We start from the raw sequence: 57,671 nt of genomic DNA, 5'->3' as shown, positions 1-57,671 counted from the left end.
GTTTCGACCATGGGTGATGTACGCCTGTACTTTGCTTCTCTTGATGGCATGATTTTCCCGGCGTCTCCAGACTTGGAGCATGTTTATGGATACGATGTTTCACGGAGCGGCGAATTCGCAGTGGCAGTCATCAGCAACCCAGTGAGCCCAGGCGAGTTGTATTTGCTGACGATTTCGACTGGCGAACGCCAGGCATTAACTTCATTTAATGAAGAATTCCTCAAACAGACGGAATTGGTTGAAGCACAGCCGATCATCACAAAAGGATCGAAAGACTGGGCTGTCCATGGTTGGCTGATGAAGCCTTATGGTTATCAGGAAGGCCAGAAGTATCCTTTGGTCGTCAATATTCACGGCGGTCCCCATGCGATGTATGCCAATACGTTTGTCCACGAAATGCAATTGCTGGCAGCCTGCGGTTTCGGCGTATTATACGTCAATCCGCGCGGCAGCCATGGCTACAGCCAGGAGTTTGTAGACGCGGTACGCGGTGATTACGGTGGGGGTGATTACGAGGACATCATGAATTCGGTCGAACAGATTGTGGAATCCAACGCCTGGATCGATACAGATCGTTTGGGCGTCACCGGAGGCAGTTACGGCGGATTCATGACGAATTGGATCGTCGGCCATTCAGATCGCTTTAAAGCAGCAGTGACGCAGCGCTCCATTTCCAACTGGATCTCATTCTTCGGTGTCTCGGATATCGGCTATTATTTCAGTGACTGGCAAATTGGCGCGGATATGACAGATGTTGACAAGCTATGGAAGCATTCGCCATTGAAGTACGCAAAAAATGTTGAGACCCCATTGCTGATTCTTCATTCTGAAAATGATTACCGCTGCCCGATCGAGCAGTCGGAACAATTGTATGTCACATTAAAAAGTATGGGCAAAACAACAGAGTTTGTCCGTTTCCCAGAAGCCGACCACAACCTGTCGCGAACAGGCAAACCGAATCTTCGCTTTGCACGTCTGGAACAGATTACAGGCTGGATGGAAAAATACCTGTAAACAGGAAAAACGGAGCAGCTATATCAGCTGCTCCGTTTCAGCCTGTAGACAAAAGAATATTTATGTCGTTCAAAGGGTGAATATGCAATTTATTGTCTTTCTATTGGATCCTGCACTCCAGGCGGACGCTTTCCTACGGGCTTGCGCCGAACTAACTCGGACTGGCGCCCGAGTGGATTTCGGCACTTCGCTATCCCGCAGGAAGCGAGTCGGGCTGTGCCTGACTCGTTTGCGACGAAGCTAGCGAAGCGATGCAGGAGCATATCTTTGCCCTTCGCCGCCTTGCGCTACGGATCTTTGTATGAAGGAGTTACCAAGTTTATTGGGACGATGGTTTCGGGATCCTGACTAGCAGGTTATTTCCTTTGGTTGAAGCTACACGCCCCCGATCGGGCCGGCCACGGAGACTCCTGTGGGACAGCGAAAGCTGAAGACCCCGCAGGAACGCAGTGACGAGGAGACTGAAGCTGAGCCCACGGAACGCGAAGTGACCGGACCGGTTGGGGTATGCACTGCTATTCATTTTGGAAAGACTTTGTCTATAGTCTGAACCGGAGCAGCTATATCAGCTGCTCCGTTTTTTTACTTCCCTTTAAATACAGGTTTCCGTTTTTCGCCGAAAGCAGCCAGGGCTTCGACTCGGTCTTCTGTTGGAATCGTGATTTCATAGGCTTTGCGCTCAATCTGCAAACCTGTCTGCAAATCGGTATTCATGCCATTCTTGATGGCGAATTTTGCTTGTTGGAGAGCGATTGGGCCGTTGGCGAGAATTGAATCGGCAAAAGCACCGGCCACATCAGCCAATTGCTCACGCGTTGCAAGGCGTGTCACCAAACCATATTCGAGTGCTTCGGCTGATGTCAGGCGGCGGGCAGTCAAAATCAGTTCCATGGCTTTGGCTTCACCGATCAGGCGCGGCAGCCGTTGCGTGCCGCCTGCTCCAGGGATGATTCCCAGGCTGGTTTCCGTCAATCCGAGCAAGGTGTCGTCTGCAGCAATCCGGAAATCACAAGCAAGCGCCAGTTCCATTCCGCCCCCAAAAGCAAAACCGTTCATCATGGCGATGGTGGGCTGGGGCAGATTTTCGATGGTCGAAAACACTTCACCGATTTTAAAAATATTGCGTTTGACGAGGTCATCGGTCATGGTTTTGCGTTCTTTTAAATCCGCTCCCACACTAAATGCCTTTTCGCCAGCGCCAGTAAAGACCACAACGCGGATATCCGGGTTAATGCGGATTGCTTCGGCCACCTGTCCAAGCTCAAGAAGCATATCATAATTGAAGGCATTCATTGCTTCTGGCCGGTTTAACGTAATAAAGGCTAAATTGTTTCGTTGTTCATAATGAATTGTGTCCATTTTCATCCCCCTTGTGTCATTCCATCCGTAAAAAACATACCACTTTTTGGACTATTTCGCCATCTGTCTCTATAATGAATTCCATGGGAGGGACCGCACTTATGAATCAAATTACATTTATCCGCATCTTCCGGATTGTCTGGCTGGCAGTCAAAATCTTTTTGCAGGTGACGTTCTTCCAAAGAAGAAATCGTGGAAATTGGAGCCCGCTGGTTGAAAAAAGATGGAATGACATGATAACCAAGCAAGCGAAAGAGTATAAGAACCTGGCATTAAAACTGGGTGGCTTGATGATCAAACTTGGCCAATTCTTGTCGACGCGCGCTGACATCATGCCGCCGACATTTCTTGCCGAACTGGAAGGGTTGACTGACCGTGTCCCTTCGGTACCACGGAAAAGCATCGTTTCGGTATTGGAGCAGGAGTGGAATACGCCTCATACAAATTACCTGGATCAATTATCTGATTCAGCAGTAGCATCCGCTTCTATTGGGGAAGTGTATAAAGCGGTGTTGAAAAACGGCATGGAAGTAGCCGTTAAAGTCCAACGGCCGGGTACAGACCGCATTTTGCGTGCGGACTTCAAAGCCATCCGCATCGTTATCTGGATGGCCGAAAAATTTACACCATTCGCGAAGCAAATCGACTTTAAATTACTGTATGTGGAAATGACAGAAACCATCGGCGCTGAATTGAATTTCCTCAAAGAACTTCAAAATGGCCGCGCCTTTGCTGATCGTTTCGATTCGATGGAAGGTGTGCGCATCCCGCTATATTTCGATGAATTCACGACGCGCCGTGTACTGGTCATGGAATGGATCGAAGGCGCACGCATCACAGATTTAGCCTTTATTGAAAAGAATGAACTGGATCGCCATGAAATTTCCGAGCGGCTGTTTATTTTATTCCTGGAGCAGGTATTGTACGGCGGCCAGTTCCATGCGGATCCGCACGGCGGGAATATCCTATTGGAACCGGATGGCGGAATCGTCCTGATCGATTTCGGGATGATCGGCACCATCACACAAAAAGACTCCCAGGCGGTGTTAAGAGCGGCGGAAGGCGTCATTTTTAAGAATTACGATCAAGTGTTGGATTCGCTTGAAGAGCTGCGGTTTCTTTTGCCGCAGGCGGACCGTAAAATTCTAGGAGATGCTATTTCACGGCTCGTCACAGCCTATGAATCCAATGAGCTGTCACAGATGGACAGTTTTGTTGTGGAACGCCTGCTCAACGACATGCAGGAAATCGTTCGGACCCAACCGGTTCAATTGCCCGCGGAATTCGCCTTTTTTGGCAGAGCGGCCTCGATATTCGTCGGCGTTCTTCATGTTTTGGATCCCAATGTGGATCTGTTGGCGCTTGCCCGTCCACGAATCCTGGAATGGGCTTCATCACAAAAAGAAGGCAAAGGCCTCTTTGGCAAAGAAGATGTCCTTCGTTGGGTGTTGAATGCCACTGGTCCGTTGCGGGTATTGCCGCAGAAAGTCATCAACTATTTGGAAGAACCTGAACGGATGCGCCATTACCTTGAAAATCGGGACGGCCGGGAACGGGAGCACCGCAGAAATCTGCAATCCCGGATGTTTGCTGGAATATTCACCATTCTATCGTTTTCCGGGATGTCCATTTCAATCTGGTTCTGGAACGAACCTTACCTCTGGGTTTCGTCGGTATTTTTCGTCGGCTCCTTATGGGTGTACCGCTCGATCAAATAAGGTCAACATAATAGTTAAATTTTTTCTAGAGATGCATGAAACAATAAAGAGTTGCCGCCTGCCTTCACATTTAGTGACTGCAGGCGGCAACTCTTTTCAGTTAATTCGCTGATGATCTGGAGCTAGTGGATGGAGCGGAAATACGTCTTGTGAAAAAGCTGGAGAAAGCGAAGGTCCATATGCATAAGGTGGGATATGGAGGCGTTGCGCAGCAAGGGAGTTTTGTATTTACTGAAAGAGAGTGCAATCTTGGAAAGGTAGTCAATCCCGCGGCTGTTCTTTACGTGGAGCAAACGTCCGTTTTGTCACATAAGCCATCGGATGGTTATGGACTCGTTGAGCTTTTTTGAAATACCGGCGGAGGGATCCGGCAAATGAATGCTGATTTCGCAAAGCGATAGGCGAGACATCCAAATATACGGTTTCACCATTGCTTAAGTAGATAATGCTGCCTTTGCCGCTGCTGTCACTTTCAATGAGGTCAATGGCGTCATAATTGAACCAGACGCATTCCTTATTCTTTGGAGAGTGTGTCGGGAAGAAAATAAGCGGATTGCCATAATACTCACCAATGATGATGGGTGGCTTATGTTTTACGCCGACCGCTTTTTGGGCATAAAGAGTGGCGCTTTCAAGAGAGGCACGGTAGAACCGGCAGGAAGTGGTCACTGTTTTATAAACCGTTTCTTCAACCACAAATTCATTACGGTCTTCGATTACGCGCAGACAGGTGCGATGTCCATCCGTATAGGGTAAAAGGGCATACGTATTTGCGCAGATTGTATAAGAAAGCGGCCTGTGATTCTTTTTGCTCATGAAGAATAACCCCCTAAATTTACTTTACATACCTTATTATAATGAAAAATGGAAATTGCACAATGCACATTAGATTGAAAATAAAATATTTTCTATTTGGTTGGAATTTTCAAATAAATCTTGATTTTTTCTATTTGCTTCATGTATACTAATGAAAAGCATTCGGGGTGAAGAAGAATGGAAAACTATTATTCTTATGCTGATTTCATGAAAGCGATGGCTCAAACAAAAAAAATCACGGAAGCGGAAAAACTGCTGAACGACATCTATTTGGATCTGTTCTTGAAACATGTGCACCGCTCCCAACAAGAAGCACAGCTTATGGCCCTAATCGACGAAGCCCTGGATAACAAAGATCAAAAAGCATTTACTATATATACTGCTCAATTACAGACATTGCAGCATGAAGAAACAGAATAAATGGCTGTAAAAAAGCCATAAAAAAGGAAGCGGGAATCCAACCGGCTTCCTTTTTTGTTTTCAAAAATAGAAAGTGGCGAGAGAAGAGGTTGTTTATGCTTTATGTCTGTGGACTGTCTTTTTTTTGCGGATTTCCTTATAAAAAACATACGTTCGCTTTTTGTTAGTGGTTTTTTAGGGCATATGTTAAAGTAGAAGTAACGAAATAAGGGAAGGACGTCTTATCATGAAACAGGAATTCAATCTTCAAGCTCCCTATGAACCGGCCGGCGATCAACCGCAGGCGATTGCCGAATTGACGCAAGGCATCATCAACGGCAAACGTTGTCAGACTTTATTGGGAGCGACAGGAACAGGTAAGACCTATACGATGTCGAATGTCATTCAGCAGGTCAAAAAGCCGACGCTGGTCATGGCCCACAATAAAACATTGGCAGGTCAGCTCTACAGCGAATTCAAGGAATTTTTTCCTGATAACGCAGTAGAGTATTTTGTCAGTTATTACGATTATTATCAGCCGGAAGCGTATGTTCCTCAGTCGGATACGTTCATTGAAAAAGATGCCAGCATCAATGACGAAATCGACAAGCTGCGCCACTCAGCGACAAGCTCCTTATTTGAGCGGGACGATGTCATCGTCATTGCATCGGTATCCTGTATTTACGGCCTTGGTTCACCGAAGGAATACCGCGAATTGGTCGTTTCTTTGCGTAAAGGAATGGAAATCGAACGCAACCAGTTGTTGCGGAAGCTAGTCGATGTTCAATATGAGCGCAACGACATTAATTTTATTCGCGGAACTTTCCGCGTTCGTGGAGATGTTGTTGAAATCTTCCCGGCCTCACGTGACGAAAGATGTTTGCGCGTCGAATTTTTTGGTGATGAAATTGACCGGATTCGTGAAGTTGATGCATTAACGGGTGAAATTATTGGCGAACGCGACCATGTTGCCATTTTCCCGGCATCCCACTTCGTAACACGTGAAGACAAAATGATTAAAGCGATAGCAAACATAGAAGAGGAATTGGAAGCGCGCCTGAAAGAAATGCGCGCCGAAGACAAATTGCTGGAAGCGCAGCGCTTAGAACAGCGTACGCGCTATGACTTGGAAATGATGCGTGAGATGGGCTTCTGCTCCGGCATTGAAAACTACTCCCGCCATTTGACGCTTCGCCCACCAGGCGCACAGCCTTATACATTGATTGATTATTTCCCAGAGGACTTTCTATTGGTCGTGGATGAGAGCCATGTAACGCTGCCGCAAGTACGCGGAATGTTCAATGGTGACCAGGCACGGAAAAAAGTATTGGTTGATTATGGTTTCCGTCTGCCTTCAGCAATGGATAATCGTCCATTGACGTTCGATGAATTCGAAGAGCATATTAACCAAGCAGTTTTTGTATCGGCAACGCCAGGCCCTTACGAAATGGAACATACTCCGGAAATGGTTGAACAGATTATCCGTCCGACCGGATTGCTTGACCCGACCATCGAAATCCGTCCGATTGAAGGGCAGATAGATGACTTGATGTATGAAATTCGCCAGCGTGCAGAGAATAATGAGCGCGTACTGGTAACGACATTGACCAAGAAAATGTCCGAAGATTTAACAGCCTATTTGAAAGATGCCGGCATCAAAGTCAATTACCTGCATTCTGAGATCAAAACGCTTGAGCGGATCGAAATCATAAGAGAACTGCGGATGGGCGTTTACGATGTGCTCGTCGGGATTAACCTGTTGCGTGAAGGATTGGATATCCCGGAAGTATCTTTAGTGACCATTTTGGATGCTGATAAAGAAGGGTTCCTTCGTTCGGAACGCTCCCTTATCCAAACAATGGGACGGGCGGCACGAAATGCACATGGACACGTCATTATGTACGCGGACAGAGTGACGGATTCCATGCAAAAGGCGATGGATGAAACCACCCGCCGCCGTACGATTCAAGCTGCATATAATGAAAAACATGGCATTACGCCAGTCACCATACAGAAGAAAATCCGTGATGTCATCCGTGCCACTGTTGCAGCGGAAGAGTCAGAGGAATATGTTTCAAAAGCGGTTTCGGGCAAAAAGCTCAACAAAGAAGATCGCATGAAGCTGATTACGCTGCTCGAATCAGAAATGAAAGAAGCGGCAAAAGCGCTTGATTTTGAACGGGCTGCAGAGCTGCGTGATACAGTGCTTGAATTGAAAGCGGAAGGATGATGAAACTTGAAAAATCAGGAAATACGGATACAAGGCGCACGTGCGCACAATTTAAAAAATATAGACGTTGTCATTCCGCGCGATAAACTTGTGGTCATGACCGGGCTTTCGGGCTCAGGCAAATCATCATTAGCATTTGATACGATTTATGCTGAAGGACAACGGCGTTATGTAGAATCTTTGTCTTCTTATGCCCGCCAATTCTTAGGACAGATGGATAAGCCGGATGTCGATTTGATCGAAGGCTTGTCACCGGCCATTTCCATCGATCAGAAGACCACCAGCAAGAATCCGCGTTCCACAGTAGCGACGGTAACGGAAATATATGATTACATGCGTTTAATGTATGCACGGATCGGCAAACCGATCTGCCCCAATCATGGCATCGAAATTTCATCTCAAACAATTGAAGAGATGGTCGATCGTTTGGTTGTCTATCCGGATCGTACAAAAATGCAGATTTTGGCACCGATTGTTTCGGGCCGAAAAGGAACGCATGTCAAGCTGCTGGAAGACGTTAAAAAACAAGGCTATGTCCGGGTTCGTGTCAATGGGGAATTGATTGATCTGGATGATGACATCACGCTTGATAAAAATAAAAAACATTCGATTGAAGTGGTCATCGACCGCATCGTCATGAAAGAGAACATTGCGCCGCGGCTCAGCGATTCATTGGAATCCGCTTTGCGTTTGGGAGAAGGAAGGGTACTGATTGATGTTATGGGAGAGGAAGAATTGCTTTTCAGCGAACATCATGCCTGCCCGATCTGTGGATTCTCAATCGGTGAATTGGAACCGAAAATGTTTTCATTCAACTCGCCTTTCGGAGCCTGTCCTGAATGTGACGGCCTCGGCATGAAGCTGGAAGTTGACCCCGAACTGGTCATCCCTGATTGGAGCGTATCTTTGAATAAAGGTGCGATCGTGCCTTGGCAGCCGACCAGTTCCCAATATTATCCGCAGTTGCTGCAAGCAATTTGCAAGCATTATAAGATTGATATGGATGTTCCTGTCAGTGAACTGCCGGAAGAACACATCAACGTGATTATGCGGGGCTCTGGAAACGATAAAATCCGTTTCCGTTATGAAAACGATTATGGACAGATCCGGGATAACCACATTCATTTTGAAGGCGTGCTATCCAACGTCGATCGCCGTTACCGGGAAACGTCCTCAGATTATATCCGTGATCAAATGGAGAAATACATGGGAGAACAACCATGTACAGTTTGTGAAGGCTACCGGTTGAAGCCGGAAACCTTGGCTGTTAAAGTCAATGACGTACACATCGGTAAAGTAACCGAGTTTTCGATCATTGAAGCCAATGAATTTTTTGATGGATTGGTCCTGTCGGAAAAAGACGCTCAAATCGCCAAATTGATCATTCGGGAAATTCAGGAGCGTATTGGATTCCTGATTAATGTCGGGTTGGATTACCTGACCTTGAACCGGGCATCAGGCACTTTGTCTGGAGGGGAAGCTCAGCGAATCCGTTTAGCGACGCAAATCGGTTCAAGGCTCACAGGCGTTCTATACATTTTGGATGAACCATCGATTGGCCTGCACCAACGCGATAACGACCGGCTGATCGAAACCTTGAAAAGCATGCGGGACATCGGCAATACATTGATTGTCGTTGAACATGATGAAGATACGATGCTGGCCGCTGATTACCTGATTGATGTCGGGCCGGGAGCAGGTGTCCATGGCGGCGAAATCATTGCTGCGGGAACACCTGAAAAGGTCATGAAAAACAAAAAGTCCTTGACGGGCCAATATTTAAGCGGCAAGAAATTTATTCCATTGCCGGCTGAAAGAAGAATGCCGGACGACCGTAAAATTACGATACGCGGGGCCAACCAAAACAACTTGAAAAAGGTGGATGTTGATATTCCGCTTGGTTTGTTCACTGCCGTAACCGGCGTTTCAGGTTCAGGAAAAAGTACACTCATCAATGAAATTCTATACAAAACACTGGCCCATCGCTTGAACCGGGCCAAAGCCAAACCGGGCCATTTTGATTCAATTGAAGGCACTGAAGGGCTTGAACGGGTCATTGATATCAACCAGTCTCCAATCGGCCGGACGCCACGGTCAAACCCAGCAACCTATACCGGCGTTTTCGATGACATCCGTGATGTCTACGCTACGACCAATGAAGCTAAAGTCCGCGGCTATAAAAAAGGCCGTTTCAGCTTTAATGTCAAGGGCGGTCGCTGTGAAGCTTGCCGCGGAGATGGTATTATAAAAATAGAAATGCATTTCCTTCCGGATGTCTATGTGCCTTGCGAAATTTGCCATGGCAAACGCTATAACCGGGAAACCTTGGAAGTGAAGTACAAAAACAAAAACATTTCCGATATCCTGGACATGACAGCAGAAGACGCTGCTGTATTTTTCGAGAATATCCCGAAAATCAGCCGTAAATTGAAGACAATCGTAGACGTTGGTCTTGGCTACTTAACGCTTGGCCAGCCTGCAACGACTTTGTCCGGAGGTGAAGCGCAGCGCGTCAAGCTGGCATCCGAGCTGCATAAACGCTCAAACGGCAAATCCTTCTATATTCTGGATGAACCGACGACAGGCCTCCATGCCGACGATATTTCACGTTTGCTGCTGGTTCTGCAGCGTCTTGTGGATAATGGCGATACCGTTTTGACAATCGAGCACAATTTGGACGTCATCAAGACAGCAGACCATATCATCGATTTGGGGCCAGAAGGCGGAGATAACGGCGGAACCATCTTAGCGACAGGCACGCCGGAAGAAATAGCTGCTGTTGAAAACTCCTACACCGGGAAGTACTTGAAACCGATTCTGGAACGGGACCGGGCGCGTATGGATGCGAAGGTCAAAGGAGCCAGCCGCAGGAAAAAAGTAGTTAAGTGAAACTTTTCGGGCTGCCAAACGTATCATTTAGAAGAAAAGATCTGTTTGTTCAGGTACGCATCTGCTTGCCTGCAACCAGACAATGAGGAGGCCACAATACATGCAAAGCGAAAAAGAACGCATTTTGGACATGGTTGAAAACGGTACGATTTCAGCGCGGGAAGCCGTTGAGTTGCTGCGCGCTATAGATGGCAGCAGTTCTTCAAATGAGCCGGATTACGGCCGCAACAACCAGAGAGAAAAATCAGGGAAGCGCGGATTTTTCAGACCTGAAGATATTATGAAGAAAGTATCGAAAGACTTTTCGAAAAATGTCTCAAAAAATGTCTCGAAAAATGTTTCCCGCGATTTCAACGATTTAGGTGGCCGCATGATGGACTTCATGCAAACATCTGTCGGCAAGTTAAAAACGATGGAATTCGATTCTCCATTTGGTGAAGCAGTTCAATTCACCCACACCTTTAGTGAAGAAATAACAGACCTCAATACAATCATTGCGGATATCGCAAACGGCCAATTGGAAATATTCCCGTCGCAGGACGGGTTGTTGCGTGCAGAATGCAGCGTTAAAGCATATCGCTCAGAATCGCCGGCTCAGGCTAAAGCAGATTTTCTTGATAAGTTCGTCTTTATAGCTGATGACCACAAGTTGCGCATCATCAGCGATTTGAAGACTACTCAAGTGAATGTTGTATTGTACGTGCCGGAAGCTTCTTACGAGCACATCACTGCTCGCTTGTTCAATGGTGGTTTTGCCATGAAACGCGTCGATGCTGCTCTGATCAAAGTGAAAACAGCAAATGGCAAAGTCGATTTGAAGCATGTGGAGTTTGACGATGCTGAACTGGAAACGGCCAATGGTGCTATCCATGTACAGGAAACAAAAGGAAAAGTACTGGAAGCCGAAACCTTGAATGGCCGCATCTACATCGATGGCGATATTCAAACAATCGTTTCCAAATCGTTGAACGGCAATATTGTTGCCACTACAAGATGCAAAGAAGCGCGCAAGTTGGAAACAAAAACTTTGGCTGGCAATGTCGAGCTTTACATCCCTTCTCATTTGCCGCTGAAAGGTGAAGTTTCTTCGAACTTGGGCAAAATGGATGTACTGCTGTCGGACATCGACAGCACTCATGAACAAGGACAGTTTATGCAGAAATCCATTCGTTTCTCCAAACAGGGAACGGAACCAGCTGCGGCTCCTTTATTGGTCTATGGCGAAACGAAAACAGGCTCAGTCCTGCTCCGCTATTTAACCATTGAATAACCATTATCTCGAAACCGGCTCAGATATTCTAAGCCGGTTCTTTTTTATTGTGCATCAAGGCTTCCTCAAATAAGTAGAATTGAAAAAGTCCGGACGGCCTATGAAGGCCATCCGGACTTTTTAATGTGCATCAGGATAAAGTTCCTGCAGAAAATCAATCGACTGTTTAATCAATTGCTTTAGAATTTCGAGATCGATATCCTCTGTTTTATTAATATAGACACAGGCTTTGCCGCTGGTATGCTTGCCTAATTTCTCGAGAAGCGGTTCGCGTTTCTCGTCTCCAGTTGCAAAATAGAGGCTAATCTTCGCTTTGCGAGGAGAAAAACCGACTAATGGAGCATCTCCTTGATGGCCAGTTTTGTACACGTAATGATAGGAACCAAAGCCGATGATGCTCGATCCCCACATTCTGGCTGGAAATCCGCTAGCCTGTTCAAATAGTTCCAGCAGCTTGTATGCATCCTGCCGCTTTTTAGGGTTTTCGACCGCTTCGATGAATTCAATGACGTCGGCGTCATTTTCTTTTGTTTTTGGTTCATACATGGCCCATCCCTCTTTTCTGTCAGATGTGGTCTTACAGACAATGCATAGCCTGTTCAGCTTCATCCCATGGCACTTTATAGCCTTGGCCTTTCGCACAAAAGATGGAAGTGGAAGTGTAGAGGGGATCTGCGTTTTTGTCATATCCAATCCGGGCAATCACTTCATCTTCATTATGACAGAAATCATACCCATCGAACAGCAGGCTGAGCGCTCCTTTGCCGTGAGTAAATGCTGCGAATTCCGAACTGTAATTCATGAATGTAGCAACGGGAACACGGCCGGTAATCATCGTTTTCTGGCCGGTTGTTTCAGGCGCTGAAAAGCTGCCATAAGCCTGTTGGATGTCAGACAGCACTTTCCCCATCTGGTCAGTATTGACTTTGATTTTGAAATGGTACATCGGTTCGAGCAACCGATTTTTTGCCTGTTCCAAGCCTTGCCGAAGTGCGCGGAATGCGGCTTCCCGAAAATCGCCGCCAGCCGTGTGCTGGTTATGTCCGCGGCCGGTCACTAAAGTCGCTTTGACATCGGTTACCGGAGAACCAGTCAATAAACCGTGGTGTGCACGTTCATTCAAATGATGAAGAACCAGGTTTTGGTGGCCGACAGATAAAGCATCCGCATGGCAGGTGTTGTCTAATTGAAAGCCGCTGCCGCGCTCTCCCGGTTCCAACTTCAGATGAACTTCCGCATAATGCCGCAGTGGTTCAAAATGTCCGTAACCCATGACGGAAGACGCAATGGTTTCTTTGTAAAGAATTTCTGGATTACCGAACCCGACACGATAACCAAATCGTTCCAGCACAACTTGTTCAAGAACTTCCAATTGAATGGTTCCCATCACTTGAATCTGGATTTGTTGAAAATACTCATCCCAAAAAACAGACAGGGAAGGATCTTCGGCACCCAGCATCCGAAAGCTGGTTAACACTTCTTTAGGAGAAAGGGAGGCATCAAAAAGGACTGTTGATTTCAAGGTGGGAACCAAACCGAAATCAGCTTTCTCCTGTAGGGCGCCCACCGAATCGCCAACGGACGCTTCGGTTAATCCGGAGACAGCAAACAGTTCTCCTGCCTGTACTTGGTCTGCTGTCAGGAATTTCTGTCCGTTGTATAGGCGGATTTGTGTGACTTTTTCTTCAAGACGCTTGGTCCCATATATCAGTTTATCGCGGACTTGAAGCGTTCCGCTGAATGCTTTGAGAAAACTGAGGCGATTGCCGTTTTCATCATGCCGGATTTTGTAGATTAACGCACCGAATTCCTCGCTTTCGGAATAGGAACCGACCGTCAACAGGTCCAATTGCATGAGGAATTCGCGGATGCCAGTGTCCTGCAAAGCAGAACCGCTGGCAGCTGGAAAGAGTCGCTTGTCCGCGATCATCTGTTGGAAAGCCTCCAGCCAAAGAGTCTCTTCGTATCCGGATTCCAGATAATGGGTCAACAAGGCTTCGTCCCGTTCAGCAATGAATTCTATCAGCTCTTCAGTCATAGTTCCGTTATGAAAAGAGCTTGTCAGATCGAAAGCATCATCGGTGAAGTTCAAGCGGATTTCATCAAGTACGCCCACAGGGTCTGCACCTTCACGATCTGCTTTGTTAATAAAGAAAAAGACCGGTACTTTATATTTTTGCAGCAACTGCCAGACGGTTTCAGTGTGCCCTTCAATGCCATCGACCGCACTGATGATGACGATAGCGTAATCCATAACCTGAATCGAACGTTCCATCTCTGGGGAAAAATCGACATGTCCGGGTGTATCTATCAGAAAGTAAGTTGAATTGTTAAAGGAAAAATGGGCTTGGTCAGCAAAAATAGTGATGCCACGGTTTTTTTCAATGGCGTGGCTATCGAGAAAAGTATTTTGGTGATCAACCCGCCCACGCTCACGGATGCTTTTTGTGTGGTACAGCAATTGTTCTGAGAACGTAGTCTTGCCGGCATCAACATGCGCAAGAATACCAATGGTTTTGTTCATAAGATCACCTCTTTAATTTCAGTTTAGCAGAATCTCTCGCCCCTAATACGAAAAAAAGCGAAAGCCGCTTTGGCTTTCGCGTTCCAATAAGTCAAACTCACTTCGATAAGGGCAAACGGTTTGCTTCAAAACAGGCAATTCCGAAACAGATCCCTTGGGCACAGCTTTTCCGGTATGCGGCTGATTTAAGCAGTTCAACTTCCTGCTTATGGGTCATAAAGCCACATTCCACTAAAATGGCCGGCATGTGCGTATCCCGCAGCACAGCGAAATCAGCTTGTTTGACGCCGCGGTCTTTTCGTCCAGTCGCCAACACCAGTGAGTTCTGGATAAACTGAGCCAATTGGCGGGTGGCTGTTTGCGGCTGAGTGTAAGTGAAAGTTTCGAGTCCATTGGCAGAATTGAATGTTTGGCCCATGGCATTGGCATGGATGGAAACGAACAAGTCCACTTTCAAGCGATTGGCCAGACTGACACGCTCGTGCAAAGGAACATCCACATTCGCCTGATGGCTGAAAAAAACAGTATGGCCGTCTAAAAATAAACGCTTTTTGACTTCTTCCGCCACTGCAGAATTGAAATGGAATTCCCTTAGTCTGCCATCCGGTGAACGCTTGCCTGGCGTCTCAGGGCCGTGTCCGGCATCAATCATAATCTTCATGATGAAAAACCTCCTTTTGCCGGATATATAGCTCGGTAAAGGAGGAAAGGGGACAAAAATCTTCAAATTTGTTTTATCCATGTTAAAATAAAAGCAAACCGCATGGGAATAAAACAACTTCGATGAAAATTCGAAATAATATGTGGATAAGGAATGAGGGGTAATAAATGGGACAAGTAACAACAAAACAAGTGATGGAAACGTTCGAGCTGGATTTGATCAGCGGAGAAGAAGGCATCGGCCGCCATATACCCATCAGTGATATTTCAAGACCCGGTTTGGAAATGGCCGGCTATTTCACTCATTATCCAGCAAACCGTGTACAATTGCTCGGCAAAACCGAGCTTTCTTTTTTTGCCATGCTGACACCGAAAGAACGGTTGGACCGCATGATGAAACTGTGCACGGACGATACGCCGGCTATTATCGTGTCACATGGCGTTCCGGTTCCGGAAGAATTGGTTATCGCGTCTAGCAATCGGCATGTTCCGGTGATGACTACGACCATGTCGACCACACGTTTCTCCAGTTTGTTGACGAATTTCCTGGAAAGCCAATTGGCTCCGACTACAGCCATTCATGGTGTCTTGGTTGATATTTATGGGGTAGGCGTCTTGCTGACAGGAAAAAGTGGCGTCGGAAAAAGTGAGACGGCGCTTGAGTTGGTCAAAAAAGGCCATCGCCTGGTAGCGGATGATTGCGTAGAAATCCACCAAGAAGGGGAAAATACTCTGGTTGGCCATCCGCCTAAACTGATTGAACACCTTCTCGAAATCCGTGGAGTCGGCATCATCGATATTATGACTTTATTTGGAGCGAGCGCTGTCCGTACCTTTAAAAGGATTTCCCTGGTCATTGACCTGGAACTGTGGGATCCGGATAAGACCTATGACCGCCTTGGACTGGAAGAGGAAAAGATGAAAATCATCGACACGCACTTAACGAAACTGACAATTCCTGTTCGTCCCGGACGGAACTTATCCGTCATTATCGAAGTGGCAGCGATGAACTACCGCCTCAAACGGATGGGCGTCAATGCCGCTGAAGAATTTTCTAAGCGTTTGGATGACGTCATTGCTCAAGATACAAACTAAGCGAATGGGTAGGTGCACAGGATGTTTTCAATATTAGCTTCAATAGACCCGGTCGCGTTTTCACTCGGTCCGATTTCGGTCCGGTGGTACGGCGTCATCATCGCAACAGGCATTGTCATTGCCTTTCTGGTGGGGCAGCGTGAAATGGTCAAGCGGGGATTGCACCCTGAATATTTAACGGATCTATTGATTTGGGCGGTGCCGTTGGCTATCGTCGGTGCCCGGATTTACTATGTAGCATTTGAATGGGAACATTACAAAGACAATCCTGGTGAAATCATTGCCATCTGGAATGGCGGAATCGCCATCCATGGTGCTTTGATTGCATCGGTGATTGTGGCTTATCTGTTCACCAAAAAGCGCAATACCTCCTTTTTGAAAGTAGCAGATATCTTAGCACCCAGTATTCTGATCGGCCAGGCAATTGGCCGATGGGGCAATTTCATCAACCAGGAAGCGCATGGCGGAGAAGTGTCACGGACGTTTCTGGAAAACCTGTTCATTCCGGATTGGATCATCAATCATATGTACATAGATGGAGCTTACTACCACCCGACGTTCCTGTATGAATCCATGTGGAGCCTGGTGGGCATCATCATTTTGCTGTTGCTGCGTAAAGTGAATTTGGTGCGTGGCGAAATGTTTTTCTTCTATATGATTTGGTATTCTGTGGGCCGCTTCTTTATAGAAGGAATGCGGACAGACAGCCTCTATGTGGTCGGTGAACTTCGTGCCGCACAATTGGTCTCGGTTATTGCCGTTGTTATCGCTGTGGTGCTTATCATATACCGCAGAGTAGCAATCAAAAATCCGCCGCATTATAAAGACAAATAACCTGGAAAGAAGCGATCAGATGTCAACGTTGAAAAATGGATTGAAAGCAGGATTGAAGACGACTTGGTCATTGGGGAAGATCATTTTCCCGATTACCCTCCTCGTCACCATGCTTCAATATACACCGGTTCTGCCTTTTATCATTGATTTAGTAGCGCCGATTATGGGCTTGTTCGGTTTAAGTGGAGATGCCGCCATTCCGCTGGTTCTGGGGAACGCGCTGAATCTGTATGCCGGTATCGCCGGTATCCTGTCATTGGAACTGACGGTCAAGGAAGTGTTTATTCTGGCCGTCATGCTGTCATTCTCACATAATATTTTCATTGAGACGGGCGTAGCGCTGAAAGTAGGCGTCAAACTGTGGGTAGTGCTGGTGGTCCGTTTCGGTCTTGCTGGACTGTCCGCTATCCTGATCAATTTATTTTGGAAAGGCGGCGGCGAAATAGCACAGTATGGCTTTGCTCCTGAAGCTGCTGCTGTGCCAGAAAGCTGGCTGGCGATTTTCCTGATCGGGCTTGAGAAAGCATCGTTTGGCGTTCTGCAATTGGCAATGATCGTCATTCCCCTGATGCTCATGATTCAAATTTTGAAAGACAAGCAGTATCTTCAGAAAATATCCTCTATGCTGGGGCCGTTGACACGCCTGCTGGGGGTAGAAAAAAACGCTTCCCTGACACTTGCTTCCGGACTGATATTTGGGCTGGCCATGGGAGCGGGTGTGATGATTCAAGCAGTGCAGGAAGACGGCGTCAGCAAAAAAGATGCGACTTTGGTCTTCATCTTCCTGGTTGCCTGCCATGCCATCGTGGAAGATACGCTGATTTTTATTCCACTCGGCATCCCGATATGGCCGCTGCTGGCGATTCGCGTCGTCACCGCCTTGGCCTTAACGATTTTCGTTTCCTATATGTGGCGTAAAGCGGAAGAAAAAGAGAAGGGTGTGGTTTCCACGTGACGACGAAAAAAATCAATACGTTATTGTTCGATTTTGATGGCACTTTGCTGGATACCAATGAATTGATTATCCAGACCTTTCTGGCAGTATTGGATGAACATTATCCTGGCCGTTTTGGCCGTGAAGAAGTGCTGCATTTTATCGGTCCGTCGCTGAAACAGACATTTACAGCGATTGATCCGGAGCGTGTGGAAGAGTTGACGGAACAATACCGCGCCTTGAACCGGACAATGCACGATGAATTGGTGGAAGAATACGACGGTGTGGCGGAAACGCTGCGACTGCTGAAAGCACAAGGGCTGAAAATGGCGATCGTCTCGACTAAAAGAAGCGATACAATCCGTCATGGACTAAACCTGATGGGCGTCAGTGATGTTTTCGATGTGCTGATTGGCCTGGATCATGTCAGCAATCCAAAACCAGACCCGGAACCCTTGCATCTGGCTTTGGAACAATTAGCTGCATCTCATGACGAAGCTTTGATGATCGGCGATAATTCGCATGATATTGAAGGCGGCAAAAATGCCGGAGTCCGGACGGCTGGCGTTGCCTGGTCAGCAAAAGGCGAAGACTACCTGGCTAGTTTCAATCCCGATTATATGCTTCAGCATATCAGTGATTTATTGGAGCTGACAAAAGAGGCAGTGAAATGAGAAATACACAACGGCATTTTGTCGATGGCCCCAACTCGCTTTGGCATATTTACAAAACGGTTCCTTTCTGGAAGGTGGCTAAAAATTTTATGGTGATCCAAACCGCCAGATATACGCCGTTTTTGCCGATGAAAAACTGGATGTACAAGACTTTTCTTAAAATGAAAATTGGTGAACATTCCTCTTTTGCATTAATGGTCATGCCGGATGTTATGTTTCCGGAGCGGATTACGGTCGGCAAAAATTCAGTGATCGGCTATAACACGACGATTCTGGCACATGAATATTTAATAGATGAATACCGGCTCGGCGACGTAGTCATTGGAGACCGCGTCATGATCGGAGCAAATACCACGATTTTGCCCGGCATCACCATCGGAAACGGCGCGATTGTTTCCGCTGCCACGCTCGTCCATAAAGATGTGCCAGCTGGAGCTTTTGTCGGGGGCAATCCGATGAACATCATCTATACAGCTGAACAAATGGCGGAGCGCCAAGCAAAATCCTGAAAGCATCTTGTGCTTTCAGGATTTTTTTCGAGGTTATCCCTTGACGATGGATGGAAAAATGCGCTAAAATAATATTACTTCACCACATTAGCGAACTAAAGTAAAATAACCAATATTAGGGAGTTTTATGAATGACTATACAAATGTTTGAAAAACCATTAGGCATGAGAGACGATTTTCCATTCATCGCTAAAAAGAAAGCGGAGCTCCGTTCGAATGGAACCGCCATTATCCAGCAAGCAGGCTATGACCTGTTGCAAACACCAACACTTGAATACTATGAAACCGTAGGCAAAATTTCTGCCATTGCAGATAATGCCTTATTCAAATTATTGGACAGCCAAGGTGAAACTTTGGTTTTGCGTCCGGACATGACGTCACCGATTGCACGGGTTGCCGCTTCAAAATTATTGAAAGAAAAAATGCCGGTGCGGCTTGGCTATTATTCAAACGTCTTCCGTGCCCAGAAGCGTGAAGGCGGACGCCCCGCAGAATTTGAACAAATGGGCGTAGAACTGATTGGCGATGATTCCTTGTATGCGGATGCTGAAGTGATCATTCTCGCGTGGAACGTCCTAAAGAACCTGGATATTAAATCCAGCCGTTTTGTTATTGGCCATACACAATTGCTGCAGCTGATCCTTGAAGATTTTGGTTTGGATCAGGAACAAATTGAGAAAGTGCATAGCGCTTTCGTTTCCAAGAACAGCGTCGGTTTTGAAAGTTTGGCCAAGCAGTTGCCGATTGAGCCTTCCAGACTGGAATCGTTTGTCGGCTTGATGTCAACGTCAACTGTCGAAGAATGGCAGCAATGGATCGATCCGGCCAATACCAAGCAGACTTCGTTATTCGAAGGCATGAAAAAGTTGAAGACCATATTGGAGCGCAGCGGTTTGGCCGATGCGGTTACATATGACTTATCATTTAACAGCCACATGACTTATTACACCGGTTTGGTGTTTGAAGTATATGGAGCAGGCAGTGGATTTCCGCTCGGCAACGGAGGACGCTATGACGGCTTGATGAAGCAATTCGGGCTTCAGGTCGGCGCAACCGGTTTTGGACTGCGTGTCGACCGCCTGTTGGAAATCATTTCTGCCGATGCCGAACAGGAAAACCATACCTTGATTCTTTTTGATGAACCGAATGAAGAACGGGCGTTTGACAAAGCGCAGAAGCTTCGCGGCGAAGGCGTACGGGTTACGCTGCAATTCGCGCCAGCGGTTCTGGCTATAGATGAATTCAGCGCTTTGTTCAGTGATGTCCTACGAATGGAAGGTGCCAATTGATGGATGCATTAACGATTGCAATGCCCAAAGGCCGTATATTTGAAGAAGCATACGAATTATTGGTGAAGGCAGGCTATGATTTGCCGAAAGAACTCGACGATTCGCGGAAATTAATTGTTGAAGCGCCAAATGAGAACATCCGCTTTATCCTTTCCAAGCCGATGGACGTTCCTGCCTATGTGGAACACGGAGTCGCGGATATCGGCATTGCCGGGAAAGACGTCATGCTCGAGCATGACCGGGATGTCTATGAATTATTGGATCTTGGCATCAGCCGTTGCTATATCGCGACTGCCGGTATGCCCGATACACCGATGAATGAAGTGACGCCGCGGGTAGCGACCAAATATCCGAAAGTGGCTTCACAATATTATAGAGGCAAAGGCGAACAAGTCGAAATCATCGAATTGAACGGTTCGATTGAATTGGCGCCGATGATCGGCTTGGCAGACCGCATTGTGGATATCGTCTCGACCGGCAAAACCTTGAAGGAAAACGGGTTGGTCGAATACGAGAAAATCGTCGACATCACATCGCGTTTAATTGCCAATCCGGTCAGTTACCGTTTGAAGCAGAAGCGCATTACCGAACTTGTGGAGAACTTGAGAAAGCAGGCAAGCTTATGAAAATAACTCGTTTGTCAGCAGGAATTTCCATCAGAAGAACAATTGCAGAAGGAACCGGCCAGCAGGTTGCGGCGGTAAAAGATATTATCCAGGACGTTCGGGAAAATGGTGATCAGGCGATGTTCCGTTACGCTGAAAAATGGGACGGTGCCAACCTATCATCCTTGCGTGTAACAGAAGTAGAAATTGAACAAGCAGTCGCGCGTTTTGACCGCCAACTGCTGGAGGATCTGACGGAAGCAGCGACGAATATCCGCAAATACCATGAAAGCCAGCAACAGCAGGGATACCGGCTGGACAACGAGGACGGTTCGTATGTTGCCCAGCGTGTCACCGCCATCGAATCTGCGGGGCTTTATGTGCCAGGCGGAACTGCTGCTTATCCTTCATCCGTGTTGATGAACGTCATTCCTGCACAGGTAGCGGGCGTTTCCCGCATCGTTTTGATTTCGCCTCCAGGCAAAGACGGCACCTTGTCCGACGGAGTATTGGCAGCGGCCCATATCCTGGGCATTTCGGAAGTCTATAAGTCAGGCGGTGCCCAAGCCATTGCGGCACTGGCTTACGGCACACAGTCCATTGCCCCGGTCGATAAAATTACCGGTCCCGGCAATATCTTTGTCGCGTTGGCGAAACGGGAAGTCAACGGCGATGTCGCCATCGATATGATTGCAGGGCCGAGTGAAATTGCTGTAATCGCTGACGACACGGCTTATGCCGATGAAGTCGCAGCGGATCTATTGTCACAGGCAGAACACGATCCGATGGCCAGTGCGGTGCTGTTGACGATAAGCGAAAGCTTAGCCGATGCGGTTTCCAAAGAAGTGGACCGGCAACTGGCTCTTTTGCCGCGTGAAGCCATCGCCAGCCCTGCGATTGCAGATCATGGCATGATTTACCTGGGGGAGACGATGGAAGAGCTGGTTGCAGCTGCGAATCAATTGGCTCCTGAACACTTGGAAATCATGACGGAGGATGCAGAAGCGGTGGCAGACAGAATCCGCCACGCCGGTGCCATTTTTATCGGACGCTATTCATCCGAGCCGATCGGCGATTATTTTGCGGGAACCAACCATGTATTGCCGACCAACAGCACGGCTCGTTTCTCGAGCGCATTATCTGTTTATGATTTTATTAAACGAACCAGCATTGTCCGCTACAGCGAGCAGGCTTGGCAAACAAATAAAGATAAAATCGCCCGTCTGGCGCGCCTTGAAGGATTGGAAGGCCATGCGCGTGCAGTCGAATCGCGGTCGTGGGAAAAGGGGAATGAATAATGAGACAAGCTGAAATCAAACGCAATACCAATGAAACCAAAGTAGCCATCAACTTTTCATTGGATGGAGAAGGCAAATCAACCATCGATACAGGCGTTCCATTCATGGACCATATGCTGGACCTGTTCATCAAGCATGGCTTATTTAATGGCGATATCAAAGCGGATGGAGACACTCACATTGATGATCACCACACAACAGAAGACATCGGCATCGTGCTTGGCCAGGCAGTCAAAGAAGCGCTTGGCGATAAAAAAGGCATCCGCCGCTACGGCAATGCATTCGTGCCGATGGATGACGCGTTGGCACAAGTGGTCATCGACTGTTCTAACCGGCCGCATCTGGAGTTCCGCTGCGAACTTCCAAATGAAAAAGTGGGGACATTCGATACGGAGCTGGTGCAGGAATTCCTGTGGAAATTCGCGCTGGAATCACGCATGAATGTCCATGTCATCGTCCACTACGGAAAAAATACACACCACATCATCGAAGCAGTGTTCAAGGCATTGGCACGGGCACTGGATGAAGCGACAAGCATTGACCCGCGTGTCAAAGGAGTTCCGTCCACAAAGGGGCTGTTGACATGATCATCGGCATCATCGATTACGGCATGGGCAATTTGTTCAGCGTCGAACAGGCTTTGAAAAAACTGGATTGCACGGTGATCGTTTCGGATGATCCGGCTGTACTGCTGGAAGCGGAAGGGATTCTGCTGCCGGGAGTCGGTGCATTTCCGGATGCAATGGAGCTTCTGAACCAAAAAGGCCTTTCAGCATTCATCCAATCGCTGCCGGAGAAAAACATTCCGCTACTTGGAATCTGCCTCGGCATGCAATTATTATATGAAGACAGTTCTGAAGTAAAACCGACCAAAGGACTGGGCTTGCTGACGGGACAAATCCGCCGTTTTGAAAAAGGCACCTACCGGATTCCGCATATGGGCTGGAACCGGCTCGAATTCTCACGTGTACCTTATTGGCTGGATGAAGTCTTGAGCGATACCCATGTCTATTTTGTCCATTCTTTTTTGGCGGTCAATACAGATGAACAGGAAATTTGGGCAACTGCAAGTTACGGGAACCATGACGTGCCGGGAGTGGTCGGCAATGGGTTGATTACAGGCATGCAGTTTCATCCGGAAAAATCCGGCGACTTCGGCCATTATTTATTGGAACAGTGGATCGCAAATGTCAGGAGGAACCTAAATGACTAACTTTCAAATCTATCCTGCAATCGATTTGCGGGATGGCAAATGTGTACGTCTTTTCCAGGGGGATTATGCCCAGGAAACCATCTACGGCGATTCGCCTGTGGATATGGCGAAAAAATTCGTAGAAGCAGGCGCACAATGGATACATATGGTCGATTTGGACGGAGCCAAAGACGGCATCCGGATCAACGACCAAGTCGTGATCGAAGCAGCCAAACTGGGAGCTAAAGTGCAGGTGGGCGGAGGTATCCGGGCACGTGAAGACATCCAGCATTATTTATCGAACGGGGTAGCGCGTGTCATTATCGGAAGCCTTGCCATCCGTAATCCGGAACTTGCAGTGTCGTTCATCGAGGAGTTTGGTGCTGACCGCATCGTCATCGGCATCGATGCTAAAAATGGCATGGCCGCTACAGAAGGATGGATTGAAACATCCGGACAGGCCGCGACGGAAGTGGCGAATTATTTCGCTTCAAAAGGCGCTAAGCATTTCATCTATACGGATATTGCAACAGACGGCACGCTGGCCGGACCAAATATCAAAGCCAATCAAGCGTTGGTTGAAGCTGCAGGCGCGCAAGTGATTGTCTCCGGCGGCATCGGTTCACTGGAAGATATCCGCAACGTCAAGCAAGCATCTAGTGACAGCAACATCGCAGGTGTGATTATCGGAAAAGCCTTATATGAAAACCGTTTTACACTGGAGGAGGCTTTGTCATGCTGACAAAACGCATTATTCCGTGCCTGGATGTCAAAGAAGGGCGCGTCGTCAAAGGTGTCAGCTTCGTTTCATTGCGTGACGCAGGAGATCCCGTTGAACTGGCACGTTTCTACGATAAGCAAGGAGCGGACGAACTGGTGTTTCTTGATATCTCTGCTTCTCATGAGGGGAAAGAAACTATGGTGGAAGTAGTCAAAATTGTTGCGACAGAGCTTTCCATTCCGTTTACGGTAGGCGGCGGCATCCGCAGCCTTGAGGACATGAAACGTATGCTGCGTGCAGGTGCTGATAAAGTATCCTTGAACACAGCGGCTCTGGACCGTCCGGAGTTGATCAAAGAAGGTGCTGATTTCTTCGGTTCCCAGTGCATCGTCGTCGCCATTGATGCCAAGAAAAACGGCGGCAGCTGGGACGTCTATACACATGGCGGCCGCAATAAAACCGAGTGGAACGCCATTGAATGGGCAAAAAAGAGCGTGGAGCTTGGAGCCGGCGAACTGCTGTTGACGAGCATGGACAAAGACGGATCGAAAGACGGTTTTGACCTGGAATTGACGCAGGCTGTGCGCGAAGCGGTCGAAGTGCCGGTTATTGCGAGCGGCGGTGCAGGAAATAAAGAGCATTTCAGCGAAGTATTCAAAGCGGTGGATGCCGATGCCGCATTGGCTGCATCCATTTTCCATTACAAAGAAACCAGCGTGGCTGAAGTAAAAGAATATCTACGGAAAGAGGGAGTGAATGTCCGATGACAACGATTCAATATGACCAAGACGGGCTGATTCCCGTTATTATCCAGAACGCAGAAACAAAAGAAGTACTGACTTTGGCATATGCCAATGAAGAAGCGGTCCAAAAAACCATGGATACCAATGAAACGTGGCTTTATTCAAGAAGCCGCAAGGAATTGTGGAACAAAGGCGCTACCAGCGGAAACACACAACAAGTGACAGCGGTGCGTTTGGACTGTGACGGCGATTCACTGATCTATGAAGTGATTCCCAATGGTCCTGCTTGCCATACAGGCAAAGACAGCTGTTTCTTTGAAACAATCCACGGAGAACGCAACGAATCTCCAGGGGATATGTTCGCCCAATTGACATCGTTAATTAAAACGCGTGAAGAAGAAATGCCTGAAGGCGCCTATACCACCTATCTGTTTGAAGAAGGGGTAGACAAAATCTGTAAAAAAGTGGGCGAAGAAGCGGCTGAAGTAATCATTGCAGCCAAGAATCGTGATGCACAGGAGCTGTCGATGGAAACCGCTGATTTGTTCTATCATGTATTGGTTCTGCTGCAAGAGCAAAAAGTAGGAATCAGCCAGGTGGTTGACGTACTAAAAGAGCGCCACGCTGTAAAAACGACAAGTAAATAACACGGAAATATGCTATAATTACAGCACATTTGAGTATAGGGACGATTCTGATCGTTCCTTTTACTTTTTCGGAGGCATATTTTGGAGAATAAAAAAACAAACTATAAAAACGTGCTGTCTTTTATACCGACAGGAGAATTCTACTACAAAAAAGGGTTGAAAGAGCTTCAGCGTGAAAATTATCCAAAAGCCCATAAATATTTGCGCCGTGCTTCAGAGCTGAGCCCGAAAGATCCGCTCATCTTGTCGCAATACGGTATTGTGCTGATGGAAATGCAGGAGTTTGAACAGGCTATGGATATGCTGCATGCTGCGCATGAACTGGATCCGAAAGAACCCGAAATCCTATTCTTTCTTGCAGAAGTCCATGCGCATATGGGCTTGTTTTGGGATGCGCGAAAATACGCCAAAAAATACCTGGTCTATGAGACGCAAGGGAAATATACAGCCGAAGCCATGGAAATTGTGGATTTCGCAGAACAGGAAGACTGGCAGCTGTTTGACGATGACGGGGAAGCGCAGGACAGCGAATATTATTACCGTCAGGAGAAAGCCCGCCGGATGATGGAGCAAGGCGATTTTACTGGAGCCATTGAGCTGTTGGAAAAGCTTGTTGAGGAAAAGGCTGACTTTTGGGGCGCCTATAACAACCTTGCTTTGGCTTACTTTTATATCGGGGAAGCCGAAATGGCGAAAGCGCTGCTCCATGATGTACTGCGCAGAAACACAGGGAATCTCCACGCCCTCTGTAACTTGGCAGTCTTCCACTACTACGAAAAAAATGCGGAGTTGGATGATGTCCTTGAGCTGTTGAAAAAAATCCAGCCTTACGTATTCGAGCATCGCTACAAACTGGGAGCGACGTTTGCACTGGTCGGCAAATACAAGGAAGCTTATCGTTGGCTGAAAAGCTTGCAGAAACGCGGCTTTGACGGAGACCCTGCTTTCTATTTCTGGTTATCGCATGCTGCCTACCATTCGGGGCATGAAGAAGCATCCCGCCAAGCATGGGAGCAATTGAAGAAAATGGATCCAGGCAAAGATGGCTATGAGCCATGGAATGAGCATGCCGCGATGCCGCATGCAGACGCACTGGAGCATGACCGTGATTACTTGACGAAGAAGTTGGATCATGCCAAAAAAAGTGAGCGGCTCTTAGGGTTGTTCCTGCTCGGCAAATCGTCCCATAAACAGGAAATTATTTCACATCCAAATTGGCTGGAATCCACTCAGCCATCGGCATTGGAAACGTTTGTGCTCGGATATGCGCTTGGCCATCCGTTCAAAGAGTCTGTTCCTGAAGAACGGGCATTCATGCGTGCAATGGAAACTGCAGAGCTCCTCTACGCAAATCAAGAAATGGTCACGAAGCAGAAGGAAGACCTTTTTCAAATGTGGTTCTTGTTAGTTGAAAAAGCATTCCCGCGCAACTATGCGTTTAAGAATCCGGCAGCATTGGCGGCAGCTGTTGACTATATGGTCAGTACATCCAAAAATGAAAAGCTGACAAAAAAAGAAGTGGCTGACCAGTTCAGTGTTTCGGTCGCTACATTGACGAAATACATGAAAGAACTCATTGCTTACCTCCCGAAATAGGAGCATAGGCATAAAAGTTGAAGGTTTTCCCGGAATCTTATACGATTTAGCTACTGAGAAATAGGAGGTCTATTGTTATGACTGAAACGAATACAATCTATGATGTAATTATTATTGGAGCAGGACCAGCAGGCATGACTGCCGCTGTTTACACTTCCCGTGCGAATCTATCGACATTGATGCTTGAACGCGGCATTCCGGGTGGCCAAATGGCCAATACGGAAGAAATTGAAAACTATCCAGGGTTTGACCACATCCTTGGACCGGATTTATCTACAAAAATGTTTGAACATGCGAAGAAATTCGGTGCTGAATACGCTTATGGCGATGTTACCGAAATTATTGACGGCGAGGAATACAAAACCATCAAAGCTGGATCAAAAGAGTACAAAACACGTGCGATTATCGTAACAACGGGAGCCGAGTACAAGAAAATGGGCATTCCAGGAGAAACTGAACTTGGCGGCCGCGGTGTGAGCTATTGTGCGGTTTGTGATGGAGCTTTCTTTAAACAAAAGGAATTAGTGGTTGTCGGCGGCGGAGATTCAGCAGTCGAGGAAGGCGTTTATTTGACTCGTTTTGCGGATAAAGTAACCATCGTCCACAGACGCGACGAACTTCGTGCCCAAAAAATCCTTCAAGACCGTGCATTCGCCAATGACAAGATCGACTTTATCTGGAGCAACACGGTCAAAGAAATCCACGACGATGGAAACGGCAAAGTTGGAGGCGTAACATTGGTATCGACGGATGATGGGACTGAAAAAGAATTTAAAGCAGACGGCGTCTTCATCTACATCGGCATGTTGCCTTTGACAAAGCCATTTACTGAACTGGGGATTTTAAATGATGAAGGATATGTGGTGACCAATGAGAAGATGGAAACCAAAGTTCCAGGAATCTTTGCAGCCGGAGATGTTCGTGAAAAAACTTTGCGCCAAGTAGTTACGGCAACAGGAGATGGCAGCATTGCAGCACAGGCAGCTCAACATTTTATTGAAGAGCTTATCGAGAAAATGGCAATGAAAACTCAAGCTTAATTTTTTCTTAATCTGTTTGTAACAGCTTTGTCATGTATAAGAGGTATAGTTAAGAAAGTAAATTGACCCCCTTTTTATAAAGAATTTGGATAGGCCGTTTTCCGGGCAACCCGGTAAACGGCCTCTTTTTTTGCATTCTTTTGCATGACACACCAGGATACATGTATAATGAAGTAAGTTTACAATAGATGCGGAGTGTCGAATGTGCAGCGAATCGCGAATTTATTAGTTATCCAAAATGGACAAGTATTATTATTGAAGAAACCGCGCCGTGACTGGTATGTGGCACCTGGCGGAAAGATGGAGCCCGGTGAGTCGATTTTCGAAGCGGCCGTTCGGGAGTTTAAAGAAGAAACGAATGCGACTCCGGTTGGAACTCATTTAAAAGGCATATACACGATGATGATCCAGGAAAATGGACAAAATGTGGACGAGTGGATGCTCTTCACATTTGCAGCCCGTGGACTGACCGGAAAAGTGTTTGAAGAAACACGAGAAGGCTTATTGGAATGGCATCCGGTTGAGGATCTGGCGTTTTTGCCGATGGCAGAAGGCGACCGGACCAACCTGCAATTTGCGGCCAGCCAGCAAGGAATCCAGTATGGGACATTCCATTACACACCGGACTTCCAGTTAATCAAAGAAACCATCCAAACATCAATAGAAGAGGTGAACCACCAAAATGGATAACCGCCAAGAAGAAACAGAGTTAATCATCATTACAGGCATGTCAGGAGCAGGAAAAACTGTGGCAATCCAAAGTTTTGAAGATTTGGGCTTTTTTACGATTGATAATTTGCCTCCTGCCCTTTTGCCTACTTTTATCAAGTTGATGAGAGATTCAGGGAAATCGATGAAACGTGTGGCAGCAGTCATGGATTTACGAGGCGGCGACTTTTTTGACAGCCTTGTAGAATCGATCGACCATTTATCGCAGGAACCGAATGTCTCCATCACAGTTCTGTTTCTGGATGCGGAAAACCAAACATTGGTGAGCCGATACAAAGAAACCAGAAGATCTCACCCGTTATCGCCAGGCGGACTGGTTTTGGGCGGCATTAAAAAAGAACGTGACATGTTAAGTGATCTTCAGGGAAGAGCGCAGTTTAAATACAATACATCCAATATGTCGCCACGTGAGCTGAAGGAGAAAATCATCGCGGACTTTTCTTCTAAGACCAGCAATGTGTTCACAGTGAATGTGATGTCTTTCGGGTTTAAGCACGGCATGCCGATCGATGCCGACCTGGTCTTCGATGTCCGCTTTTTGCCGAATCCTTACTATATTGAAGAGCTGAATCCTTTGTCGGGATTGGATGAACGGGTTTCCAGTTACGTGCTGAAATGGCAGGAAACACAGACGCTAATCGAGAAATTGACGGATCTTCTGCAGTTTATGATTCCGCAATACAAAAATGAAGGAAAAGCCCAATTGGTCATTGCCTTTGGCTGTACAGGCGGACAGCACCGTTCTGTGACCTTGGCTGAGTACTACGGAAAACTTCTCGCTGAGAACAATAAAGTCATCATCACCCACAGAGACGTCAAAATAAGAAAGGATTGAGTGCATGGAACGCAACCAACACCGGAAACGCATTGTTATTTTAGGCGGTGGCACTGGCCTTTCCACACTTTTGCGGGGATTGAAGCTGTATCCGCTGGATTTGACGGCTATCGTTACTGTGGCAGATGACGGGGGAAGTTCAGGGCGTTTGCGAAATGACTTGGACATCCCGCCACCAGGAGATATCCGAAATGTGCTGGCTGCATTATCGGATACAGAACCATTGGTAGCGGAAATGTTCCAGTACCGCTTCAAACATTCCTTGGATTTGGATGGCCATTCCTTGGGTAATTTGATGCTTGCGGCTTTGACGGATATTACCGGTGATTTTTCTCATGCCGTCCATGAAATGAGCCGTGTATTGAGTGTCAATGGCACCGTTTTGCCTGCGGCCAATCAAATTGTAACGCTCAATGCAGAGTTGGAAGACGGCACGATCATCAAAGGCGAATCCAAGATTCCTGCATATTTGCAGCCGATTAAACGGGTGTTCATCGAACCCCGTGATGTAAAAGCACTGCCTGCTGCGATAGCGGCCATTGAAAACGCCGATGTAATCGTGGTCGGACCGGGTTCTTTGTACACCAGTATTTTGCCGAATCTACTCGTGAAAGATATTAAAAAAGCAGTTCTTGCGGCAAAAGCGAAGAAGATTTATATCTGTAATTTAATGACACAAGCGGGCGAAACCTATGAATATACAGCCTCTGACCACGTACAGGCACTTTATGACCATGTCGGCGAAAGATTTTTGGATGCGATTCTGCTAGATAAAGTCCAAGTGCCGCCGGTTGTTGCCGAACGCTACAAAAAAGAAAAAGCATGGCCGGTGGAATATGACGAAGAGAAGCTGAAAGAGATGGGCCTCGAAGTCCACCGAAAAGACATCGCCAATATCTTTGGGGAAATAGTGCGGCATGAGCCGATGAAAGTGGCAGAATGGTTATTTGAATATGCTGGGGGCCGTGCCAGTGAAGATTCAAAGCAGCTTTACTTCTAGTGCTTTGAAAGGGGGAACGAATTTTGTCTTTTGCATCGGAAACAAAAAAAGAAATGACACAGATAGAAGTGGATGATTGTTGTGGAAAGGCAGAACTTTCCGCTATGATCCGGATGAACGGCACATTGTCGTTTTCCAATCGGCAATTAAGCCTGGATATCCAGACTGAAAATGCGGCAATTGCCCGCCGTATCTATACCTTATTGAAACGTTTCTACAAGCCGTATCCTGTCGAATTGCTCGTCAGAAAAAAGATGCGTTTAAAAAAGAACAATATCTATATTTGCAGAATTCGGGAAGGTGCCAAGCATATCCTGGAAGACCTGGAGATATTGACAGAAGGGTTTCAATTCCAGCACCAAATCGTTAAAACATTGATTGAAAAAAACTGCTGCAAACGCTCTTACTTGCGGGGGGCCTTCTTGGCTGGCGGATCTGTCAACAATCCTGAAACATCCTCCTACCATTTGGAAATCTACTCTCTTTATAAAGACCATGCAGATTCTTTGGTTGATCTAATGAACGAATTCCATTTGAACAGCAAAATGATCGAACGGAAAAAAGGGTTTGTGACGTACTTGAAAGAAGCGGAGAAAATATCGGACTTTCTGAGCATCACTGGAGCACATTCGGCTTTGTTGAAATTTGAAGATGTCCGAATCATTCGGGACATGCGCAACAGCGTGAACCGTTTAGTAAATTGCGAAACGGCAAACTTGAACAAAACCATCGACGCCGCATTGCGTCAAGTGGAGAACATCCGTTTTATCGATGAAGCAATTGGAATCGATCAATTGCCTGAACGATTGCGTGAAATTGCCCGACTTCGGGTAGAGTATCAAGACGTCACCTTGAAAGAGTTGGGTGAAATGGTGTCTGGTGGAACAGTCAGTAAGTCAGGTGTCAATCACCGGCTGCGGAAAATCGATGAAATCGCTGCATCGTTGAGAAATGGAGAAATGATCGGCCGCTAAATGCCGGCTGTTCTTTCATATATAAGAGAGTGAAGTTTTAGAGGAGGATAAGTATGGTTGAAAAACAGGTGAAAGTATTATTGAAATCAGGTCTTCAAGCAAGACAGGCTGCTTTATTTGTTCAAGAAGCGAACAGATACACAGCGGATATCTACTTGGAAAAAGACAATAAAAAAGTAAACGCTAAAAGCATCATGGGAATCATGAGCTTAGCTATCAGCAAAGGCACACTCATCACGATTTCAGCAGACGGCTTGGACGAGGAGAAAGCGGTTCAGTCGCTTTCTGGAATTATCGAGCAGGAAGCTTAATCACCTCTGATTAGAGCAAATAAAAACCTCACAGCCATTGGGCTGTGAGGTTTTTATTTTAGATATCTTTTTTGTGGTTTTCAGGCAATTTGCTGCGTGTGATGACTTGGTCGATCAAGCCATATTCAAGCGCGCGTTCTGCTGTCATGAAGTTATCGCGGTCCGTATCTTTGGAAATGACTTCGATTGGTTGTCCTGTGCGTTCAGACAAGATCTGGTTCAATTTCTCGCGAAGATGAAGAATGCGTTTCGCTGCAATTTCAATTTCAGTCGCTTGGCCTTGAGCACCACCAAGAGGCTGGTGAATCATGACTTCGGCATTCGGCAATGCAAGGCGTTTGCCTTTTGTTCCAGCTGCCAATAGGAATGCGCCCATTGAAGCTGCCATACCGATACAAATTGTCTGTACGTCTGGACGGATAAACTGCATTGTATCGTAAATTGCCATACCGGCTGTGATGCTGCCGCCTGGGCTGTTGATGTAAATGGAAATGTCTTTGTCCGGATCTTCCGCTTCAAGGAACAGAAGCTGCGCGACGATTGAATTCGCAACATTATCATCAATTCCGCTGCCCAGCATAATAACACGGTCTTTCAACAAACGTGAATAAATATCATAAGCACGTTCGCCTCGGCTTGTTTGTTCGATTACTGTAGGAATTAAGTTCATAGAATAGTTCCTCCTCGATTAAGTGGTGTGCAAACAATGCTGAAAGTTCTCTCAGCTGTACTATTATCATACACATGATGGTCAATGAAGGTCAAATCTAACGAATTAAAAAAATGGACTTGATTAAGTCGGAATGGTTTTGTATAATAGAAAAGTCGCTAATAGCGAATACGCCCTCGTAGTGTAATGGATCACACGTAAGATTCCGGTTCTTGAGATGGGGGTTCGATTCCCTCCGAGGGCATCAATAAACAGGAAAGTCCGTTTTGCCGTTTAATCGGCGATGCGGGCTTTTTTTTGTTGCCATATGCAAAGATGCAAAAATTCGCTTATGGATGGAATCTTCTGTTAAGCGGTTAAATAAGCTATACTACGAAAGATATGTAAAAAGTTTACATGCATAATTATAACGAAATATTATTACATAGTATCGAAAAGAGGAAAGCTGGGTGAAGAAATTAGTGATTTCCAATCTAAGCGTAACTTTATGGATTAGAGGTGGATTCGGTTTGAATAGAGAAAAGTATATTGAAGCAAATCCGGGTGTTTCTGAAGTGTTTGCCATCAAATTCGGAATGGATAATGAAAAATGAAGAAAAAAATTATCCTTTTGAGTGCATTAGGGATCTTCCTGGTGGCTGCTCCTGTCAACGCAATCGATTTCCCCGAACTAACCAAGGATATTTATGTACAGGACATTTCTGGTGTTCTATCCGATGAAGCTGAAGAAGAATTGCGCCTTTTAGGTAAAAACTTAGAAGATGCGACGACTGCCCAGATTGCTGTGATGGCCATTCCTTCGCTGGAAGGAGAGGCTATTGAAAGTTATGCTTTAGAAGCTCTTCGCCATTACGAAATTGGTTCTGAAGATGAGAATAACGGTGTTCTAATGGTAGTTTCGACAGGCGACCGTGAAATCTATATCGCTACGGGCTACGGTCTGGAAGGCGTTTTGCCGGATGCTAAGGTGGGGCGGATATTGGATGATTACGCCGTGCCGTATTTGAAGAAAGATCAATTCGACCAAGGCATTAGGAATACCTATACAGCGCTTTATCATGAAGTGACAGCAGAATATAGCCAAAATGCTGAAGCTGCAGCTCCCCAGACTGGAGCATCCCAAGTTCCTGCTTATGAGCCCCGTGAAAAATGGCCGCTTCATCGTGTTATTATAGCCATCGTCATTGGCATTTGGATTGTTGTGGCCTTATTTGGAGATGGTGCAGGAAGAGGCAATGGCAAAAAATCCAGAAGTGGCGGGTTGAGAAGCCATTCACGGAGCAGCAGTGCCAGAAAAAGCTCTGGAGGCAGCAGACCCCGCAGAGGTGGAGGAGGTTCTGGTGGGGGCGGCGGTGCAAAACGGAAATTTTAACTAATGGTGATGTGATAAGTTGAAAGTTGGCCAGATGAAATGATTTGAAATGCTAGGGATTTTCCAGTTCATTCTGCCTGAATAGATTAGAGGGCGAGTCTTATTTTTCAATTTAGAGAAATTGCCTTCTAAAGGAATGGCGCAGCTGGCATCTGTCTACTCCTTCTTTTCAGGCCTATTCCGAAAAGAAACGTTTAAAAAGTCGTGTGGTAAGGGAAATGATTACTAATACATACTAGTTAAAGAGGTGGAGCATTTGAGGAAATTGTTGATTCCTATTATTATTGTAATTGCATTAATTGCCATTGTGGCAGCCATTCTTGTGCCAAGCTACAACGGATTTGTCCAGCTTGAAGAGGACGTCAACCAGTCTTACGCCCAAATTGAAAACCAGCTGCAGCGCAGGTTGGATCTGATCCCGAACCTGGTGGAAACAGTGAAAGGCTTCGCTGATCAAGAACAGGATGTCATCGACAGTGTAACGGAAGCCCGTTCGAACTTGGCCGGTGCGGAAGGCGTCAGTGAACAGGCGGAAGCAGATGCTGAATTGAGCGGGGCGTTGAGCCGCTTGCTTGTCGTAGTGGAAAATTACCCGGAGATCCGCTCCAGCGAAAATTTCCAGCAGCTGTCGGATGAACTGGCCGGTACGGAAAATCGCATCGCGGTAGCCCGCCAAGATTATAATGCAACCGTTTCGGAATTTAACCGTAAAGCCAGAAGTTTTCCGGGGAACATGATTGCTGGTATTTTCGGATTTGATGAAAAAGAATACTTCGAAGCAGATCCGGATGCATCCGAAGCACCTGAAGTCGATTTTGGAACAGATGAGGATGAACAATGAGACGCAGAATAGCGCTCCTATGCTTCCTGCTGCTGATGGTCAGCGGGCAAGGTGTTGCAGCTGACTTTCCGGAATTGACGAATGATATTTACGTTCAGGATGAAGTCGGTATTTTGTCAGAACAGCAAAAAGAGGAGCTGCGCCAATTAGGTCGTGGTCTGGAAGATGCGACTAGTGCCCAGATCATGGTACTGGTAATTCCCACGCTTGAAGGTGAACCGATTGAAAGTTACGCCAATCAGGCGTTCCGCCATTATGGCGTCGGTTCGGAAGAAGAAAACAACGGAATTCTGGTAGTTCTGTCACTGGATGAACCGAATGACCGGGAAATTTATGTGGAAATCGGTTACGGTCTGGAAGGCGCATTGCCGGATGGGAAAGTCGGCCGGATTTTGGATGAATACGCTATTCCTTATTTGAGCCAGGGCAATTACAGTGAAGGCGTCATCAATTTGTATGAAGTCCTGTATCAGGAAGTTGCCGCTGAATATCAATGGAATGGTGAACCTGTAGAACCGCAGGCAGCGGCTACCCAACAGCAGCAGGAAGGACTTCCGCCATTCATGACCATCCTGATTGTTTCTGCTATTCTCATCCTTATTACCGGAGGAGGCGGAGGCAAAGGCGGCGGCCGTGGCAGGCGTATGGGCCGCAGAACAATTTACATGGGTCCAGGAAACTTTGGCGGCGGTTTCGGCGGCGGTGGTTTCCGTGGAGGCGGAGGCGGCATGTCTGGAGGCGGCGGTGCCGGGCGAGGCTTCTAAAAGTATAAGCTAATGCTTTTTAGAGAAAGAAGGAATCCAATGTTTACCCTGTATACGCGCGCCAATTGTCCACTTTGTGATGAAGCTAAGTTGATGATTCAATTGGTAAATGAAGACTTTCCATTGTCGTACAAAGAAATCGATATCGAAAGTGATGATGAATTGCATGAAAAATACATGCTGATGATTCCGGTTTTGGAAAAAGACAATAAGGTTTTGCTGTACGGCAATATCGGTTATGTAGATTTATTGGAAGCGTTAGAAAGTTAACGCTTCTTTTTGTTTGCAATTGATAGAAAGATTCGGTAGAATGAATTTAGTGGGACACAAAATTATTCAATGGGACAAAAAACGTCCAACTGGAATGGAGTGAACAAATGGATGCTTTATCTGCTGCTCAGCAAAAGCTGATGCCAGAAATGTCCGAACTCCTGAAAAAACGGTACCAGATTTTACAGACCATCAATTTGGAACAACCGATCGGCAGGCGAACGTTAAGTGAAGTTGCCGGAGCTACAGAGCGTGAAATTAGGAAAGAAACCGATCTGCTGCGCAATCAGCAGTTGATTGAAATGAAAACGGCGGGCATGACGGTTACTTCGCAAGGATTGGAAGTACTGGAAGAGCTGAAAGTTTTCGTGCGTGAACTGTCCGGGCTGACTGATATGGAAATTCAGCTGCAGTCGATATTAGGAATTTCAAAAGTGGTGATTTTGCCACAAGACAGTGATGAAATTCCAGCAGTAAAATCCCATATTGGCAAAGAAGCTGCCCGGCTTTTGGAAGCATTATTCGGACGCTGTAAGAAAATAGCCGTTACCGGGGGCAGCACGATGGCAGCCATCTCGAAAGAATTATCCATCGGCAAGCCGGATCGGACGCTTCAATTTATTGCAGCCCGCGGTGGGCTTGGAGAAGATGTCCTTCATCAGGCAAACACCATTGCCGCCGCTTTTGCGGAAAAAACAGGCGGTTCGTTCAAAACTCTTTATTTGCCTGATCACTTAAGCGCTGAAGCATTTGCAATGATGATGAAAGAGCCAGTGATCAAGGAAATGATGGACTTGTATGATCAGACGGATGTAGTGGTCCATGGCATAGGCAATGCGGAAGAGATGGCGGTACGCCGGCACTCTTCTTTGGAAGAAGTAGAAAAGATACGGTCTGGCGGAGCAGTCAGTGAGGCTTTTGGCTATTATTTCGATAAAGATGGAAAAATTGTTTATCGGATCCGCACAGCGGGGATTCAATTGGAGCAGGTACAAAAAGCTTCAACAATTTTGGCAGTTGCTGGTGGAGGTTCCAAGGCAAGGGCAATCTTATCTTATTTCAACAATGCACCGACCCCGACAGTGTTGATCACTGACGAAGGAGCAGCACGAAAAATACTTGAATTGACTAAAAAATTGGAGGAATAGTAAATGACTTTAAAATTAGCAATTAACGGATTTGGACGTATTGGACGCATCGTATTTCGTGGGGCAATGGCAAACGAAGAAGTGGAAGTTGTCGCAGTAAATGACTTGACTGACGCAAAAATGCTGGCTCACCTTCTAAAATATGATTCAATCCACGGAACATTGGATGCTGAAGTTTCAGCAGAAGGCGATAACATTGTCGTAAACGGCAAAACAATCCGCGTATTCTCTGAAAAAGATCCTTCAAACCTTCCATGGGGAGAGCTTGGCGTAGATATCGTTGTTGAATCTACTGGATTCTTCACAGATACAGCTTCTGCTTCAAAACACATCGAAGCCGGCGCGAAAAAAGTTATTGTTTCAGCACCAGGCAAAAACGGCATGAAGACACTTGTTATGGGTGTTAACCATGAAACGTACAACCCTGAAGAGCATGATGTTGTATCGAACGCATCTTGTACAACAAACGGCCTTGCTGGAATGTCAAAAGTGTTGAACGATCGTTTCGGCATCAAGCATGCAATGATGACAACAATCCATTCATACACAAATGACCAGATCCTATTGGATTCTCCACACAAAGATTTCCGCCGTGCACGTGCAGCAGCTGAATCCATGATTCCAACAACTACTGGTGCAGCTACTGCAGTGGCTAAAGTATTGCCTGAATTGGAAGGCAAAATTGATGGGATGGCAATCCGCGTTCCGACACCAAACGTTTCATTGATCGACTTGGTTGCACATCTTGAAAAAGATGTAACTGTTGAAGAGGTCAACAATGCATTGAAAGAAGCATCTGAAAACGAATTGAAAGGTTTCCTGGAATACAGCGAATTACCACTTGTTTCTAGAGACTACAATGGCAACACTGCATCATCTACTGTTGATGGCCTTTCAACTATGGTCATCGGGGATAACATGGTCAAAGTCCTTGCTTGGTACGATAACGAATCCGGCTACTCAGGACGTTGTATCGACCTTGCATTGCACATGTACAAAAAGGGCTTGTAATCCCAAAATCATAGCTTAATTACCAATGAACCTCTATAATAAAAGAGGGTAAAAGGGGCGGGGACTTACCCCGCCCCTTATTTTTTTGAATACAAATAGGAGGTATTTTCATGCAGCAGAAAATGACCATGAAAGATTTGGATTTGAAAGGAAAACGTGTATTTTGCCGTGTCGATTTCAACGTGCCGATGGAAGATGGCAAAGTGACGGATGATACAAGAATCCGTGCAGCTGTACCGACCATCGAATACTTGATTGAGCAAGGCGCAAAAGTGATTTTGGCCAGCCATCTTGGCCGTCCTAAAGGTGAAGTCAATGAAGATATGAGACTTGCTGCAACAGGCGTCCGGTTAAGTGAATTGTTACATAAAGAAGTAAAAAGCCTGGACGAATCAATCGGCGAAAAAGTTGAACAGGAGATTTCAGCTATGCAAGAAGGCGATATCGTCCTGCTTGAAAATGTCCGGTTCCATCCGGGTGAAGAAAAGAATGACGAAGGACTCGCTAAAGCATTTGCTGCACTGGCAGACGTCTTCGTCAATGATGCATTTGGTGCAGCGCACCGCGCACATGCTTCAACAGCAGGCATTGCCAGCCATTTGCCGTCCGTATCGGGCTTGCTGCTGGAAAAAGAGCTTGAAGTTTTGGGCAAAGCGTTGTCCGAACCGGATCGTCCATTTACAGCCATCATCGGTGGCGCAAAAGTAAAAGATAAAATTGGTGTAATCGATCATCTACTGGATAAAGTGGACAATCTATTGATTGGCGGAGGGCTTTCCTATACCTTCATCAAAGCTCAAGGATATGAAATTGGGAACTCCTTAGTGGAAGAAGACAAATTGGAATTGGCAAAATCCTTTATCGAAAAAGCAAAACAAAAAGGCGTCAAGTTTTATTTGCCGGTGGATGCAACAGTTGCCAGCGAGTTTTCCAAAGATGCAGACACGAAAAGTGTGAAAATCGAAGAAATACCGGCTGATTGGATGGGTCTTGATATCGGACCTGAAACAGCGGCGTTGTATGCAGATGTTATCAAGAATTCAAAATTGATCATCTGGAACGGACCGATGGGGGTATTTGAAATGCCGGCATTTGAAAATGGGACGAAATCTGTAGCTCAAGCTATGGCCGAGACATCAGGCTACACTGTCATCGGTGGTGGGGATTCTGCTGCAGCTGTGGAAAAATTCCACGTAGCTGATCAAATGGACCACATCTCGACAGGCGGCGGAGCTTCACTGGAATTTATGGAAGGCAAGGACTTGCCGGGCGTCAGTGCATTGACCGACAAGTAAAGCAAATGACTGGAAAGGGAGTGCTTTTGTGAGAAAACCAATTATTGCAGGAAACTGGAAAATGTACAAAACAGCTGGAGAAGCCAAACAATTTATTGAAGAAGTAAACGGTTTGGTTCCGGATTCTGACAAAGTGGATGCAGTTATTTGCGCACCCGCATTATTTTTGTCACAGCTGGTCATCTCTTCACAAGACAGTGCACTTCAAATCGGTGCACAAACCATGTCGGAAGAAGATGAAGGCGCGTTCACTGGGGAAATCAGCCCAGTTCAATTAACGGACATCGGTGTGAAATACGTCATTATCGGCCATTCTGAGCGCCGCCAGTATTTCAATGAAACTGATGAGTCTGCCAACAAAAAAGTGAAAGCCGCTTTCAGCCATGGCTTGACTCCGATACTTTGTGTCGGTGAAACTTTGGAACAGCGTGAAAATGGCGAAACAGGATCTGTAGTCGAAGCACAAGTGGAAAAAGGCATTGCCGGGTTGACTGAAGAGCAAATTTCTCGTCTTGTCATTGCCTACGAACCAATTTGGGCTATTGGCACAGGCAAAACAGCTACAGCTGAAGATGCCAACGAAGTTTGTGGAATTGTCCGCAAAAAAGTAGCAGCTTTGTACAATGAAGAGGCTGCTGAAGAGTTGCGCATTCAGTATGGCGGAAGTGTGAAACCGGCTAATATTGTTGAATTGATGGGTATGGAGCATATTGACGGAGCATTGGTTGGCGGCGCAAGCCTGGAAACCGAGTCGTTCGTCAAATTGCTGGAGGCTGGTTCACATGCGTAAAACCGAACATCCAGCAGCTCTTATCATCTTAGATGGATTCGGCTGCCGTGAAGAGACTTTTGGCAATGCAGTAGCGCAAGCGAACAAACCGAATTTCGATCGCTTATGGAAAAGTTATCCGCATGAACTGCTGACGGCTTCTGGAGAAGCTGTCGGTTTGCCGGATGGCCAAATGGGCAATTCTGAAGTAGGCCATTTGAATATTGGGGCTGGGCGGATTGTGTACCAGAATTTGACGCGCATCAACAAGTCGATTCGCGATGGCGATTTTTATGAAAATGCTGCTTTTCTGGAAGCAGTCAGCAATGCTAAAAACAACGGGAAAGCCCTGCACATTTTGGGCTTATTGTCCGATGGGGGCGTACACAGCCACTACGAACACCTTTTTGCATTATTGAAACTGGCGAAACAGCAAGGACTAACAGAAGTGTATGTTCACGGTTTCCTAGACGGCCGTGATGTAGGGCCTCGTACAGCACTCAAATATGTTGAACAAGCTGAACAACAAATGAAAGAAATTGGTGTCGGGAAATTTGCATCAATCAGTGGGCGCTATTACGCAATGGACCGCGATCAACGCTGGGAACGTGCTGATTTGGCATATCGGGTTCTGGTTGACGGAATCGGTAAGACAGCGCCATCGGCAAATGCTGGAATCACCCATTCCTATGATCAGGACATTTCAGATGAGTTTATCGTGCCGTTCGCCATTGTCGAAGACGGCAAGCCGGTTGCGACCATCGATTCTGGAGATTCGCTGATTTTCTTCAACTTCCGCCCGGATCGTTCGATCCAATTGACATCGGCATTTATTCGTGAAGATTTTACCGGGTTCCCGTTAAGTGCGAAGCACCCGAGAGACTTGGTTTATATCACGTTCACTTCTTATAGTGAGGACTTGCCGACTCGTGTGGCGTTTGAAACACTGAACCTGGAAAATACAATCGGGGAAGTGGTTTCAGCGAACGGATTGACTCAGCTGCGGATTGCAGAAACCGAAAAATACCCGCATGTGACTTTCTTTATGAGCGGAGGACGTGAAGGCGTCTTTCCTGGAGAGGACCGTATTCTGGTGGCGTCTCCAAAAGTGGCAACTTATGACCTGCAGCCTGAAATGAGTGCATACGAAGTGACCGACCGCCTGGTGGAACAAATCGAGGCTGGTGCGCACGATGCCATCATCCTGAATTTTGCAAATCCGGATATGGTTGGCCATAGCGGCTTGCTGGAACCGACAATCCGTGCCATCGAAGTGGTCGACGAATGCTTAGGCCGCATAGTTGATGCTTTGCATGCCCAAGGCGGTTCGGCATTGATTACTGCAGACCATGGCAACGCTGACGAAGTACGGACGATTGAAGGCATGCCGATGACGGCACACACGACCAATAAAGTACCGGTGATCTTGACGAAATCCGGATATGTTTTACGTGAAGGCGGCATTCTGGCCGACTTGGCACCCACCATTTTAAAAATGCTGGACATCGAACAACCGATCGAAATGACTGGAAAACCATTATATTAAAAGGGAGCTGTTTTAATTGCCAATTATTACAAACATTCAAGCACGTGAGATTTTAGATTCAAGAGGGAACCCGACAATCGAAGTTGAGGTATTCACAGAAAGCGGCGCATTCGGCCGCGCTATCGTACCTTCAGGTGCCTCTACAGGCGAACACGAAGCAGTAGAATTGCGTGATGGCGATAAGAGCCGCTACCTTGGCAAAGGTGTTTTAAAAGCTGTTGAGCATGTCGACACTGAAATTGCTGAAGCTTTGGAAGAAAAATATTCAGTCCTTGACCAAGTGTCAATCGACAAAGCATTGATCGAATTGGACGGCACAGAAAACAAAGGGCGCTTAGGCGCCAATGCGATTCTTGGGGTTTCTTTAGCTGTTGCACATGCTGCAGCCAACTATTTGGATCTTCCGCTTTATCAGTACTTGGGCGGTTTCAACGCGAAACAATTGCCGGTACCGATGATGAACATCTTGAACGGCGGCGAACATGCCGACAACAATGTGGACATCCAGGAATTCATGGTTATGCCAGTTGGAGCGAAATCATTCCGGGAAGCCGTTCAAATGGGTGCAGAAATCTTCCATAACTTGAAAGCGGTACTAAAAGAAAAAGGCTATAACACTTCTGTTGGAGACGAAGGCGGGTTTGCACCGAACTTAGGTTCAAACGAAGAAGCCTTAACAACAATCATGGAAGCAATTGAAAAAGCCGGCTACAAGCCCGGAACTGATGTACTATTGGCAATGGATGTCGCTTCTTCTGAAATCTATGACAAAGAAAAAGGCGTATACAACCTGCCAGGCGATAACACAGTGAAAACATCTGCAGAGATGGTTGACTGGTACGAAGAGCTTTGCAATAAATACCCGATCATTTCGATTGAAGATGGATTGGATGAAAACGACTGGGCTGGACATAAATTATTGACTGAACGAATCGGTGACAGAGTGCAATTGGTTGGAGACGATCTATTCGTTACCAACACGAAAAAATTGGCTCAAGGAATCGAAGAAGGCATCGGCAACTCAATCCTGATCAAAGTTAACCAAATCGGTACATTGACAGAAACTTTCGATGCGATTGAAATGGCGAAACGTGCCGGCTACACAGCAGTAATCAGCCACCGTTCTGGTGAGTCTGAAGATGTTACAATTGCAGATATCGCAGTAGCAACAAATGCTGGACAAATCAAAACGGGTGCTCCATCACGTACGGACCGTGTTGCGAAATACAACCAGTTGTTGCGCATCGAAGATCAGTTATTTGAAACAGGTCAATATTTGGGTCTAAAAACTTTTTACAACTTGAAAAAATAACCCATGAGTTCAAGTGCTTTTTAAATCATATGGGTTGCAGTGGATATTTCGCAAATAAGCTCCGCTTTCCTGCGTGCTTGCGCCGAACTAACTCGGGCTGGATGCCCGAGTGGATTTCGGCACTTCGCTATCGCGGGAGTCTCCGCTGATTTGCTACATATCCTATTTGTAACTGTGATTCTTTTTTAATTTACTATGAGTTGTTAGTTGATGCTTTGAAGAAAGAGTGCAAGGCGGCGACTCCTGCGGGATAGCGTGTCCAGATGAGACTCCGCAAGGCGAAAGCCTGAGGAGCCTGACGGACCGCCTGCGGAAAGCGTACGCCTGAAGCGATTTCTTCCAATCTGCTACTAGTTTTTGAACTTTAGAAAAGTAAATGCATTAGCTAAAGAAAATAGAGGCATTTGCCTCTATTTTCTATTGCTATTGTCACAGGTCACAATTTTTGGTAAACTTAGTTTTGTTGTGAACGTTCTTTTCAGGAGGTGGAATTTATGCATACGTTGTTAATGACATTACTCGTCATCGTATCGCTCGCATTAATCGTTGTCGTTTTATTGCAATCTGGAAAAAGTGCAGGTCTTTCAGGAGCCATCTCCGGTGGAGCAGAGCAACTTTTCGGCAAGCAAAAAGCTCGTGGTTTGGACTTGGTCCTGCACCGGGTTACGATTGTACTTGCTGCCTTATTCTTTATTCTGGCTGTTGCCGTAACGAAAGTTTAATGTAGATGATTAAATCGCCTGACCATACATGGTTGGGCGTTTTCTTTTAGTATTGGAATTGGAGGGATTATAATGCGGATTTCGCAACCAAAACCATTTTTCTTTAAAACAGGCCCTCGGGCAGTGCTTCTATTACACGGCTTTACAGGAAATTCCGCAGACGTCCGCATGCTGGGCCGTTTTTTGGAGACCAAAGGCTACACAAGCATCGCCCCGCATTATGCAGGTCATGGTGTAGCGCCTGAAGAGTTAGTGGGCACCGGTCCAGCCGACTGGTGGAAAGACGTGGAAAAAGCATATGAGACATTGCTGGAAGAGGGATATACTGAAATTGCGGTGGCTGGACTGTCATTGGGCGGCGTATTCAGCCTGAAATTAGGGTATACAAAACCTATCAAGGGAATTGTCACCATGTGCGCTCCGATGTATATGAAAACCACTGACCTCATGTATGAGGGTGTCTTAAAATATGCGCGTGAATACAAGAAATATGAAGGAAAAAGCGATGAAGATATCGAAAAAGAAATGAAGGCTTTCCAAGAACGGCCAATGGAATCGCTGGCCGATTTGCGTGCCTTGATCGCAGAAGTCAAAGAACAAGTGGATCATGTTTATGCGCCGCTGTTCGTTGTTCAGGGCAGGCTGGATGATGTCATCAATACGGATTCAGCCAACGTCATTTATGACACCGCTGAATCGACCGACAAACACATCAAGTGGTACGAAAATTCGGGCCATGTTATTACGCTTGATAAAGAGAAAAAACAATTGCACGAAGACATTTTTGCATTTCTCGAATCGCTTGATTGGAGTGTGTGAACCGTCACAAAGGAGGAGTTAGATTTGAGTACTAACGAACGTTCATTGGAACAGCGATTGCTGGTCTTCATGCGTGAAGAAGCATACAAGCCGCTGACTGTACAGGAAATAGAAGAGCAATTCGGTTTTGAAGATGCCGATGAATTTAAGGAATTGGTGAAAACATTGGTGCGTCTTGAAGAAACGGGTGCACTTGTCCGTTCAAGATCAAACCGTTACGGTGTGCCGGAACGCATGAACCTGATGCGCGGAAAATTCATCGGGCATCCAAAAGGCTTCGGCTTTGTCGCTCCTGAAGAAGCAGGAGTGGATGATGTCTTTATTCCGCCGACTGAAACAAATGGTGCAATAAATGGTGATACCGTGCTGATCCGTGTATCTGAAGGGTCTTCTGGGGACCGTCGCGAAGGCGCGATTATCCGGATCATCGAACGCGGCACCACAAGAGCTGTCGGAACATTCCAGGACAATAAAGGTTTCGGTTTTGTTGTAACAGATGATAAAAAAATGAACATGGACATCTTTATTGCTAAAGACGATACATTAGGGGCTGTAGATGGCCACAAAGTGGTCGTTGAGATTACCGGCTGGCCGGAAGGCAGAAAATCTGCAACAGGCATGGTCACGCAGATTCTTGGCCATAAAAATGACCCGGGTGTCGATATTCTTTCCATTATCCATAAATACGGCATTGAAACGGAATTTCCGCCGGATGTTCTGGAACAGGCGAATAATGTACCGGATGAAATTGATCCGGCCGATTTGAACGACCGCACCGATTTGCGCAACGAACAGATTGTGACGATTGATGGGGCTGACGCCAAAGACTTGGATGATGCCGTTCAAGTAGTGAAGTATGAAGATGGCACGTATAAATTAGGCGTACATATCGCTGACGTCAGCCATTACGTGACGGAAGGCTCGGCTATTGACCGGGAAGCCTATGACCGTGCAACAAGCATCTATTTGACTGATCGTGTCATTCCGATGATCCCGCACCGTCTGTCAAATGGCATTTGTTCATTGAATCCGCAGGTGGATCGTCTGACTTTGTCTTGTGAAATGATTTTCAATGATCAGGGCGAAGTGCTGTCCCATGAAATCTTCCAGAGTGTCATCAAGACCTCGGCACGTATGACTTATACAGATGTCTATGAAATTCTCGAACAGGACAACCAAGAGCTGAAAGAAAAGTACAGCGAATTGGTACCGATGTTCGAATTGATGAAAGAACTTGCTGAAGTACTTCGTACGAAGCGGATGCGCCGTGGTGCCATCGATTTCGATTTCAAGGAATCCAAAGTGCTGGTGGATGAAAATGGCTACCCGGTGGACGTTGTGGTTCGTGAACGCACAGTAGCTGAACGTCTGATTGAAGAGTTTATGCTGGCTGCCAATGAAACAGTAGCTGAACATTTCCATCACATGAATGTGCCCGCTATTTACCGTATCCACGAAGATCCAAAGCCTGAAAAACTGCAGCGCTTTTTCGAATTCGTTACGAATTTCGGCATCGTGGTGAAAGGTTCAGGAACACAAATTCATCCAAAAGCTTTGCAGGAAATTGTTGAGTCGATTGCAGGGACTCCGGAAGAACCGGTCATTTCAACTATGATGCTTCGTTCGATGCAACAGGCGAAATACTCGAATGAAAGCCTGGGGCATTTTGGTTTGTCTACGGAATTCTACACGCATTTCACGTCGCCGATTCGCCGTTACCCTGATTTGGTTGTACACCGCCTAATTCGAACTTACTTGATCGAGAAGGACCTGTCGAAAAAAACAATTGCCTATTGGGAAGCCAATATGGATGATATTGCGACACATACGTCGGAACGCGAACGCCGCGCAGTGGAAGCTGAACGAGATACAGACGCTTTGAAGAAGTCACAGTTTATGGCTGATAAAATCGGCGAGCAATTTACCGGCATCATTTCTTCTGTAACGAATTTCGGTTTGTTCATCGAACTCGCGAACACCATTGAAGGTTTGGTTCACGTTTCCAATATGACAGATGATTATTACCGTTTCGACGATCGCAGCATGATGATGATCGGCGAACGAAATAAACGCCAATTCCGGATTGGTGATGAAATTGAAATCAAAGTCATCGGCGTAAAACCGGAAGAGTCGTCCATTGATTTTGAAATTGTAGGCATGGTGCAAAACACTCGCCAGTCGAGAAGAGAACAGCCGAAAGTAATCCGTGCCACGAAAAAAGACGGTGGCGGAAAACCGGGACGCGACGGCAAGAAGCCAGAAGGCGGCGGTCCTACACGCAAGCCAAAAAACAAAAAGAAAAAGTTTTATGAAGGCGCCGCAAAACAAGGACGCAACAAGAAAAAATAAAATAGCGGCTTCAGAGCCGCTTTTTTGAATCTAGCTGAGGTGAAACCACATGGCCAAAGGAGAAGGCAAAGTAATTGCCCAAAACAAGAAAGCCGGTTTCGATTTTTTCATCGAAGAAACGATCGAGGCAGGGATTGTCTTGCAGGGTACTGAGATTAAATCTGCACGAAACGGCAAAGTCCAATTGAAGGATTCGTTTGTTCGGATCCGTAATGGGGAAGCCTGGATTTCAAATATGCACATCAACCCTTACGAGCAGGGCAACCAGTTTAACCATGACCCGACACGTTCACGTAAATTGTTGTTGCATAAGAAACAGATCGCTGATTTGCAGGCACATTCGAAAGTCCAGGGTTCTGCAATCATTCCACTGAAAATGTATTTGAAAGACGGCTTTGCGAAAATTTTGCTTGGCGTCGGTAAAGGGAAGAAGAACTACGACAAACGGGAAGATTTGAAGAAGAAAGACGCAAAACGTCAAATCGACCGTGCCATAAAAGAACACAACCGCTAAGACTTGATGTCAGACCAATGTTGCCTTATACTAGAGATATAGCACATGAAGCTGTTTATTCATCTTCCGTGTCTCTTTTTAATAAGGGGACGTTACGGATTCGACAGGGATGATCTGGGCTTGGGTCGCGCGTCGGAGGGTCGGCTCCGTCACCAACGTATTTATAACAACTGGCAAAACAAACCAAAACCTAGCATTCGCAGCGTAAGCTCGGATCTGCTTTATCTATCCATCGCCCATGTGGCTGGGTAAAGCTCAACTTTAGTGGGATACAACGTTTGCTGCCATCTGAGGCAAACGGGAGAGATTCTCAGATTAGTGCCCAGGACGCCTGCTTATTGGCAGAATGGTGCATGAAACCTCAATGAATAAGCTACACGCGTAGACGCTCAAGTAGCGGAGTTTCTGGACGCGGGTTCGACTCCCGCCGTCTCCATAGTGAGATAAAAAACGTCAAAACCCTTACAGGTTTTGGCGTTTTTTTGTTGTTCTGTTGCTGCTCCTTTCTACTTCTAGCAGAGTCTTCCATCAACAATTTATATTAGAAGGTTTATTAGTGTCCTTAGCACTGATTTACAAGGGAATACGGAGCGAAATGGGTTTTTACGAACTTTTAATGATAGATGACGTCCTCTTATAAAAGGGCTTTGAAAGAGGTGACACAATGGGATTTTGGTATTTTTTAATTTTAGGCATCGGAATGTATTTGCTGTTGAAAGGAATCTTTTCGAAAAGTCGATTTTCCTTGCTGATTCGAACAGCAGTAATCTGCATAGGAGCAGCAAGTATTGCTTTTTCACTGTTTATGTTTTCACCAGGAAGTGCTGAAATCATTTCACAATTATTGATCCAAGAATGAAGAAGATGAACCCATCTCTCCTTATAAAAGCAACCTTATTTTACTGTGAAGCCACTGGCTGGACTATATAAGCACTGGAGGCATTTTTTAATGATTTCTCACAAGGTTTCCATTCGCAAAATGGTTCATGCCGATTATGACATTATGGCTCGGTGGTTAAGCACACCGGAAGTTCTGGAATTCTACGGAGAGGTGGATTCCCCATATTTGTTAGATCAGGTAAAGGCAAAATATAAACCGAGAGTAAACGGAGAAGTTCATGTGTACCCGTTTATTGTGGAGTTGGACACAATGCCAATCGGATTTATGCAATATTATAAATTGGCTGAAGAAATCCAGGCAGGATTCGGCTATCCTCCAACGTTGAATGTATGCGGCATCGACCAATTTATCGGGGTACCCGAATACTTTAACCAAGGAATCGGGACGACCATGGTTACAAAATTCACAAATACACTTTTTCATTTGAAAAACGTGGATTTAATTGTGTTGGATCCTTAAGTTTTCAATACAAGAGCGGTTCGATGTTATGAGAAATGCGGTTTTAAGAAAGTGAAAAAAGTACATAATGATATTTGCTGGTTGATGGAGCTGGAAGCAAGAAACGACATATTTGTTACTGGCAAAGATTTTATAAGTTGAAAGAATATAGGTGAGATGAAATAGGGAACAAATTGCCATATTTCTATCCTGTAATCATATGCAAAAGTCTTCAGCAATGGTTTATGTTTTCACAGCTGGACTCAATGTGCTACACTAACGGACATGATGTTTGAGAGGGGAATTTTAATGATTAAAAAAGTTTTACTGACAATTGTACTTGGCGGATCGATGGCGGCAATGGCTGCATGTGGAGGCGACGCTGAAGAAAAAACGAGCGAAGAAGCGGCTCCACAAGAGGAAGCGGCGGCAGAGGAAAAAGCTGCTGGTGAACAACAGCCGGAAATGCCGGAACCTGATTTAAAAGACATCCCTGATGTCGTTGCAGAAGTAAATGGAGAAGAAATCGATAAAAAAGAATTTGAATCGGCTTATACAGGCCAATTCCAGCAGATGGCCATGCAGGCCCAAATGTCTGGACAAGAGGTAGACCAGGCTCAGCTGAAAGAGCAAATCGCTGAAAGTTTAGTTGCACAAGAGCTGTTGGTTCAAGAAACGGAGAAACAGAAGATCGAAGTGACAGATGAGCAGACCGATGCTTCGTTGAAAGAATTGGCTGAGCAAAACGGACTGGCATCGTCTGAAGAGTTCTTGGCAGCACTTGAAGAGCAGGGACTTTCTGAAGAAGAAGTGAGAAAGCAAGTGCAAACCCAAGTGAAAGTGGATCAACTGGTTGCACAGGAGGCCGGCGAAATAAAGCCGACTGAAGAAGAGCTCAAGAAAGTTTATGAGCAAGCCCAAGCCCAGCAAAAAGAGGCTGGAAGTGATGAAGAGCTTCCGGCATTCGAAGAAGTGAAGCCGCAACTTGAAGAACAGGTTAAAATGCAAAAAGAAAGTGAAGCTGTCCAAGGATTGATCGCTAAACTCCGCGAATCGGCAGACGTCACAATTAACTTATAAAACAGCAGCCAGATCCCGTGTGGATCTGGTTTTTCTATGCCTATTCTACATGTAAGTTCTTTCATTTTATTTCCTATTTATAAGAAAACGGTTTATAGATTGAAGATAAGGGTATTGAAAATAGGTGCAATTATCAGTCATATAACATATCGTCCGTATCATTTTCTAACTAAAACAGCGGGTTTGACAGGAATAGAAATCTTCCGTATGCTTTAAACTTGTGATAATGAGAAACTTGAGGCAGCGGAGGTTCTTCATTCACCGCTGATTTTAAGTTGCTCAATTCGTGCTTTGGCGGTCAGTGGACTCCTACTTAGAGCAGTAGGAGTATTGCTGGCCGTTAAAGCGGAATAAAAATTAAGGAGGGGGTACTATATGAAGAAAGTAACCAATGTATTTTGGATTGCACTTGCACTCGTATTATTAGCCATTGGCTACGGAGCCATTGCGCCTGATAATTTTGCAGAAGTTACAGGAAATATAGAATCGTTCCTGACAACTTCGTTCGGATGGTATTACTTATTGGTAGTTTCCATTATGGTTTTGTTCTGTTTGTTTTTCCTCATCAGTCCGATGGGGCAGATTAAACTGGGCAAAGATACAGACAAACCCGAGTTCTCATTCGGGACATGGATTGCCATGCTGTTTTCAGCAGGAATGGGAATCGGTCTGGTTTTCTGGGGAGCTGCAGAGCCGCTGTCGCATTTTGCGATCGATTCGGCTACAGCTGAACCCGGAACTGCAGAAGCTATGCGTGAATCAATGCGATTCAGCTTTTTCCACTGGGGAATTCATGCGTGGGCCATATATGCCGTAGTGGCATTGGCGCTTGCATATGCCCAGTTTAGAAAAGGGGAGCCGGGATTGATTTCCGCTACTTTGAAGCCGTTGTTTGGAGATAAGATGAAAGGTCCATGGGGAACATTAGTGGACGTCATCGCTGTTTTTGCAACAGTTGTGGGTGTCGCAACAACTCTGGGCTTTGGTGCTATTCAAATCAATGGCGGCCTTGCGTTCTTATTTGATGGAATAGCAGGAGACAGCTTTGCTGTTCAATTGATCATTATTGCTATTGTAACGGTATTGTTTATGTTTTCTGCATGGAGCGGATTAAGCAAAGGAATTAAATACCTGTCCAATACAAATATGGTGTTGGCAGTCGTATTGCTTATCGCAGTCATCATACTTGGACCAACTTTATTGATTATGAATATGTTCACGAATACAATCGGTACATACTTCCAAAACTTAATCGAGATGAGTTTCCGCTCAGCGCCGATAGATGGAGAAAACCGGGCCTGGATTGATGGCTGGACAATCTTCTATTGGGCATGGTGGATTTCCTGGGCTCCGTTTGTCGGTATTTTCATTGCACGTGTATCCAAAGGCCGGACAATTCGCCAGTTCTTATTAGGTGTCTTGATGATTCCAACTTTCATCAGTTTCCTTTGGTTCTCAGCGTTTGGTACAACTGCAATTGATGTACAAAGCAGCGGAGTGGATCTGACAGGCTTGTTGACGGAGGAAACTTTGTTCGCAGTATTCAATGAATTGCCATTAGGTGTCTTGCTGTCGGTTATTGCGATTTTCCTGATTACGACGTTTTTCGTCACTTCTGCCGATTCCGCAACATTTGTACTGGGAATGCAGACGACAGGCGGATCATTGCATCCTCAAAATACGGTAAAACTGACATGGGGAATTTCCCAATCAGCAATCGCTGTAATCTTGTTATCCACAGGAGGACTCGATACATTGCAAACGGTGTTGATCATAGCGGCATTCCCGTTCTCGATCATCATGCTGCTGATGATGGCGTCCTTCTACAAAGCACTGAATATCGAATACAAAGCTATAAAACGAAAACGTTAAAACCGCCGCTTCGGCGGTTTTTTCATTGGAGAACAGGTATAATGGGAGTCAGGAAACAACAAGATGGAGGATTTTTAACTATGGAAAAACCGCATGTATTATTAGTGGACGGAATGGCGTTGCTGTTCCGCTCATTTTTCGCAACTTCAGCAGTAGGCCAATATTTCCGCACCACTGATGGATTGGCAACAAACGGAGTACAGGGTTTTGCGCGCCACGTATTGGCGGCGAAATCATTGATGAAGCCGACGCATATGGCTGTTTGCTGGGATATGGGGGCGAAAACATTCCGCACAGAGCTATTCGATGGCTACAAAGCGAATCGTCCGGCACCTCCAGAAGATATGGTTCACCAGTTTGATTTGGCTCAGGCGATTTCTGAACAGCTTGGCTGGAAGAATTATGGGGAGAAGGGAATTGAAGCTGATGACTTTATCGGTTCGTTCACAAAGCAGTGGCAGGATCAAGTGGATTTCACGATCATTACCGGTGATAAAGACATGCTGCAATTGCTGACGCCCTCAGTCAATATCGCGTTTATGAAAAAAGGCTACCACGTCTATGATGTTTACACGGAAGCCAGGTTCATCGAAGAGTACGGCATTCAGCCATCACAATTTGCGGATGTTAAAGCGTTTATGGGCGATCCGAGCGACGGTTACCCAGGAGTCAAAGGCATCGGTCCGAAGACTGCGCTTCAGCTGATCCAAAACTACGGTTCGACGGACGGCGTACTTGAAGCCATTGACGAACTAAAGCCTGCACAGAAAAAGAAAATCGATGAGCATAAGGAAATGCTTTTGCTATCAAAAAAACTGGCTGTCATCAAATGTGACATCCAGTTGGAAGTGGCACTGGAGGAACTCACTGTTCCTGCCTACACCAATGAACATATTCAATTATGCCGCGACCAGCAATTGCTGTTGCTTGCCAAACAACTCGAAAAAGATGTGGGTGTTACTGCCGATCCCTGGGCATAATCTTTACAAAAGTCAACACCTTACGATTTTCCAGATAAGAAACCGTCCGCATTTTACTGGGGCGGTTTTTTTGTCCGTTGTCGTGGATATACAAAACCAGATCATCGGCTTCCTCTTTAAAGCCGATCAGCGGTACCCAATGATAGCTGAAAAGCGGTTTTGAAAACCATTGGAATGTAAAATAGCGGTCGAACTTCATTGCAAGCGGCCGTCCTGCCAACAATTCTTCCTTGACCTCATCGAGGCTTCGAATTTTTTTCACTTCGTAACGTTTCCCGCCGACTTTATGGAAATTCTTAATCAACCGCCAAGTGAACAGTCCGATAGGGGTTGAGCCAAGCATGCGGTAAAGCTGGTCGACTCCAATTTTTAGCCCTTCATGGTGTTGAAGAATCGAGGCGGCAGTGACAGGGCCACATGCAGAAGAACGGTATTTCTCAGAAACGGATTCATCATGCTGAGACAGTCCTTGAAATGCGATCAGCTTTTTCACAGCGAATACCTCCGAATCATTTTGATTGCACAGCTTGTCATATTCTTAAAGGCTAGTTTTTATTTTCCGTAAGCAACTGTTCCAAAGCAACTCTGAAAGTTGTATACACTTCCAGCTCTACTTGGATGCCGGCGTGAACAATCTCACGCACAAACAATGGATTAAATCCTGCGTAAATAGCACGCAGCCCCATTAGTCCAAGAGCAGAATTTAACTGGCTCAATTCACTGCCAAGCCCGTCGTAATCGAATTCTGCAAAATCATCCGTCGTTACGCCGGTGAAATCGAAAATGACGCGTTCTGTTTCGCGATGCTTTTCTGCATACTTCAAGACTTTCGTGCGGATCATATCAAAACGGTCTGTGAAAATGAAACCCGCAATTGGCACTAAAATAGTTTTAGGGACAATCGATGGAATAATGGGTGCCGACATGTTCTTAATAAGCTTTTCGTAATAAACAAGCTGTTCTTTTAATTCTTTAATTTCCTGTTGTGAATCCATTTCCAATACCTCCGCAGTTTTTATAAGATGCTCGAATCAATTAGTGAATATGAGAATAGTATTTGATCAGCCTCTTTGTTCACTACGAATAGAGTTTACATCAGCAGCTGAAAATTTAATACGTTCTATATTATAGCGAAAAAAAGGAGCAGGCGGGAGCCTACTCTTTTTGGTCATTTAAAAATTCAGTAACCGATTCAGGTGATTTGGCGTTGGCGCTGTGAAGATGAGCGGTCTTTTCGCCGTCTTTAAAAATTAATAGACTTGGAATACCCATGACATCATATTTTTCAGCAAGGTCTGGAAGCTCGTCGCGGTTCACGTCAAACCATTGGTACTGGTTGAATTCTTCGATGATAGGATCGATGAACATGTCCATGCGTGTGCAGTCCGGGCACCAGCCTGCTTGGAATTTCACAATAACCGGTTCACTGCCTTTTATAACTTCGTTAAATTGGTCGTTCGTAGTAAGTGATTTCATCATGTTGCCTCCTTCTAGGTTCTCTTTAAGTTTACCGTGCTTTTCTCAAATCGCAAAGAATCTGTTTATGAAAATTTATGGGAATTTTTTAACGATTAAATATTGCGAAAAAAGGAAATATAACTTACACTAAGAGACATAGAGAACGTTCTATTTTTTTAATCAAAAAATGAATGAGGGTTCATTCAAAAATTCAAGGAGGGTTTGCTAGTGGCTTACCAAATTAGAAAAGCGGCTGTACTCGGTTCAGGTGTAATGGGTTCAGGAATCGCAGCGCACCTTGCAAATATAGGAATCCCTGTATTGTTGCTTGATATTGTTCCGCGTGAATTGTCGAAGGAAGAACAGGCAAAAGGGTTAACTTTAGAGGACAAGGCTGTACGCAATCGCATTGCAACTGGTTCTATCCAGAAACTGCTTAAGCAGAAACCGGCTCCATTGACAGCTAAAAAGAATCTTCAATTAATCACACCAGGAAATCTGGAAGACGATCTTGAAAAATTACAGGAAGTCGATTGGATCATTGAAGTCATTGTTGAAAATCTTGACGTGAAAAAATCATTATACGAAAAAATTGATGGCGTCAGAAAAGACGGCACCATCATTTCTTCAAATACATCAGGCATCAGCATTAATGCGATGGTGGAAGGGCGCTCGGAAGATTTCGGCAAACATTTCCTTGGGACCCACTTTTTCAACCCGCCTCGCTATTTGAAACTGTTGGAAGTAATTCCTGCGAAAACTACAGCTCCTGAAGTCGTGGAGTTTATGACAACATTCGGAGAAGACGTTTTAGGCAAGGGTGTAGTAATTGCAAAAGACACACCGAACTTTATCGCTAACCGCATTGGGACATACGGATTGCTTGTCACTTTGCGTGAAATGATGGCACGTGGCTATTCAATCGGGGAAGTGGATTCTGTAACGGGGCCATTAATCGGCCGTCCGAAATCAGCGACATTCCGTACATTGGATGTTGTAGGGCTGGATACCTTTATGCACGTAGCTAAAAATGTCTATGACCAAACTTCAGGTGAAGAACAGAAAGTGTTCGAAGCACCCGTATTTATGAAGAAGATGGTAGAGAACGGTTGGCTTGGCGCAAAATCGGGCCAAGGGTTTTTCTTGAAAAAAGACAAAGAAATCCTGGAGCTTGATCCGGAGACGCTTGACTACCGCGCAGCCGGAAAATTGAAAACGCCTTCACAGGAAATGGCGAAACAGCAAAAAGGCCTTGCGGCTAAAATGAAAACGCTTGTCTATGCAGAAGATCGCACCGGAGAACTGCTTTGGAGCGTACTGGCTCCGACATTGCGTTATTCGGCCGAATTGAACGGGGAAATCGCAGACGACATCGTTGCCATCGATAATGCCATGAAATGGGGCTTCGGCTGGGAACAAGGTCCGTTTGAAACCTGGGATGCCATCGGTGTCCAAAAATCAGTTGAAAAAATGAAACAGGAAGGGCATCCGGTTCCAGCATTCGTGCAGGCCTTGCTCGACAGCGGAAACGAAACCTTCTATAAAGAAGAAAATAACGACCTTCATTTCTTCAACGGCACAAGCTATCAGCCAGTTCCAGTGAATGAAAAAGTGATTGACTTGAAACGCTACAAGAAAAAGCACGGCGTCATCAAATCAAATTCAGGTGCAAGCTTGATTGACTTAGGCGACGGGATTGCATTGCTTGAATTTCATTCACGCTCGAATGCCATTGGCTTGGATATCATGCAAATGATCAATTACGCAGTCGATGAAGTGGAGAAAAACTTCAAAGGGCTAGTCATAGGCAATCAGGGCAAGAATTTCTGTGTAGGCGCGAACCTCGCCATGATTCTGATGGAAGCACAGGATGACAATATTTTTGAACTTGATTTCACCATCAAGACATTCCAAAATGCCATGATGAAAATCAAATACAGCAATAAACCGGTAGTAGCAGCACCATTCGGCATGTCTCTTGGCGGCGGCGCAGAAGTGGCATTGCCGGCTGCACACATCCAGGCTTCGATGGAGACCTATATGGGCTTGGTGGAGGCAGGCGTCGGGCTGATTCCGGGCGGCGGCGGAAACAAAGAGCTTTATATGAAGCAGTTGAAAGGTTTGCCAAATGGCGTGACCGTAGATTATCAAAACGTCGCCAGCAAAGTATTCGAATCGATTGCGATGGCGAAAGTCTCCACGTCAGCAGAAGAAGCACGGGAAAACAACTTCTTGAATTTCGTGGACGGCATCAGCGTCAACAGCGACCATTTGATCTACGATGCGAAACAAGCGGCTCTTGCACTCTACGAAACGGGCTATCAGGCACCGCAGCGTGAAAAAGTACCGGTAACCGGTGAACCTGGCTACGCGACATTGTTATTGGGCGCAGAAGGCATGTTCATTTCCGGCTATATCAGTGAATACGATTTAAAAATCGCCAAAAAACTGGCGTTTGTACTGTCAGGCGGAAAAGTTCCCTATGGCACAAAAGTGGACGAGCAATACTTGCTTGATCTTGAGCGCCAAGCGTTCTTGAGTCTTGTAGCAGAACCGAAAACCCAGCAGCGCATGCAGCATATGCTGGTTAAAGGAAAACCATTACGTAATTAATCGTTGATTATAAAAGGAGGAACTACACATGCGTGAAGCAGTAATTGTGGCCAGTGCTCGAACACCGGTCGGAAAAGCGGCAAAAGGTTCTTTAGCCACGGTGCGTCCGGACGATTTCGGCGCATTGGTTGTTAGAGAAACGCTACAGCGGGCTGGCGGGTACGACGGGCCGATAGATGATTTGATCATGGGATGTGCCATGCCGGAAGCAGAGCAAGGCATGAACATCGCACGCAATATCGGAGCACTTGCAGGTTTACCGGATACGGTCTCAGCCGTTACCGTCAACCGTTTCTGTTCTTCTGGCCTTCAGTCGATCGCCTATGCAGCAGAACGCATCATGGTTGGTTCAGCTGAAGCAATCATTGCAGGCGGCGTAGAATCGATGAGCATGGTGCCGATGATGGGCAATGTCATCCGTCCAAACGCGAAATTGGCAGAAACAGCACCGCAATACTATATGAGCATGGGGCATACGGCAGAACAAGTAGCCACACAATACGGCATCAGCCGTGAAGACCAGGATGCATTTTCTGTCCGTTCCCATGAAAAAGCGGCAGCAGCCATTGCAGCCGGGCACTTTGATGAAGAAGTTGTGCCTGTCGAAGTGACGAAACGATATGTTGATGAAAACAATAAATACCAGGAGAAAACATCTATGTTCGAAATGGATGAAGGTGTCCGCCATGGCACCAGCATCCAAACCTTGAACAAATTGCGCTCTGCTTTCTCAGCCCGTGGCACGGTTACCGCTGGAAACTCTTCACAGACTTCTGACGGCGCCGGCGCATTGCTGGTGATGGACCGTGAAAAGGCAGAAGCTCTAGGCTTGAAACCGATTGCGAAATTCCGTTCGTTTGCAACTGGCGGCGTACCGCCGGAAGTAATGGGCATCGGTCCTGTTGTAGCCATTCCAAAAGCCTTGAAATTGGCTGGATTGACGATTGATGACATCGATGTATGGGAATTGAACGAAGCATTCGCTTCCCAATCGCTTGGCGTCATTCGGGAGCTTGGATTGG

At 46.1% G+C, this 57,671-nt stretch carries 57 protein-coding genes, 1 tRNA gene and 1 other RNA gene (2 of these 59 cut by a window edge); 50 read left to right on the top strand and 9 right to left on the bottom strand.

Annotation, left to right across the window (positions count from 1 at the left end; all coding sequences use genetic code 11):
* Positions 1-1,014: the 3' portion of a S9 family peptidase gene (locus H9630_RS16375; protein WP_191716584.1), read on the top strand. The gene continues 963 nt to the left of window position 1, outside the view; 1,014 of the gene's 1,977 nt are visible here — the last part of the coding sequence; its start codon lies beyond the left edge, outside the window; its stop codon occupies positions 1,012-1,014.
* A 582-nt stretch (positions 1,015-1,596) separates the two neighbouring features.
* Here H9630_RS16375 and H9630_RS16370 read toward each other — a convergent pair.
* Complete coding sequence (locus tag H9630_RS16370; RefSeq protein ID WP_191716583.1) at positions 1,597-2,373, bottom strand: enoyl-CoA hydratase-related protein; 777 nt, start codon at positions 2,371-2,373, stop codon at positions 1,597-1,599.
* Positions 2,374-2,474: 101 nt separating this feature from the next.
* Between H9630_RS16370 and H9630_RS16365 the strand changes: the two genes are divergently transcribed.
* Positions 2,475-4,091 (top strand): ABC1 kinase family protein, encoded by a 1,617-nt coding sequence (locus H9630_RS16365; RefSeq protein ID WP_191716582.1) that lies wholly within the window; start codon positions 2,475-2,477, stop codon positions 4,089-4,091.
* A gap of 261 nt (positions 4,092-4,352) precedes the next feature.
* Here H9630_RS16365 and H9630_RS16360 read toward each other — a convergent pair whose 3' ends face one another.
* A complete protein-coding gene (locus tag H9630_RS16360) occupies positions 4,353-4,907 on the bottom strand; it encodes a competence protein ComK (protein WP_191716581.1) in 555 nt (184 codons plus the stop codon).
* 177 nt (positions 4,908-5,084) lie between these two features.
* On the opposite strand from H9630_RS16360, the gene H9630_RS16355 reads away from it, so the two are divergent.
* The 4 genes from H9630_RS16355 to H9630_RS16340 all read left to right on the top strand — a co-directional run bounded on the left by H9630_RS16355 (position 5,085) and on the right by H9630_RS16340 (position 11,695).
* Complete coding sequence (locus H9630_RS16355; protein WP_191716580.1) at positions 5,085-5,327, top strand: IDEAL domain-containing protein; 243 nt, start codon at positions 5,085-5,087, stop codon at positions 5,325-5,327.
* Positions 5,328-5,553: 226 nt separating this feature from the next.
* Positions 5,554-7,536, top strand: coding sequence for an excinuclease ABC subunit UvrB (gene uvrB, locus H9630_RS16350; protein WP_191716579.1), 1,983 nt, complete (start codon positions 5,554-5,556; stop codon positions 7,534-7,536).
* Positions 7,537-7,542: 6 nt separating this feature from the next.
* Positions 7,543-10,425, top strand: coding sequence for an excinuclease ABC subunit UvrA (gene uvrA / locus H9630_RS16345; RefSeq protein ID WP_191716578.1), 2,883 nt, complete (start codon positions 7,543-7,545; stop codon positions 10,423-10,425).
* Between the two features lie 100 nt (positions 10,426-10,525).
* The gene (locus H9630_RS16340) at positions 10,526-11,695 is read left to right on the top strand and encodes a DUF4097 family beta strand repeat-containing protein (protein WP_191716577.1); all 1,170 of its coding nucleotides are present in this window, start codon (positions 10,526-10,528) and stop codon (positions 11,693-11,695) included.
* A gap of 120 nt (positions 11,696-11,815) precedes the next feature.
* Here H9630_RS16340 and H9630_RS16335 read toward each other — a convergent pair whose 3' ends face one another.
* From H9630_RS16335 to H9630_RS16325, 3 genes are all read right to left on the bottom strand, one after another.
* Positions 11,816-12,241 (bottom strand): DUF1801 domain-containing protein, encoded by a 426-nt coding sequence (locus H9630_RS16335; RefSeq protein WP_191716576.1) that lies wholly within the window; start codon positions 12,239-12,241, stop codon positions 11,816-11,818.
* A 31-nt stretch (positions 12,242-12,272) separates the two neighbouring features.
* On the bottom strand, positions 12,273-14,219 hold the full coding sequence (locus tag H9630_RS16330) for a GTP-binding protein (RefSeq protein WP_191716575.1): 1,947 nt from the start codon (positions 14,217-14,219) through the stop codon (positions 12,273-12,275).
* Between the two features lie 97 nt (positions 14,220-14,316).
* On the bottom strand, positions 14,317-14,880 hold the full coding sequence (locus H9630_RS16325; protein WP_191716574.1) for an N-acetylmuramoyl-L-alanine amidase family protein: 564 nt from the start codon (positions 14,878-14,880) through the stop codon (positions 14,317-14,319).
* Between the two features lie 167 nt (positions 14,881-15,047).
* Here H9630_RS16325 and hprK point away from each other — a divergent pair, with 167 nt between their 5' ends.
* From hprK to H9630_RS16225, 20 genes are all read left to right on the top strand, one after another.
* On the top strand, positions 15,048-15,974 hold the full coding sequence (gene hprK / locus H9630_RS16320) for an HPr(Ser) kinase/phosphatase (protein WP_191716573.1): 927 nt from the start codon (positions 15,048-15,050) through the stop codon (positions 15,972-15,974).
* Between the two features lie 21 nt (positions 15,975-15,995).
* Positions 15,996-16,808: a prolipoprotein diacylglyceryl transferase gene (gene lgt, locus H9630_RS16315; protein ID WP_191716572.1), complete on the top strand. Its 813-nt coding sequence runs from the start codon at positions 15,996-15,998 to the stop codon at positions 16,806-16,808.
* Between the two features lie 19 nt (positions 16,809-16,827).
* Positions 16,828-17,763, top strand: a complete 936-nt coding sequence (locus H9630_RS16310) for a nucleoside recognition domain-containing protein (protein WP_191716571.1) — start codon at positions 16,828-16,830, stop codon at positions 17,761-17,763.
* Positions 17,760-18,416: a pyrophosphatase PpaX gene (gene ppaX / locus H9630_RS16305; protein WP_191716570.1), complete on the top strand. Its 657-nt coding sequence runs from the start codon at positions 17,760-17,762 to the stop codon at positions 18,414-18,416. The genes H9630_RS16310 and ppaX overlap by 4 nt, the downstream gene beginning before the upstream one ends.
* Entirely contained in the window at positions 18,413-18,925 is a 513-nt protein-coding gene (locus H9630_RS16300) for an acyltransferase (protein ID WP_191716569.1), read from the top strand. The genes ppaX and H9630_RS16300 overlap by 4 nt, the downstream gene beginning before the upstream one ends.
* A gap of 131 nt (positions 18,926-19,056) precedes the next feature.
* Positions 19,057-20,214 (top strand): ATP phosphoribosyltransferase regulatory subunit, encoded by a 1,158-nt coding sequence (gene hisZ / locus H9630_RS16295; RefSeq protein ID WP_191716568.1) that lies wholly within the window; start codon positions 19,057-19,059, stop codon positions 20,212-20,214.
* The gene (hisG, locus tag H9630_RS16290) at positions 20,214-20,840 is read left to right on the top strand and encodes an ATP phosphoribosyltransferase (RefSeq protein ID WP_191716567.1); all 627 of its coding nucleotides are present in this window, start codon (positions 20,214-20,216) and stop codon (positions 20,838-20,840) included. Before hisZ ends, hisG begins: the two co-directional genes overlap by 1 nt.
* Positions 20,837-22,117: a histidinol dehydrogenase gene (gene hisD, locus H9630_RS16285; RefSeq protein WP_191716566.1), complete on the top strand. Its 1,281-nt coding sequence runs from the start codon at positions 20,837-20,839 to the stop codon at positions 22,115-22,117. The genes hisG and hisD overlap by 4 nt, the downstream gene beginning before the upstream one ends.
* On the top strand, positions 22,117-22,704 hold the full coding sequence (gene hisB / locus H9630_RS16280) for an imidazoleglycerol-phosphate dehydratase HisB (protein ID WP_191716565.1): 588 nt from the start codon (positions 22,117-22,119) through the stop codon (positions 22,702-22,704). Before hisD ends, hisB begins: the two co-directional genes overlap by 1 nt.
* Complete coding sequence (hisH, locus tag H9630_RS16275; RefSeq protein WP_191716564.1) at positions 22,701-23,330, top strand: imidazole glycerol phosphate synthase subunit HisH; 630 nt, start codon at positions 22,701-22,703, stop codon at positions 23,328-23,330. The genes hisB and hisH overlap by 4 nt, the downstream gene beginning before the upstream one ends.
* Positions 23,323-24,051, top strand: a complete 729-nt coding sequence (gene hisA, locus H9630_RS16270) for a 1-(5-phosphoribosyl)-5-[(5-phosphoribosylamino)methylideneamino]imidazole-4-carboxamide isomerase (protein ID WP_191716563.1) — start codon at positions 23,323-23,325, stop codon at positions 24,049-24,051. The genes hisH and hisA overlap by 8 nt, the downstream gene beginning before the upstream one ends.
* Complete coding sequence (hisF, locus tag H9630_RS16265) at positions 24,045-24,797, top strand: imidazole glycerol phosphate synthase subunit HisF (RefSeq protein ID WP_191716562.1); 753 nt, start codon at positions 24,045-24,047, stop codon at positions 24,795-24,797. The genes hisA and hisF overlap by 7 nt, the downstream gene beginning before the upstream one ends.
* Positions 24,794-25,420 carry a bifunctional phosphoribosyl-AMP cyclohydrolase/phosphoribosyl-ATP diphosphatase HisIE gene (hisIE, locus tag H9630_RS16260; protein ID WP_191716561.1) on the top strand — a complete coding sequence of 209 codons (627 nt, stop codon included), beginning with the start codon at positions 24,794-24,796 and terminating at the stop codon, positions 25,418-25,420. The genes hisF and hisIE overlap by 4 nt, the downstream gene beginning before the upstream one ends.
* Before the next feature lie 81 nt (positions 25,421-25,501).
* A complete protein-coding gene (locus H9630_RS16255) occupies positions 25,502-27,016 on the top strand; it encodes a tetratricopeptide repeat protein (RefSeq protein ID WP_191716560.1) in 1,515 nt (504 codons plus the stop codon).
* A 77-nt stretch (positions 27,017-27,093) separates the two neighbouring features.
* On the top strand, positions 27,094-28,056 hold the full coding sequence (gene trxB, locus H9630_RS16250; protein ID WP_191716559.1) for a thioredoxin-disulfide reductase: 963 nt from the start codon (positions 27,094-27,096) through the stop codon (positions 28,054-28,056).
* Positions 28,057-28,260: 204 nt separating this feature from the next.
* Complete coding sequence (locus H9630_RS16245; protein ID WP_191716558.1) at positions 28,261-28,746, top strand: NUDIX domain-containing protein; 486 nt, start codon at positions 28,261-28,263, stop codon at positions 28,744-28,746.
* Positions 28,739-29,620: an RNase adapter RapZ gene (gene rapZ / locus H9630_RS16240; protein WP_191716557.1), complete on the top strand. Its 882-nt coding sequence runs from the start codon at positions 28,739-28,741 to the stop codon at positions 29,618-29,620. Before H9630_RS16245 ends, rapZ begins: the two co-directional genes overlap by 8 nt.
* Positions 29,621-29,624: 4 nt before the next feature.
* Positions 29,625-30,620, top strand: a complete 996-nt coding sequence (locus H9630_RS16235; RefSeq protein WP_191716556.1) for a gluconeogenesis factor YvcK family protein — start codon at positions 29,625-29,627, stop codon at positions 30,618-30,620.
* A gap of 23 nt (positions 30,621-30,643) precedes the next feature.
* Positions 30,644-31,594 carry a DNA-binding protein WhiA gene (whiA, locus tag H9630_RS16230; protein WP_191716555.1) on the top strand — a complete coding sequence of 317 codons (951 nt, stop codon included), beginning with the start codon at positions 30,644-30,646 and terminating at the stop codon, positions 31,592-31,594.
* A 53-nt stretch (positions 31,595-31,647) separates the two neighbouring features.
* Positions 31,648-31,905 (top strand): HPr family phosphocarrier protein, encoded by a 258-nt coding sequence (locus H9630_RS16225; protein WP_191716554.1) that lies wholly within the window; start codon positions 31,648-31,650, stop codon positions 31,903-31,905.
* 58 nt (positions 31,906-31,963) lie between these two features.
* On the opposite strand, the gene clpP is transcribed toward H9630_RS16225, so the two are convergent.
* Positions 31,964-32,575, bottom strand: coding sequence for an ATP-dependent Clp endopeptidase proteolytic subunit ClpP (gene clpP, locus H9630_RS16220; protein WP_191716553.1), 612 nt, complete (start codon positions 32,573-32,575; stop codon positions 31,964-31,966).
* Positions 32,576-32,747: 172 nt separating this feature from the next.
* On the opposite strand from clpP, the gene H9630_RS16215 reads away from it, so the two are divergent.
* The 22 genes from H9630_RS16215 (at position 32,748) to H9630_RS16110 (ending at position 52,578) form a co-directional block, all read left to right on the top strand.
* Positions 32,748-32,819: transfer RNA gene (locus H9630_RS16215), tRNA-Arg, on the top strand.
* A gap of 205 nt (positions 32,820-33,024) precedes the next feature.
* Complete coding sequence (locus H9630_RS16210) at positions 33,025-33,168, top strand: hypothetical protein (protein WP_191716552.1); 144 nt, start codon at positions 33,025-33,027, stop codon at positions 33,166-33,168.
* Positions 33,165-33,947 (top strand): TPM domain-containing protein, encoded by a 783-nt coding sequence (locus H9630_RS16205; RefSeq protein ID WP_191716551.1) that lies wholly within the window; start codon positions 33,165-33,167, stop codon positions 33,945-33,947. The genes H9630_RS16210 and H9630_RS16205 overlap by 4 nt, the downstream gene beginning before the upstream one ends.
* A gap of 256 nt (positions 33,948-34,203) precedes the next feature.
* The gene (locus H9630_RS16200; protein ID WP_191716550.1) at positions 34,204-34,788 is read left to right on the top strand and encodes a LemA family protein; all 585 of its coding nucleotides are present in this window, start codon (positions 34,204-34,206) and stop codon (positions 34,786-34,788) included.
* Entirely contained in the window at positions 34,785-35,552 is a 768-nt protein-coding gene (locus H9630_RS16195) for a TPM domain-containing protein (RefSeq protein WP_191716549.1), read from the top strand. Before H9630_RS16200 ends, H9630_RS16195 begins: the two co-directional genes overlap by 4 nt.
* A 39-nt stretch (positions 35,553-35,591) precedes the next feature.
* On the top strand, positions 35,592-35,822 hold the full coding sequence (locus H9630_RS16190) for a glutaredoxin family protein (RefSeq protein ID WP_191716548.1): 231 nt from the start codon (positions 35,592-35,594) through the stop codon (positions 35,820-35,822).
* Positions 35,823-35,929: 107 nt separating this feature from the next.
* Positions 35,930-36,970 (top strand): sugar-binding transcriptional regulator, encoded by a 1,041-nt coding sequence (locus H9630_RS16185; RefSeq protein WP_191716547.1) that lies wholly within the window; start codon positions 35,930-35,932, stop codon positions 36,968-36,970.
* Between the two features lie 3 nt (positions 36,971-36,973).
* Positions 36,974-37,981 (top strand): type I glyceraldehyde-3-phosphate dehydrogenase, encoded by a 1,008-nt coding sequence (gene gap, locus H9630_RS16180; RefSeq protein WP_191716546.1) that lies wholly within the window; start codon positions 36,974-36,976, stop codon positions 37,979-37,981.
* A 110-nt stretch (positions 37,982-38,091) separates the two neighbouring features.
* A complete protein-coding gene (locus tag H9630_RS16175) occupies positions 38,092-39,276 on the top strand; it encodes a phosphoglycerate kinase (protein ID WP_191716545.1) in 1,185 nt (394 codons plus the stop codon).
* 28 nt (positions 39,277-39,304) lie between these two features.
* Positions 39,305-40,066, top strand: a complete 762-nt coding sequence (tpiA, locus tag H9630_RS16170; RefSeq protein WP_191716544.1) for a triose-phosphate isomerase — start codon at positions 39,305-39,307, stop codon at positions 40,064-40,066.
* The gene (gene gpmI, locus H9630_RS16165) at positions 40,059-41,591 is read left to right on the top strand and encodes a 2,3-bisphosphoglycerate-independent phosphoglycerate mutase (RefSeq protein WP_191716543.1); all 1,533 of its coding nucleotides are present in this window, start codon (positions 40,059-40,061) and stop codon (positions 41,589-41,591) included. Before tpiA ends, gpmI begins: the two co-directional genes overlap by 8 nt.
* A 16-nt stretch (positions 41,592-41,607) precedes the next feature.
* A complete protein-coding gene (gene eno, locus H9630_RS16160) occupies positions 41,608-42,903 on the top strand; it encodes a phosphopyruvate hydratase (protein WP_191716542.1) in 1,296 nt (431 codons plus the stop codon).
* A gap of 494 nt (positions 42,904-43,397) precedes the next feature.
* On the top strand, positions 43,398-43,625 hold the full coding sequence (gene secG / locus H9630_RS16155) for a preprotein translocase subunit SecG (RefSeq protein WP_049694326.1): 228 nt from the start codon (positions 43,398-43,400) through the stop codon (positions 43,623-43,625).
* A gap of 72 nt (positions 43,626-43,697) precedes the next feature.
* A complete protein-coding gene (locus H9630_RS16150; RefSeq protein ID WP_191716541.1) occupies positions 43,698-44,444 on the top strand; it encodes an alpha/beta hydrolase in 747 nt (248 codons plus the stop codon).
* Positions 44,445-44,468: 24 nt separating this feature from the next.
* Positions 44,469-46,793: a ribonuclease R gene (gene rnr / locus H9630_RS16145; RefSeq protein WP_191716540.1), complete on the top strand. Its 2,325-nt coding sequence runs from the start codon at positions 44,469-44,471 to the stop codon at positions 46,791-46,793.
* A gap of 49 nt (positions 46,794-46,842) precedes the next feature.
* Positions 46,843-47,307 carry an SsrA-binding protein SmpB gene (gene smpB / locus H9630_RS16140; protein ID WP_191716539.1) on the top strand — a complete coding sequence of 155 codons (465 nt, stop codon included), beginning with the start codon at positions 46,843-46,845 and terminating at the stop codon, positions 47,305-47,307.
* Positions 47,308-47,392: 85 nt separating this feature from the next.
* Positions 47,393-47,746: a transfer-messenger RNA gene (gene ssrA, locus H9630_RS16135) on the top strand.
* Between the two features lie 225 nt (positions 47,747-47,971).
* On the top strand, positions 47,972-48,166 hold the full coding sequence (locus H9630_RS16130; protein WP_191716538.1) for a hypothetical protein: 195 nt from the start codon (positions 47,972-47,974) through the stop codon (positions 48,164-48,166).
* Between the two features lie 90 nt (positions 48,167-48,256).
* Positions 48,257-48,667 (top strand): GNAT family N-acetyltransferase, encoded by a 411-nt coding sequence (locus tag H9630_RS16125; protein WP_225218619.1) that lies wholly within the window; start codon positions 48,257-48,259, stop codon positions 48,665-48,667.
* 288 nt (positions 48,668-48,955) lie between these two features.
* Entirely contained in the window at positions 48,956-49,726 is a 771-nt protein-coding gene (locus H9630_RS16120) for a SurA N-terminal domain-containing protein (RefSeq protein ID WP_191716537.1), read from the top strand.
* A 375-nt stretch (positions 49,727-50,101) separates the two neighbouring features.
* The gene (locus H9630_RS16115; RefSeq protein WP_191716536.1) at positions 50,102-51,598 is read left to right on the top strand and encodes a glycine betaine uptake BCCT transporter; all 1,497 of its coding nucleotides are present in this window, start codon (positions 50,102-50,104) and stop codon (positions 51,596-51,598) included.
* 80 nt (positions 51,599-51,678) lie between these two features.
* A complete protein-coding gene (locus tag H9630_RS16110) occupies positions 51,679-52,578 on the top strand; it encodes a 5'-3' exonuclease (RefSeq protein WP_191716535.1) in 900 nt (299 codons plus the stop codon).
* On the opposite strand, the gene H9630_RS16105 is transcribed toward H9630_RS16110, so the two are convergent.
* The 3 genes from H9630_RS16105 to H9630_RS16095 form a co-directional block, all read right to left on the bottom strand.
* Positions 52,556-53,071 carry a C39 family peptidase gene (locus H9630_RS16105; RefSeq protein ID WP_191716534.1) on the bottom strand — a complete coding sequence of 172 codons (516 nt, stop codon included), beginning with the start codon at positions 53,069-53,071 and terminating at the stop codon, positions 52,556-52,558. The two genes, H9630_RS16110 and H9630_RS16105, sit on opposite strands and share 23 nt — an antisense overlap.
* Before the next feature lie 52 nt (positions 53,072-53,123).
* The gene (locus H9630_RS16100; RefSeq protein WP_191716533.1) at positions 53,124-53,573 is read right to left on the bottom strand and encodes an STAS domain-containing protein; all 450 of its coding nucleotides are present in this window, start codon (positions 53,571-53,573) and stop codon (positions 53,124-53,126) included.
* A 160-nt stretch (positions 53,574-53,733) separates the two neighbouring features.
* Positions 53,734-54,054: a thioredoxin family protein gene (locus tag H9630_RS16095; RefSeq protein WP_191716649.1), complete on the bottom strand. Its 321-nt coding sequence runs from the start codon at positions 54,052-54,054 to the stop codon at positions 53,734-53,736.
* Positions 54,055-54,264: 210 nt separating this feature from the next.
* Here H9630_RS16095 and H9630_RS16090 point away from each other — a divergent pair, with 210 nt between their 5' ends.
* Together H9630_RS16090 and H9630_RS16085 are read left to right on the top strand one after the other, a co-directional pair.
* Positions 54,265-56,649: a 3-hydroxyacyl-CoA dehydrogenase/enoyl-CoA hydratase family protein gene (locus H9630_RS16090; RefSeq protein WP_191716532.1), complete on the top strand. Its 2,385-nt coding sequence runs from the start codon at positions 54,265-54,267 to the stop codon at positions 56,647-56,649.
* A gap of 28 nt (positions 56,650-56,677) precedes the next feature.
* On the top strand, positions 56,678-57,671 hold the 5' portion of the coding sequence (locus tag H9630_RS16085) for an acetyl-CoA C-acetyltransferase (RefSeq protein ID WP_191716531.1). 182 nt of this gene lie beyond the right edge of the window; the window shows 994 of its 1,176 coding nt (coding positions 1-994); the start codon lies at positions 56,678-56,680; its stop codon lies off the right edge, out of view.

This window comes from Planococcus wigleyi (genome assembly GCF_014836985.1).
Lineage (GTDB): Bacteria > Bacillota > Bacilli > Bacillales_A > Planococcaceae > Planococcus > Planococcus notacanthi.
The sequence above is the reverse complement of the archived record's forward strand: the minus strand, read 5'-3'. Positions and strand labels throughout refer to the sequence as shown.

Bases quoted from the DNA above. Each gene is read 5' to 3' on its own strand.
- H9630_RS16370 (WP_191716583.1), bottom strand. From the start codon at position 2,373: ATGGACACAATTCATTATGAACAACGAAACAATTTAGCCTTTATTACG.
- H9630_RS16365 (WP_191716582.1), top strand. From the start codon at position 2,475: ATGAATCAAATTACATTTATCCGCATCTTCCGGATTGTCTGGCTGGCA.
- H9630_RS16360 (WP_191716581.1), bottom strand. From the start codon at position 4,907: ATGAGCAAAAAGAATCACAGGCCGCTTTCTTATACAATCTGCGCAAAT.
- H9630_RS16355 (WP_191716580.1), top strand. From the start codon at position 5,085: ATGGAAAACTATTATTCTTATGCTGATTTCATGAAAGCGATGGCTCAA.
- uvrB (WP_191716579.1), top strand. From the start codon at position 5,554: ATGAAACAGGAATTCAATCTTCAAGCTCCCTATGAACCGGCCGGCGAT.
- H9630_RS16340 (WP_191716577.1), top strand. From the start codon at position 10,526: ATGCAAAGCGAAAAAGAACGCATTTTGGACATGGTTGAAAACGGTACG.
- H9630_RS16335 (WP_191716576.1), bottom strand. From the start codon at position 12,241: ATGTATGAACCAAAAACAAAAGAAAATGACGCCGACGTCATTGAATTC.
- H9630_RS16330 (WP_191716575.1), bottom strand. From the start codon at position 14,219: ATGAACAAAACCATTGGTATTCTTGCGCATGTTGATGCCGGCAAGACT.
- H9630_RS16325 (WP_191716574.1), bottom strand. From the start codon at position 14,880: ATGAAGATTATGATTGATGCCGGACACGGCCCTGAGACGCCAGGCAAG.
- hprK (WP_191716573.1), top strand. From the start codon at position 15,048: ATGGGACAAGTAACAACAAAACAAGTGATGGAAACGTTCGAGCTGGAT.
- lgt (WP_191716572.1), top strand. From the start codon at position 15,996: ATGTTTTCAATATTAGCTTCAATAGACCCGGTCGCGTTTTCACTCGGT.
- H9630_RS16310 (WP_191716571.1), top strand. From the start codon at position 16,828: ATGTCAACGTTGAAAAATGGATTGAAAGCAGGATTGAAGACGACTTGG.
- H9630_RS16300 (WP_191716569.1), top strand. From the start codon at position 18,413: ATGAGAAATACACAACGGCATTTTGTCGATGGCCCCAACTCGCTTTGG.
- hisZ (WP_191716568.1), top strand. From the start codon at position 19,057: ATGACTATACAAATGTTTGAAAAACCATTAGGCATGAGAGACGATTTT.
- hisG (WP_191716567.1), top strand. From the start codon at position 20,214: ATGGATGCATTAACGATTGCAATGCCCAAAGGCCGTATATTTGAAGAA.
- hisD (WP_191716566.1), top strand. From the start codon at position 20,837: ATGAAAATAACTCGTTTGTCAGCAGGAATTTCCATCAGAAGAACAATT.
- hisB (WP_191716565.1), top strand. From the start codon at position 22,117: ATGAGACAAGCTGAAATCAAACGCAATACCAATGAAACCAAAGTAGCC.
- hisH (WP_191716564.1), top strand. From the start codon at position 22,701: ATGATCATCGGCATCATCGATTACGGCATGGGCAATTTGTTCAGCGTC.
- hisA (WP_191716563.1), top strand. From the start codon at position 23,323: ATGACTAACTTTCAAATCTATCCTGCAATCGATTTGCGGGATGGCAAA.
- hisF (WP_191716562.1), top strand. From the start codon at position 24,045: ATGCTGACAAAACGCATTATTCCGTGCCTGGATGTCAAAGAAGGGCGC.
- hisIE (WP_191716561.1), top strand. From the start codon at position 24,794: ATGACAACGATTCAATATGACCAAGACGGGCTGATTCCCGTTATTATC.
- trxB (WP_191716559.1), top strand. From the start codon at position 27,094: ATGACTGAAACGAATACAATCTATGATGTAATTATTATTGGAGCAGGA.
- rapZ (WP_191716557.1), top strand. From the start codon at position 28,739: ATGGATAACCGCCAAGAAGAAACAGAGTTAATCATCATTACAGGCATG.
- H9630_RS16235 (WP_191716556.1), top strand. From the start codon at position 29,625: ATGGAACGCAACCAACACCGGAAACGCATTGTTATTTTAGGCGGTGGC.
- H9630_RS16225 (WP_191716554.1), top strand. From the start codon at position 31,648: ATGGTTGAAAAACAGGTGAAAGTATTATTGAAATCAGGTCTTCAAGCA.
- clpP (WP_191716553.1), bottom strand. From the start codon at position 32,575: ATGAACTTAATTCCTACAGTAATCGAACAAACAAGCCGAGGCGAACGT.
- H9630_RS16205 (WP_191716551.1), top strand. From the start codon at position 33,165: ATGAAGAAAAAAATTATCCTTTTGAGTGCATTAGGGATCTTCCTGGTG.
- H9630_RS16195 (WP_191716549.1), top strand. From the start codon at position 34,785: ATGAGACGCAGAATAGCGCTCCTATGCTTCCTGCTGCTGATGGTCAGC.
- H9630_RS16190 (WP_191716548.1), top strand. From the start codon at position 35,592: ATGTTTACCCTGTATACGCGCGCCAATTGTCCACTTTGTGATGAAGCT.
- H9630_RS16185 (WP_191716547.1), top strand. From the start codon at position 35,930: ATGGATGCTTTATCTGCTGCTCAGCAAAAGCTGATGCCAGAAATGTCC.
- gap (WP_191716546.1), top strand. From the start codon at position 36,974: ATGACTTTAAAATTAGCAATTAACGGATTTGGACGTATTGGACGCATC.
- H9630_RS16175 (WP_191716545.1), top strand. From the start codon at position 38,092: ATGCAGCAGAAAATGACCATGAAAGATTTGGATTTGAAAGGAAAACGT.
- gpmI (WP_191716543.1), top strand. From the start codon at position 40,059: ATGCGTAAAACCGAACATCCAGCAGCTCTTATCATCTTAGATGGATTC.
- secG (WP_049694326.1), top strand. From the start codon at position 43,398: ATGCATACGTTGTTAATGACATTACTCGTCATCGTATCGCTCGCATTA.
- H9630_RS16150 (WP_191716541.1), top strand. From the start codon at position 43,698: ATGCGGATTTCGCAACCAAAACCATTTTTCTTTAAAACAGGCCCTCGG.
- smpB (WP_191716539.1), top strand. From the start codon at position 46,843: ATGGCCAAAGGAGAAGGCAAAGTAATTGCCCAAAACAAGAAAGCCGGT.
- H9630_RS16130 (WP_191716538.1), top strand. From the start codon at position 47,972: ATGGGATTTTGGTATTTTTTAATTTTAGGCATCGGAATGTATTTGCTG.
- H9630_RS16125 (WP_225218619.1), top strand. From the start codon at position 48,257: ATGATTTCTCACAAGGTTTCCATTCGCAAAATGGTTCATGCCGATTAT.
- H9630_RS16120 (WP_191716537.1), top strand. From the start codon at position 48,956: ATGATTAAAAAAGTTTTACTGACAATTGTACTTGGCGGATCGATGGCG.
- H9630_RS16115 (WP_191716536.1), top strand. From the start codon at position 50,102: ATGAAGAAAGTAACCAATGTATTTTGGATTGCACTTGCACTCGTATTA.
- H9630_RS16110 (WP_191716535.1), top strand. From the start codon at position 51,679: ATGGAAAAACCGCATGTATTATTAGTGGACGGAATGGCGTTGCTGTTC.
- H9630_RS16100 (WP_191716533.1), bottom strand. From the start codon at position 53,573: ATGGATTCACAACAGGAAATTAAAGAATTAAAAGAACAGCTTGTTTAT.
- H9630_RS16095 (WP_191716649.1), bottom strand. From the start codon at position 54,054: ATGAAATCACTTACTACGAACGACCAATTTAACGAAGTTATAAAAGGC.